The organism is Acinetobacter sp. KB005, assembly GCF_049949095.1.
Taxonomy (GTDB): Bacteria; Pseudomonadota; Gammaproteobacteria; order Pseudomonadales; family Moraxellaceae; genus Acinetobacter; species Acinetobacter calcoaceticus.
Genome location: NZ_CP188191.1, coordinates 173,014 through 230,684, shown reverse-complemented (window position 1 = coordinate 230,684; position 57,671 = coordinate 173,014). Strand labels below are relative to the sequence as shown.

Sequence of the window (57,671 nt, the reverse complement as noted above, 5' to 3'; positions counted from 1 at the left end):
AAGTCTGTTTATGGTAATGTTGGGTGGGCGTCATGCACGCGCAAATACAGAAGTTCATGATGTTGTCATGGCTGTAGGAGATACTTTGGAAGAAGTTTATCCTCAACTTAAACAGGCTTGGTTTGGTGAGGCTCAAGGATTACATATTGATGCTTGGGCTAAGCTTTCGGGAGTAAAATCTCAAGAGCAAAATTATCAAATTCACTTCACCGATGCAGCACCAAAACCAGATGACTTAAAGTTATATTTAATTAATCTGGGCGGATATAATGCTCATGAGTTCGGTGAGCTCCATCGGTATGAGTTTGTTGTTGCGCCCAATGCTGTTATTGCAAAACAATTGGGTAAACAATTTATAGATCAACAGTGGCAAAAAGCGCATACAGATCGAGTCATTGATATTGATGACTGCTTAGCGATAGATTGTGTGGCAGGGCGCTATATTCATTTAATAAAAGGCGATTTTGCTGCAACAATTTGGGAAAATACGTATTTGACCGTGGTATAGGTCATTTGAAATCTAATATTCATATGGAAGTGGGTAAATGGATTTAATTCAAGAAAATGGACAGCCTCGTTATGGGCGTTTTGAATCTGTACCGTCAACCATTCATGTACAACATTATATTTATAAAACCCCTTATGGTAAGGTCTTAAAAGGCTGGCGTAAGCAATTAAAATACAAGAAATTTAAATTCTGTGGCATTCAACATAAACACTATAGTATTGGTCTGGCAATTGCAGATATAGGTTGGGTCGGGCACGGTTTTTTCTATATTTATGATCATGAAACCCAGCAAGTCATTGAATGGAATGCGATTCAGCCTTTGGGACATAAAACCTATCTTGATGAACAGCCGTTGTTTAATCAAAGCTATTTTTCTAAATCGCCCTATCAGTTTGATATTCAGCATGCGAATGGTGTGCGGTACATTCGAGTCACTAAATATGGTGAGATTAAACTCAGTGCTCGGATTTTTTGTGCTGGCACCGATATATTAAGTTTGTGTACACCGACAGGAATTAATGGTTGGACCTATACTCAAAAGCAGACGACGCTGGGTGTAGAAGGCATGTTCATTAATAAACAAAACCAAGTTGTACAATTTGATGAAAAGACATTTGCATCTCTAGATGATACGTGTGGTTTTTTGCGACCTGAAACAGCTTGGTTCTGGCTTTCATGTAATTTCTGGGATGAGCAAGGCAGACGTATTGGCCTAAATTTAGCTTCTGGTGTTAATGAAAGCTTTGGTAATGAAAATTGCTTATGGATTAACGGAGTTTTATTTCCATTAACTGATGTTTTATTTGAAAAAGTAAATGATGAACTTTGGAAAATTAGTTCTCTAGATCAAAAGCTTAATCTACAAATCCATATTGGTTGGTGTAGATACGAAAATATTAATTTAAGAATGATTGGAAGTCAGTTCAATCAGTGGCAAGCTAAAATTAGTGGCACGATTGAGCATGAGACGAATGATGTCATCACTTGCAATGAGCAATATGGTTTATTAGAACAACATTATGCAAAATGGTAACAAGCAGGTTATAAACCTGCTTGCCAGAATGCTTCACCAGCTGCAATTGGGTCATTTGTCTTTTCGAGTGTTTCAATCCAAACAGGATATTGACGAATTACCGGATGCTGACTTGGATGAAAATCTTTTTTAAACCAGTCCAGATATTGGCTTTTCATGGCGGTTAATGTGCCATTTTTGCCAAAGAACCAAGGTAAACCCTTAAGGCTCATTAAGAGTCTTTCTCTAGAACTAAAACCATCACATTTCAACATGACATTGGTGCGATAAAGCGTAAAACCAAACATTAATACTGTTGTAGCCACTAATACAAAGCGACGTGTTGACTCAGGCACTTCCCCGACTTGTTTCATGACATCAAAAGCAACATCACGATGCTCCATCTCTTCAATGGCATGCCAAGCAAACAGCGCTCGAACATACGGATGCGCATTTTCCAATGTTTTTTTGTTGCTATAAAACGTCTCTGCCATTAAAGCTGTTAAATGTTCGGCAGCAGCAGTCATGGCAATGTTGTATTGAGGTGAGCGTTTTGTCAGTTCAAAACGGAAAATCCTTTTGAGGGTGGTTGTGAACTGGTCAACGGGCATGCCTTGCTCTTTCATGATCTGATTCATTTTGTCATGAGCAATACCGTGTTGGGCTTCTTGTTTAATAAAGTCCACAACTCGTCTTTGTAGTTCTGGATCATCAATTTTGTCACGGAACATACGAACACATTCGATAAAATAACGCTCTCCATCTGGAAAGGTTAAGCTGAGTGCATCGAACATACGAGTCAAAAAAGGATCATTATTAAACCAAAAGCGAGGTGCTTCGTTTAAATGAAAATCTAGATCTTTACGAACCACTGGCTCGACCTGATAAGAAACATGTGCGTTCATATTTTTATTTCTCGCATCTAACATGTTCATTAGTATGTCGCGACTGGTCGGCTTTGTTTTGACAGTTATTGCCAATTTTTATACAGTTTACGACAAGGTGGCAGTAAAAAAAGGATGCGCCATGCAGGAGTTTACGATTTCAAATGGTTATTTTTACCTTTGGAATACTTACTTAAAAGAAAAGGGGATGGACTGGCAGGCATTAAATCTAACAGATGTTCAAGTTCGCCAAGTTCAAAACATTTTATCTGCATCTATCGATGCTCAATCACCTTTAACTTTTTTTCTTGAGCTTTTAGAGCTGACCGAATCTCGATTACAAGTTTCCAATTTAGCTTTGGAAATGGCGACTTGTATTACACCTGCCAATTTTGGTGTATTGGGATATATGGCATCCCGAAGTGGTAGCTTTGCAGAGGTTCTTGAATATATCATGAAGTTTCACCGTCTGGTGATTGACGGTGAGCAAGTCGTGCCTATGCAAATCGAGCAAGATGCTTCTAAAATTCGTTTGTATTGGCCATTGGTTGATGACAGTAATATCATACTTTGTGAATTGACCTTGGCAGCTATGGTACAACTTGCTAAACAAATAGCCCCACTGCATGATTTTCTCTTGCAACAAGTTGAGTTTGTGCACAGCGCACGTGGTCCGTTAGTGCACTATCAGCGTTTCTTTCAATGCAAATTATCATTTGGAAAACCTTACTATGCATTAACTTTTGCAAGTGAGGGACTAAGTATTCGCCCTCAACATGCAGACCCGACCTTAATGCAACTTTTAGTGAAACAGGCAGAAGAGGCGTTAGCTCAGCGTAAAATACAAACAGATTTAGCTCAGCAAATACATTGGATCGTGCATGAATATTTTAAGCAAAGACAGCAAGCGCCAAAAATAGAAGATATTGCCATCGAGTTGAATATTTCAGTACGAAGCTTACAACGCCAGCTACAGTCATTAAACACTTCATTTAAATTAATTTTAGATGCAGAGCGCATGAGACGTTGTGAGATATTACTCAACCAAAATGCAAGCCTCACTTTAATTGCTGAACAGTTGGGATATTCGGACCAGTCAGCACTTGCACGGGCTCATAAAAATTTGACAGGACAAACCTTGCTGACAAGAAAAAGACAATTACAGCTAACCAATAAAAATGCAGTGAAATAGGCATTTTTGGATGGTTTTCTATTCAGATGACGATCTAATAATGGCTCGAAAATAGGAAGCTTTGATCATTGAGAAAAGTTTCAAAATATTGATAAATGTACGCCATGGGTTGTATGAATCATACAATCGAATATCGCCATAACGTTAGACCTGTTCAATGGACAAAAAATAGCGTTAAAATGCGATGTTCTTGTATTTCTACAAACAACTCCTCAATTTTAAATAATTCAAGGAAAGCACAACCCTATGTCACGTCTTGCCACCCGTTTTGAAAAGCTTAAGTCCCAACAACGTAAAGCGCTTGTATCTTATGTTATGGCGGGTGATCCACAACCGCAAGTAACAGTTCCGTTACTGCATAAAATGGTTGCGGCAGGAGTAGATGTCATTGAGCTTGGTTTACCATTTTCAGATCCAATGGCTGATGGTCCGGTAATTGCGCTTGCAGCTGAACGTGCGCTTGCAGCAGGGACTAACACATTAGATGCTCTCAATATGGTAAAGGAGTTCCGTGAACAGGATCAGGATACACCTGTTGTTTTAATGGGTTATTTGAATCCGGTTGAAGTGATTGGTTACGAGAAGTTTATTTCTCATGCGAAACAGTGTGGTGTAGATGGCTTATTGCTGGTGGATTTACCGCCAGAAGAGTCAAAAGAGTTTGGTGCTTTGTTGAAGCAACATGACATGGATCAAATCTTCTTGCTCGCGCCAACATCTACAGACCAACGCATTCAACATGTGGCAAATCAGGCAAGTGGATTTATCTACTATGTTTCACTTAAAGGTGTAACAGGAGCAGCAACACTAGATACGGCAGAAGCTGCTGCACGTATTCAGAAAATCAAAAATGCCACTGATATTCCAGTTGGTGTTGGTTTTGGTATTAGTGATGCCGCTTCAGCAAAAGCAATGGGTAGCGTTGCTGATGCTGTGATTGTAGGTAGTGCTTTCGTTAAAAATTTTGCAACGTTGGCAGCGGATGACGCTGTTGAACAGACGGTGAATAAAGTCAAGGAGCTTCGAGCAGCGCTCGATGAGTTAGTATGAATCAAGAAGTGAAATCAGGGAAAGTTCTTAGCCCTTCGACACCATGGACAAAACGTCCGGTTCCAGGTATTGAAGTCGCAAATGAGCAACAAATTCTCAAAGCAACATTTACTGAGCCAACGATTGAATGCCCTGAATGTCATGCTCTAGTGACACGTACAGCAATATCTTTCAATGCGTATGTTTGTCCGCAGTGTGATGAACACTTACGAATGAAAGCTCGTGATCGTTTGAATTGGTTCTTCGATAATGTAGTGGCTGAATTGGGTCAAGAGTTTAGCGCGAAAGATCCATTAAAGTTTGTCGACACTAAACCATATCCAGACCGTATGCGTGAAGCGCAAAGCAAAACTGGTGAAACAGAAGCTTTAATTGCAATGCAAGGCAATTTAAATGGCGTGGATATGATTGCATGTGCTTTTGAGTTCGACTTTATGGGCGGCTCTATGGGTACTGTAGTGGGTGACCGTTTTGTTCAAGCTGCTGAACTTGCTATTGCAAAACGTCAACCATTGATCTGTTTCGCAGCTTCTGGTGGCGCACGTATGCAAGAAGGCATGTTGTCACTTATGCAAATGGCGCGTACTTCAGCGGCGATCCAAAAATTAAAAGATGCAGGTTTACCTTATATCGTGGTGTTAACACACCCGGTGTATGGCGGTGTTACAGCTTCTTTAGCAATGTTAGGTGATATTCATATTGCTGAACCGAAAGCGATGATCGGCTTTGCAGGTAAACGTGTAATTGAACAAACTGTACGTGAAACATTGGAAGAGCCATTCCAACGTGCTGAATATTTGCTTGATCATGGCGTAATCGATCAGATTGTTCATCGTCATGCTTTACGTGATACTGTATCTCGACTTGTATCGAAATTGATGAACTTACCTTGAATCAACAAGCTCCACTTTCAATAGACTCTTTAGATACATGGCTCAATTATTGGAGCCATGTTCACGTTACAGGGATAGATCTTGGTCTGGAACGTGTAATTCCTGTGGCAGAAAAGCTGGGCGTAACTCAGCCTACTGCTAAAGTTTTTACAGTAGCCGGAACGAATGGTAAAGGCTCAACTACAACTACACTAGCTGCTATATTAAATGAGCAGGGGTATAAAGTTGGGTTATATCAGTCACCCCATATCTATCGCTTTAATGAACGAGTCAAATTAGGTGGAGTCGAAGTCGATGATCAAAGTCTGATTGATGCTTTTGTTCAAGTTGATCAGGCTCGTCGCGATTGTGATTTAAGCTTATCTTTTTTTGAAGCAACCACTTTGGCTGCTTTTATCATTTTTAAACAACAACAATGCGATGTATGGGTGCTCGAAGTCGGTTTGGGCGGGCGCTTAGATGTTGTTAATGTAATTGATCCGAATGTTGCGCTTATTACTAATATTGGCCTAGATCATACCGATTGGTTAGGCGATACCATTGAAAAAATTGCTTTTGAAAAAGCAGGCATTATTCGTCCACAAATTCCGGTTGTCTTTGCTGGCGAACAACTTCTACCTCAAGCAATTCAAGATAAAGCAGAAAGCACACAAGCAATTTTATATACCGTTAATCGTGATTATTTTTATAAACTCGCCGATGATGGGCAAAACTGGTACTTTGCTTCAGAAGGAACCACTTTAAAGCTTCCTTTAGGTGGTTTAGCCATCGAAAATATTGCGGGGGCGGTTGCAGCCATTTTAAATAGCGGACTTGAAATTTCTCAGTCTGCTTTAGAAAAAGGTATTCAAGCTGCACGCTTAGCAGGGCGTTTTGAACAGCGTCAAGTGGAAGGGAAAACGGTAATTTTTGATGCTGGACACAATCCACATGGTGTTGAATTTTTGTTAAAGCAATTGCGAAATTTCTTAGAATACAATAAACAGTACACAGAAGTTGTCGCAGTATTTTCAATGCTGGCAGATAAAGATATAAAATCAGTAGTCGAATTATTGAAACCTACTGTTTTACATTGGAAAATTGCTGAGTTGAATGTGCCGCGTGCTGCATCGATTCAGCAACTCAATGATGCCTTGCAAGGTCAGACAGTACAACAATATGGCAATATCAAAGAGGCATTTAAATCAGCGCTTGAGCAAACAAATAACAATCAGCTGATTTTGGCCTGTGGTTCGTTTCATACTTTAGAAGCGATTTGGGAGTATTTGGAAGAATGTCAATGAATAACAAACAACGCTGGATGGGTGGTGTTGTTTTACTGGGTGGTGGTGTTTTATTGGCAGCATTACTTCTAAAAGGAAATGAAGAAATAAAGCAGGTTGAAGTTCAACCATCCACATCACCAAAAACTCAAACTAAGCCAAAGCAAGCAACCGAAGGACAAATGGTACAACTACAACCTCTAGCGGTTGATGTTGCAACAGAAAAGCGTTTGCTAGAAGAACAACGCCGTTCGCGTGAAAAGGCTGTTGCAGAACAGGAAGCACGTGCAGCTGAGTTTTTAGCCATGCAACAACAAGCTGAAGCAGATGCTGCTCGTAAAGCAGCTGCCGAATATGCTGCGATTAATGCACGTCGTACAGCTGCTCAAGAAAGTTCAGACAATATTCCGCCGGAAGTTGTCGGCAGCGATGGTAAAGTAAAAAGTCCACAAACTGACGTGAAGAAAAAATCTGTAGATAGTGCAAAAGCAGAAGCAGATAAAAAAGCGGCTGATGCCAAGCGCCAAGCAGAAGCTGACAAGAAAGTAGCTGAAGCAAAACGCCAAGCAGAAGCAGATAAAAAAGCAACTGAAGCAAAACGCCAAGCAGAAGCAGATAAGAAAGCAGCTGAAGCAAAACGTCAGGCAGAAGCAGATAAGAAAGCATCAGATGCTAAACGCAAAGCAGAAGCTGATAAAAAAGCTGATGCTGAAAAAGCGCGTGAACTTCTGGAAAATGGTGATAAAAAGTGGATGGTGCAAGTTGCATTGGCTGCTAACCAAGCAAATGCAGATGCAGTTGTTTCTAAATTACGAGCTAAAGGCTACAAGGTAACTACGAGCCAAACCAGCAAGGGAATCCGTATTATGGTTGGACCAGCGAAAGACCGTGATACAGCAGATGCAGCCCGTAAGAAAATTACTTCTGATTCAAGTTTAAATATGAAATCGGCTTGGGTAATTGACTGGGTACCGCTTGATCAGCGATAACGGCTGATCATCCCCTAAATCAAATCAGGAACACTTCAAAAGCTTTATTCTTGTGAGGAGTGTTCCATTCAATAGGGGATCTTGAAGATGAATACAACGATCAAAATACTAGAACGATTTGTTTTTGCACAAGAGTCCGTGATTAGCGCACTGTCTGGAGTCGCTTGTGTGGGGGATGATGTTTATTTTGTTGGTGATAATCTTCCTTATTTATTAAGAATCAATCGAACCCAGAACATGGCCGATGCAACGGTCTTTGAAAAAATTCCGTTATTTGATCCTTCAGAGCAAATACCGCTAAGTACATTAAGCAAAGAACAGAAGCCTGATTTTGAAGCTTTAACCTCCATAAGTTGGAACGGACAATCACAGCTTTTGGTGATGGGCTCGGGTTCTACAGAAAATCGAAAACGAGCATTACTCTATAACCCTGCCAATGATCAGATCAGAACTTTCTTGGATGCGGTTGATTATGATTTTTTGCAGCATCAGGTTGAATTAACAGGCGGGGCTGATCTCAATATAGAAGCCATATGTTCAGACCATCGTTATCTCTATATCTTTCAACGTGGTAACATAAATCTCCATCATGGGGTTTTAGTCTTTGATTTAATCAAAATTCAAGCAGGAAAATCCTTAGAAAATGCACTTATACATTCGCTCAAACTGAGCTTAGCTGAGCTTGATGGTTCAGCAAGTGGTATTTCAGATGCTTGTTTTTTAGCGGATAAAAATTTGATTGTTGCTACAGCTACGGTCGAACAAACACTCAATACCTATGATGACGGTATTGTTTTGGGAAGTTTTATCTTGGTGTTTTCGCCTGATGGTAATGCTTTAGTGGCTCATTTGATTCAAGATGCGAAAGGACAGACGCTGCCAATCAAGGTTGAAGGGATTACTTGGTTCGAGTCGAGATCCGATGGCGAAGTCTTTTTATTAGTGACAGACAGTGATGGTGGTGATTCTGAAATTTTGAAGGTATTACTTAGCAACGCCGCTTTGGGAAAATCATAAAATTAAATCATATTTTTGATGGTCATCTATCTTTAAATGTATGTTTTTTGATGTAATTGATAGTAATGAAAACAATAAATAAGTTGGTGATTGAGCCAACTTATTTGCCTAATAATCGCGTTTGCATACAAAAGCAATCCAGTCTTTAGCTGCTGGAATTCGACAGTTGCTGTCGAGTCCATTTTACATTTTCAGGTGTAAATAGGCGGTCAATATTTTTCCAAATAATATGATAACCGTATCCTCCTTCCTTCATTTCTTTAACCGCATCATCAATTGCCCAATTTTCAAAAATAATGCGATACATGGCAACACTAGCACCTGTACGGTCTGAGCCATGGTAGCAGTGCAATAAAACACGTTGATTATTCTGTTTGGCAATCTTAATTTGTTGCATGACTTCTAATAGATCTTGTCGGTCAATTGCCCAAGTGTTGATAGGAATATGTGCAAGGTTAAAATTTTCATTTTTAAAAACTAAATCATCTGAAGCTCTAGCTCTTAAATTAATAATGGTACTTATTTGATGACGTTTTAGCTCCGGAACCATCGTTGCATCGGGTTGTTCACTGCGAAAAACAGTATCACTAATTTGATAAAAGTTATGGTTCTGAGAGACTAAAGTGCCCCAGTCTTTTGGTCGTTGCTCATGGGCAATACTTTCATGCTGCATACATCCCTGTAAATTTATACAGATGGCAAGTGTGATGAGTGATAATTTTTTCATGTTTGATACCGGTTAAGCTCATAAGGATCATGAGCACAAATTATTTCAATCGTTGGCTCATGTTGAACTAAATGCTGCAAGCGTTTGAGATTAACAAGACGTTGCTCATTATCTTCTGCAAATGTTTTTTCCAGCAAACTAAGTGATCTTAATTTATTTTTAGGGTTTAACTCTAGGTGTGAGTAGTACGCATCTCCACAAAATAATAACCATTGATTTTGTTGCTTTATGGCAATACCACAATGACCAGCTGAGTGACCCAATAAAGGCACCATTAAAATTTCATCTTGAAAAAGAGGAAAGCCTTTTACTTTCTCTAGGTTAAACCATGCTTCACCTTGCTGATATTCAACAAAGTTCCAGTAACGATGGTCTTTATATTGATTGGTTCTATAGCGAAGTTTGCCTTTAAAATTTGGAAGTTGGGCCGCGTTATATTCTGCTGCTAAAACATGAACTGTGGCATGGGGAAAATCTGAAATTCCACCTGCATGATCAAAATCAAGATGAGTGACAAAAATATGTTGTACATCCTTAGGATTAAACCCGAGCTTTTGGATTTGCTGGATGGCACTAAACTCAAGGTTAGTCTCAATTTTGCCTAAACGTTGGACTAATGAACCTAGTCGCTGCTTCATATGTAGGTAATCTTGCAGCCCGAAGCCTGTATCAATAAGCACTAGACCTCGATCGGTTTCAACCAACAGGCAATGGCAGACAACTTCAGCTCGGAAGCCTTTTTGTCCAAAGAGTGGGGCACAAACTGGGCACATGCTGCCGCACTTTAAATGATGAATTTTATAGATCATGATTTTTATTTTTTATACCGAATCGCTTCGAGTTATAACTGATCTGGGCAGTAAAAACCATGTGTATTCAATACATAAATAAAAAGCCATCACATTGGATGACTTTTTAGGGTGTGATATTTACTTAAGACTTTCTAAAAATTTGGTACTTATTTCCGATGCTCTGTTATGAACTTTTTAACTGGTTGCATACGTGTTGCTGTCAGTTTTTATTCGAAAAGTTTCAAATGCTTGCCTACGCACTTCGATTAAAGCCTTTTTTAAAGGCTTTAATCTTGCTCAGGCTGTGGTGTTAAGCGTAAATAAGGCTTAACCGCTGTATAGCCTTTAGGGAAGCGCTGTTTAATTTCTTCTTCATCTTTAAGTGATGGCACAATAACGACATCTTCACCTTGCTGCCAGTTCGCAGGTGTCGCTACTTTATGCTTGTCAGTTAATTGTAATGAGTCAACAACACGTAAGACTTCATTAAAATTTCGGCCTGTTGAAGCAGGGTAGGTAATGATTAAGCGAACTTTTTTATTCGGATCAATAATCACTAATGAACGTACTGTCAGTGTTTCACTGGCATTTGGATGGATGAAACCATATAGCTCAGAGACTTTGCGGTCTTTATCTGCAATGATTGGAAAATTTACAGTCGTATTTTGTGTTTCGTTAATGTCATTGATCCATCCCTTATGAGACTCTACATCATCTACTGACAAAGCAATCGCTTTAACATTACGCTTCGTAAATTCATCTTTTAATTTTGCTGTGTAACCTAACTCTGTTGTACATACGGGCGTATAGTCGGCTGGATGTGAAAATAAAATTCCCCAACTATCCCCTAGAAAATCATAAAAATTAATTGTGCCTTCACTCGATTCTTGTTGAAAATCGGGGGCTGTATCTCCTAATCGTAGTGTCATGATCGTTCCTCAATTGCTCATAATTTGTTATTCGATCTCATGAATATGCAGCATTATCTTTATGATTAAAATTATTGTTTTTGTATTTTATTATGAGTTTTTTATATAAGTGTAAATATATATGACTAAAACTCACTATTTTATGTGCTTAATCAATGTAACTTTAAGGTAAATTTGCTAAATTAGATTTCTCGGAAGTTATGCTTAATAGATGAGCGTTAATGTTACGTTTTTAGGTGCAAGGCACATTACGGGGGACTAGGCGAATGATAAAACCATTCGTCTAACTATCAGATTTTTTTTAGGGGTTTTGTGCAAAACCCTTGTACTTCAAATTTCTGGCACCATAATAAACGACTGAGAAAAAGTTTATTCATTTGACCAAGCAAGATTTAGAGAGTTTATCCATGTTGGCAAGTCTGATCGGAGGTATCTTCGGTACAAAAAATGAGCGCGAACTCAAACGCATGCGCAAAATTGTTGAGCAAATCAATGCGCTCGAGCCGACGATATCAGCTTTAAGCGATGCAGACTTATCTGCAAAAACTCCAGAATTCAAACAACGTTATAATAATGGCGAAAGTTTAGATAAATTACTTCCAGAAGCGTTTGCAGTGTGTCGTGAAGCTGCCAAACGTGTAATGGGCATGCGTCACTATGATGTTCAGCTTATTGGTGGTATTACCTTACATGAAGGTAAGATTGCTGAAATGCGTACCGGTGAAGGTAAAACCCTTATGGGTACTTTGGCGTGTTATTTAAACGCATTAAGTGGCGAAGGCGTTCATGTCATTACTGTAAACGATTATTTGGCACAGCGTGATGCTGAGTTGAACCGCCCATTATTTGAATTTTTGGGTTTATCTATTGGTACGATCTATTCAATGCAAGGTCCGTCTGAAAAAGCGGAAGCTTATCTTGCTGATATTACTTATGGTACCAATAACGAATTCGGTTTTGACTACTTACGTGACAACATGGTGTTTTCTTTAGCAGAAAAGAAACAACGTGGCTTGCACTATGCCATTATCGATGAAGTTGACTCAATCTTGATTGATGAAGCACGTACACCATTAATTATTTCTGGTCAAAGTGAAGACTCTTCACATCTTTATGCTGCAATCAATACGATTCCCCCTAGATTACGTCCGCAAAAAGAAGAAAAAGTTGCAGATGGTGGGCATTTCTGGATTGATGAAAAACAGCGTTCAGTTGAAATGACTGAAATTGGTTATGAAACTGTTGAACAAGAACTCATTCAGATGGGCTTGTTGGCTGAAGGTGAAAGCTTATATTCAGCAACGAATCTAAGCCTTGTTCATCATGTGTCTGCTGCTATCCGTGCACATTTCTTATTCCAACGCGATGTTCACTATATTATTCATGATGGCGAAGTCGTGATTGTTGATGAACATACTGGCCGTACAATGCCGGGCCGTCGTTGGTCAGAAGGTTTGCATCAAGCAGTTGAAGCAAAAGAAGGTTTGGAAATTCAGCCTGAAAACCAGACTTTAGCGACCACAACATTCCAGAACTATTTCCGTCTATATAAAAAGCTTTCAGGTATGACAGGTACTGCTGATACTGAAGCTGCGGAAATGAAAGAAATTTATGGCCTTGATGTTGTGATTATTCCAACTCACCGCCCAATGGTACGTAATGACCAAAACGATTTAATTTATTTAAACCGTAACGGTAAATATGACGCGATTATTCAAGAAATTACGAATATTCGTGAGCAAGGTGTGGCACCGATTCTTATTGGTACAGCGACCATTGAAGCTAGTGAAATTTTATCTTCTAAGTTAATGCAAGCTGGTATTCATCACGAAGTGTTGAATGCAAAACAACATGAGCGTGAAGCTGACATTATTGCTCAAGCGGGTAGCCCGAATGCAGTAACGATTGCAACGAACATGGCTGGTCGTGGTACAGACATTATCTTGGGTGGTAACTGGAAAGCGAAACTTGCCAAACTTGAAAACCCTACTGCTGAAGATGAAGCACGTCTGAAAGCACAATGGGAACAAGACCATGAAGATGTATTGCAATCAGGTGGTTTGCACATCATTGGTTCTGAACGCCATGAATCACGTCGTATTGATAACCAGTTACGTGGTCGTGCAGGCCGTCAGGGTGACCCTGGTGTTTCTCGTTTCTATTTGTCTCTTGAAGATGACCTTATGCGTATTTTCGCAGGTGACCGCGTAGTCGGAATGATGCGTGCGATGGGTCTACAAGAAAATGAAGCGATTGAACACAAAATGGTGAGTCGTTCAATTGAGAACGCTCAGCGTAAAGTTGAAGCTCGTAACTTTGATATTCGTAAAAACTTATTGAAATACGATGATGTGAATAATGAACAACGTAAGATCATTTATTCACAACGTGATGAAGTGTTAGCTGAAAATACTTTAAAAGAATACGTTGAAGAAATGCATCATGAAGTGATGAAAGGCGTGATTGCTAACTTTATTCCACCTGAGTCAATTCATGACCAGTGGGATGTTGAAGGTTTAGAAAATGCTTTACGTATTGATTTGGGCATTGAGTTGCCAATTCAGGAATGGTTAGATCAAGATCGCCGTCTGGATGAAGAAGGTTTAGTTGAGCGAATTAGTGATGAAGTGATTGAACGTTATCGTCAACGCCGTGCTCAAATGGGTGATGAATCAGCAGCAATGCTTGAACGTCACTTCGTTTTAAACTCTCTTGATCGTCATTGGAAAGATCACTTAGCTGCAATGGATTATTTGCGTCAAGGTATTCACTTACGTGGCTATGCGCAAAAAAATCCTGAACAGGAATACAAGAAAGAAGCTTTCAACCTGTTTGTAAATATGCTCGGTATTATTAAAACTGATGTTGTGACTGATTTATCTCGTGTACATATCCCAACACCAGAAGAACTTGCAGAAATGGAAGCTCAACAGCAGCAGCAAGCTGAATCGATGAAGCTTTCTTTTGAGCATGACGATGTAGATGGTTTAACGGGTGAAGTTACACTTTCTCAAGAAACCATGAACGAGTCTGCCGATCAGCAAGCTTTCCCTGTTCCAGAAAGCCGCAATGCGCCATGTCCATGTGGTTCTGGATTAAAATATAAGCAGTGTCACGGTAAGATCTAATCTGCCTTCACAAAAAAAGCAGAACAATTGTTCTGCTTTTTTTACGTTTGTAGTAAGCCTGTGAATAATGTTTGCAGTTTTAAGCATTAAATGCTATTTACTTCTCATCCAGAGTGTATGTTGGAAAGACAATGAAAAAAGTATTACAACCTTTATTTTTAACTGTTCTTGCTGTGCCTAGTTTTGTTTTCGCAGCAGAAGCAGCTTCAGCCCCTCAAACGACAACGGTTGACAAAGTACTTGCAGCAAAAGGCCCAACTTCGGCTCAAGCTGTAGTGAAGCAAGAAAATACAACAGTGATTAGCCCTCGCACAGGTATTCGCTATACGTTGGGTAACACAGCTAATCGCCCAATTATTTTACAAACCACTGCGATTGCTCCGGCAAACTCAGCCAATATTAATCGTATTGTGGCGACTAACCCAGCTTTATCTACGAAGAGCCAAGAAAAAGCAAAAGTGGCTTTAATTGGAGAAGCGGCGGTAGCAGGCCCAGCGGCAGTTGCAGCAAGTAATATGAGTGCTCCTGCAAATCCGACAACAATAAATTAAGCTGTAACTGTAAAAAAAGCCGGTCAATGATGAACCGGCTTTTTTATATAAGAATTTCTAGTTTTTAGATCTGATTATTCACATCATCATTTTTCGTTTCACGAATGAATAAGAAAGCGATGAGTGATAGAAGGGATGCCGCAGTAAGATAATAACCAACCGCATATAAACCATAAGTTTCAGCAAGTTTAGTGGCAATAAGTGGAGCAAAAGATGCACCAAAAATACCTGCCAAGTTAAACGTTAACGCTGAACCTGTATAACGAACAGAAGTTGGGAAAAGTTCGGAAAGAACGGTACCAATTGGACCATAGGTCAAGCCCATAATCGACAAGCCTGTACACAAGAAAAGAAAAACAATTAACGTATTTCCAGACTCTAACATGCTAGAGAAGAACAAACCGAAAATCGCAGCAGCAATACAAACACCAATCGAAGTGGCTTTGCGTCCAAATTTTTCTGCAAAAATAGCCGATAATGGAATAAACGCAGCAAAGCACAGTGTGGCAAAGAGTTGAAGTTCCAAGAACTCACCGCGTGCATAGCCTAATTTAGTGGTTGCCCAGTTTAAGGCAAATACGGTTGTAAGATAGAACACAACAAAAGTACAGATTGCTGCAATCGTACCAAGTACAAGCTTGCCTGTATGTTTAGTTAAGACTTCTTTAAATGGAATATTGACTTCTTTTTGCTTATCCAAGACCTTTTGAAATGCTGGAGTCTCATGGAGTTTTAAACGGATATATAAGCCAACGATCACTAATACAGCACTTGCAATAAAGGGAATACGCCAGCCCCATTGCATGAATGCCTGCTCAGGAATGGCTGCACCCAATAATAAAAATGAACCTGTTGCTAAAATAAAGCCAATTGGAGCCCCCAACTGTGGGAACATGCCATACCATGCGCGTTTACCTTCAGGTGCATTCTCTGTCGCAAGTAATACAGCACCGCTCCATTCACCACCTAAACCTAAGCCTTGCCCTAGACGACATACAGCTAATAGTAAAGGCGCGGCAAGACCAATTTGTGCATAGGTTGGAAGTAAACCAATACAGACTGTTGAAATACCCATGGTGAGCAAAGCTGCAACTAGAGTGGCTTTACGACCAATACGGTCTCCTAAATGACCGAATAATGCTGCACCGATAGGGCGGGCAATAAAGGCAATGGCGAAGGTTGCTAAAGATTGTAATACTGCGGCGCTGCCACTACTAGCAGGGAAAAACAGGTGAGGAAAAATAATAACGGCAGCTGTTGCATAGATATAAAAGTCGAAGAACTCAATGGTTGTACCGACTAAGCTTGCAAACAAAACCCGCGCTTTTGAATTAGTGGCTACTGCCGGAGCAGCAGTCGCAGAAGTTGACTCCATATAAGACCTTATATCAGTTAAAATTTATTTTTAATTTACTATTCTTTTTAAAGACATATTTTTCTCAAAGAATAGCGTGAAAGAACATCATCCATGACTCTTTCAGGATCACTGAATAAGAGTGAAAAATGAACTAAACAATGTACCAATAGATCGCAAGAAAGTGTGCTCCTGCACCTAAAAGCACAAAAATGTGCCAGATCGCATGGGTATATCTTACCTTTTTTAACGCGTAAAACAATGCTCCAACCGTATAAGCTAACCCGCCAATAATCAAGAAAATCAATGCGTCTTTACTCAAATAAGTACGCATATCATCCATTACAAAAACAGCAAGCCATCCCATTACAATATAGGCAAGTAAAGAAATTTTTTGAAAACGATGAATAAAAACTAACTTGAAAAGTGTACCAATTGCAGCAATGCTCCAGAGTGCAATAAGCAGAATATGGGCTTTTTGTGTAGGAATCGCGATGCTTAAGAAAGGGGTGTATGTCCCCGCAATTAAATAATAAATCGCAGTGTGATCTAGTTTCTTGTACCAGTAACGTAGATTTTGTGTTTGGGCAAAGTGATAGAGTGTTGAACTCGTGAAAACCAGAATCAGACTAAATGAGTATACCCATAAACCCACCCACTGAGCAGTTGGAAGATAAGATCCCTTCATAATTAAAAAGATAGAAGCAATAACTGCCATAACGACACCAGCTCCATGGCTGTAGGCGTTAAGTAGTTCTTCTTTAGGATCGTATGTTTCCAGCACAGATTTACTCATAGTTTAATTTTTTGATTAAAAATACAAATGTATAGAAATACAAAACAGTCGTAAAGTTATTTTATTTTTAATCCTAGACCCTTTAAACTTCTATTTCATATGAGTCTTCATTTTTTAGGTATATCCGTGTCGGTTTTCTCCTTTGAGCAAGAACAGCAATTCTTTTATGAAATCAAACAAATGCTTGATGAGCAGACTTTTGAGCGTTTGATTTTGAGCCAATATAAAGGAGAGTTGGAACAACTGGAAAAAATCACTTTCCGTGTTGTAGAGTTACATGGACAAAAACAGCTTTCGGCTTTATATCACTATACAACCCAAGATGTGACCAAAAATTATTCATTTGAAGAGGGCTTAGAACAGATTGCAGCGCTTTTAGTGCAGTGTAAGCAAGCGAACTTATTTTCAACTACTCAAGAAATCCAACTTAAAAAAAATAAGAAAAAAGCCCTATTAAATATAGGTAAAAAGCAGGCTGTAAATGCGACACAAACGGTTCAGACGCATGATCGTGAAAAGCAACGCTATGTACAGCAGGGCAATGCATTTCTAAAAGAGCTTGGTATTACCGATGAAAAAGGCCAAATCATTCCAAGCATGGCCCGCAAATGGAAACAGATAAATAAATTTATTGAAATTTTTGCGAGTGCCTATGAACAGATTGACGCATCTCAGCAAGAGTTACGGATTGTCGATTTCGGTTCAGGTAAAGGCTATTTAACTTTTGCTTTATATGATTATTTGCAAGAACAACAAAAAACACCTCTAATTACCGGCGTTGAATTACGCCCAAATCTGGTTGAATTCTGCCAAAAAGTTGCAGATAAAGTTGATTTCAATCATTTAGACTTTTTTGAAGGTGATGTACGTAGTTATCAACCGGAAAAGTTGGACGTCATGATTGCCTTGCATGCTTGTGACATTGCTACCGATTTTGCGATTCATACCGGCATTCGTTTAAATGCATCAATGATTATGTGTGCTCCATGTTGCCACAAAGAGTTGCGCCCACAATTACATAGCCCAGAAGTGTTACAACCCATGCTGCAATTTGGAATTCATGCTGGTCAGCAAGCTGAAATGTTGACTGATACATTACGTGCATTACTTTTAAAAGCTTATGGCTATGAAACCAAAGTTTTTGAGTTTGTATCGCTTGAACATACCAGTAAAAACAAAATGATTTTGGCGACGAAGCGTAAGGATGTTACTCAGCCTGATGCCAAGATCATGGCTCAAATTCAAGCTTTGAAAGACATGTATGGTATTAAAAAACAAACTCTAGAATTGTTATTACAAGACCAGTTGCCTATCGAGAATATTGGTTGTAAGTGTTAAGCAGGTTAACCCATGTATAAAATTATAGCGGGTGGGTGGGAGCAGCTTGAGAAAGATGCCAAGCTCATCCGTGAGCAAGTTTTTATTCAAGAACAGGGAATTGCCCCTGAAGATGAATGGGATGATTTGGATGCCATGGTTTTACACTTTATTGTGTATGATCGTGAGCAACCAATTGCTACAGCACGCTTGTTGCCGCAGCATAGCGTAGGGCGGGTAGCTGTTTTAATACCTTATCGAAAACAGGGTATAGGTAAAATTTTAATGCAGCATATTATTGATTATGCGCGCCAGCAGAACTTACCTTATCTAAAGCTTTCAGCGCAAACCTATGTGACTGCGTTTTATGAAGCATTGGGCTTTGTGGTTCAAGGCGAGGAATATCTAGATTGTGGTATCCCACATATTGATATGACTTTAGAGTTAAATTGAGACTTCTTTTTAGAAATCTCAATTTGGCATTATTTCATTGCATTCCAGCTTTCAATGGCTTGTAAACCTGTTTCTAAGCCAACTTCATAGCTATAACGAAGCTTTTTCGGATTAGTACTTAAACGACCTGCCATATTCTTAAGGGGTGGCGGGCAAACTTCTAAAATTTGCTGGTCTGAGTTAGAACCGCGGACAAAATCTACTGAAGCATTATATCTGGCACAACGGCTACGTAAGCTGTTTGCAAAACCATAATGATGTTTAAACGCATATTTCGCGAGGAATTGATCCCCTCTGCTGCTGGCTTTAAAGTACTTTTTTGGGCGAGTGCGTAAAACTAACAGTTTTTTGACATCACTTTGCTGAGCCGTCCAGCGCACAGGTAAGGCATCTGCAACACCGCCATCAAAGTATGGTTCACCCATAATATCGACGGGATGACGCGTTAAAACTGGAATTGAGCTAGACGCACGAAGTGCATTTAGCAAATTATCTTTACCAGCACGAAGATATTCAGCATGACCTGTTTTGGCATGCGTCAACACCATATAAAAATCAGGATTTTTAGCAAACAGACTTTGCTGATCAAGTGGATGTTCTTTTTCACCAACTTCCCACATCCATTCTAAATCAAGTAAATCGCCGCCTTTAAAAAAGCGTTTGTAATCGATAAATTCAGGACGGAGGGAGTGATCAGTGTAAAACGTTAAAGTGCGGCCTTGTTGACCAGCTAAGTAATTTGCAACGTTGGTTGAACCAGATGATACGCCAACATATAAATCGAAAGGGTTGAACTGCTGCTGTAAAAAAGCATCAAGTACGCCACTGGTAAAGGCACCACGCATGCCTCCACCCTCTACAACAAGTGCATTACGGGAAAAATCTGTCATTTGATATCTAATTACTGAGTTGAGTTCTGATGTTCTTTCATATCCATTTCAGACATGTTGTCACTATGTTGAGCGTGTTGCTCTGTGGAATTTTCAGCTTTTTGCTGCATTTGCTCTTGTTGTGCTTTGCGCTGAGCCCCTGGCATATAGTCAGGTTCATTACTCATCGCTAAATAGAAAAAGCCAAGGAAAATCGCACTCAAAACACCAACGATCAGAACAAATTTCCAACCTAAAATTGCTGACTCGGAAGAATTTTTATCGGACATAAGGATTTCTCGAATGTGCTTTAGAAGCACAAAAATGAAGTCTATTTATAGCATATTTAGGCAGGAGGCTGAAATCTTAAAGGTCATAAAGAAAAACCCATATAAATAAAATATATTTATATGGGCAAGGTTTATGCAGTTTTTAAATATCCAATAAGTCTAAGTTATTGAATATTTTGTTTCTGCTCAGCTTTGGTTTTTAGCAAAGTTGGAGGTGTAAAACGTTCACCATATTTGGCAGCTAATTCTTCAGCTCGTTTTTGTGCTTTATCAGTACCGTATTGATTCAGGAACTGGATCGCACCTCCGGTCCAAGGTGCATAACCAATACCAAAGATAGAGCCAACATTGGCATCAATAACCGACTCCAATACGCCTTCTTCATAGCAGCGTAATGTATCTAAGGCCTGTACAAACAGAATGCGATCGATCATATCTTGTTCAGAAATGTCGTGATCTTTTTGCCAGCGGTTTAAACCTTCCCATAGATGCTTTTTACCATTTTCTGGATATTCATAGAAACCTGCTCCAGCCGCTTTACCTTTACGGTTTAACTCATGAATCATGGTATGAACGACCTCATCGACAGAGGTCTTAGGCAAATCTTTCCCTTCAGCTTGCAAAGCTTTACGTGCTTCACTGGCAACATGTTCGGTTAAGGTTAAAGATACTTCATCTTGAATAGCGAGGGGACCTACAGGCATGCCTGCTTTAAGCGCTGCCATTTCAATACGGGCTGGATGAACGCCTTCGGCAAGTAAGCGCATACCTTCTTGAATAAAAGTACCAAATACACGACTGGTAAAGAAGCCACGGCTATCATTGACAACAATTGGCGTTTTTCCAATTTGTTGTACAAAGTCGTAGGCTTTAGCAAGTGTGTCGCTTGAAGTGTTTTTACCTTTAATAATCTCAACCAACTGCATTTTGTCGACTGGGCTAAAGAAATGTAGTCCAATAAACTTCTGGGCATCTTTACTCGCCGTTGCCAAACCTGTGATTGGTAGGGTGGAGGTATTTGATGCAAAGATTCCACTTTCAGCTAAATATTGTTCAGCTTCTTGAGTGACTTTGGCTTTGAGCTCTTGGTTTTCAAATACTGCTTCAATAATGAGATCACAGCCTTGTAAGTCTTGTGCTGAGGCAGTTGCTGTAATGAGGGATAATACTTGGTCACGTTTTTCTGCGGTCATACGGCCTTGAGAAACGCGTTTATCAAGGAGTTTCTGTGAATAGGCTTTGCCTTTTTCAGCATTTTCAACAGATACATCTTTTAGTACAACAGGAATGCCTTTAATTGCGGTTGAATATGCAATACCAGCACCCATCATGCCTGCACCTAACACACCAACTTTGGTGGCTTGCCATTTTGCAACATCGGCAGGGCGGCTAGCACCAGACTTAATTGCATTTAGACCGTGCCAGAAAGTGCCGATCATATTTTTAGAGATCTGACCCGTGGTGAGTTGGGTGAAGTAACGAGATTCGATGCGTAAAGCGGTATCTACATCGACCTGAGCGCCTTCGACTGCTGCTGCCATAATTGCTTCAGGAGCAGGGTAACAACCTTTGGTTTTGTCTCTTAACATGGCTGGGGCAATAGCAAGAACTTGTGCAACTGCTGGAGTCTTTGGATCGCCACCCGGAATTTTATAACCCTTCACATCAAAAGGTTGTTGAGACTTGGGATTGGCTTTTACCCATGCGATCGCTTTATCTAAAAGCTCTTGTTCGTTTTCAGCAGTGTCATGTATCAGACCTAAAGATTTTGCTTTATCGACACCAAATTGCTTGCCTTCCATTAAGAAAGGAAATGCATTTTGTAAGCCAAGTAGGCGTACCATGCGGACAATACCGCCACCCCCAGGCAATAGGCCTAAAGTGACTTCAGGTAGGCCGAACTTACTTTTTGGGTCATTCATTGCAATACGATGATGGCAGCTTAATGCAATTTCCCAACCGCCACCAAGCGCTGTGCCATTTAAGGCTGCAACTACAGGAATACCTAGAGTTTCAATGGTACGTAAATGACCTTTTAACTTTTCAACCATGTTGAAAAAATCAGTGGCATGTTCGGGCTGAACCTGAATAAGCTCATCTAGATCTCCCCCAGCAAAGAAAGTTTTTTTGGCTGAGCGGAAAATAACGCCCGCAAGTGCTGTTTCTGCTTTTAGTTTTTGGGTTGCCTCATCAAGCGAGTCTCGAAACTCGGCATTCATGGTGTTTGCAGATTGACCTGTTGAATCAAGCGTTAAAATGACAATGTTATCGGCATTTTTTTCGTATTGGATTGCACTCATCTTTTATATCCCTAATCTTTATACGCGTTCAATAATGGTGGCAATACCCATACCACCTCCAACACAGAGCGTAGCTAAACCGCGCTTTTTATTTTGACGTTCAAGCTCATCAAGTAGTGTGCCTAAAATCATGGCACCCGTTGCACCTAATGGATGGCCTAAAGCAATCGCACCGCCATTTACGTTAACTTTTTCTGGTGGAACATTGAGTTCATTGATAAAACGCATTACAACTGCTGCAAAGGCTTCGTTGACTTCAAACAGGTCAATATCATCAATGGTGAGGCCAGCTTTTTCTAAAGCTTTACGTGCAGCAGGAGCAGGGCCAGTCAGCATGATCGTTGGGTCTGTCCCGACCAGTGCAGTCGCCAAAACTTTAGCACGTGGTTTTAAGTTTTGTTCTTTCACCGCTTTTTCAGAAGCCAATAAAACAACAGCAGCTCCATCGACAATACCAGATGAGTTACCTGCATGATGAACATGATTGATTTTTTGTGCTTCAGGATATTTTTGTAAGGCAACAGCATCAAAACCCATTTGTCCCATCATTTCAAAACTTGGGTTGAGTTTAGTCAGTCCTTCAACTGTCGTATTTCCTTTAATAAATTCATCTTTTTCTAAAATCACCACACCCGAGTGATCTTTTACTGGAACCACTGATTGATCGAAATAGCCATTTGCCTGAGCTGCTGCAGCTTTTTGCTGAGAATTTACTGCAAATGTGTCTACATCTTCGCGAGTATAACCATCTAAGGTTGCAATGAGGTCAGCCCCCACACCTTGTGGAACAAATGATGATTTAAGATTTGTTTCTGGGTCTAGCGCCCACGGCCCGCCATCTGAGCCCATTGGAATGCGTGACATTGACTCGACGCCACCAGCAACCACTAAATCTTCCCAGCCTGAGCGAACTTTCATTGCTGCCATGTTAACTGCTTCTAAACCTGAAGCACAAAAACGATTGATTTGCACCCCAGCAACATCATCATTCCAACCTGCTGCAATGGCGGCTGTTTTTGCAATATCACCGCCTTGGTCACCAATTGGCGTTACACAGCCCAGAACAATATCGTCGACTTTAGACGTATCGAGTTGATGACGCTGCTGTAATTCGTTTAATAAAGTGGTAAGTAAGGTAATTGGTTTTACTTCGTAAAGAGAGCCGTCTTTTTTTCCTTTTCCGCGTGGTGTGCGAATGGCATCAATAATATAAGCCTCGCTCATAACAGTTCCTTTTTTATTGCTTAAAATTTATTTGTGTTTTGAGTGTACTGGTTTTAATAGCGAGTGCAATGACGATAAGCGCACCAGTCAGGTGATGATTTTTGCCAATAGAGATACAAAAAAGCCCAAGTTGAACTTGGGCTAAATGTGAAACTTAAATAGATTAAAGAATTAATGGTAACCGTGTAGCTGGCGATATAAGCCAGGAGTCACACCAGTCCACTTTTTAAATGCGCGGTGGAAAGTACTGGTTTCACTAAAGCCAACTTGTTGTGCAACATCTTCAAGTGTTAATTCTGGGTTGAGTAACAAATGAATAGCAGCATCTCGGCGTAGGGCATCTTTCACGCCTTGGTAGCTTTTACCTTCAGCAGCCAAGCGGCGGCGTAAGGTTTGAGGAGACAAGTACAACATTGATGCAACGTCATTAAGCGTTGGCATTTCTTCACCAATCTGACTTTTGAGTACGTCACGAATACGAGAAGTCAGCGAGTTGGTGTTTTTGAATTTTACTAAAAGCTGAGCAGGAGCTGCTTTTAAGAACTCTTCTAACGTTTTTTCATCTTGGCGGATTGGTAAGTCAAGATAATCGGCTGCAAAAGTAATTTCAGTACGTGGTGCATCAAACTGCATGACTGGTGCAAAAAATAATGCATCATATTCATCTGCATGAGCAGGACGTGGATAGCTAAAATGAACACGTTCTAAAGGTAAGCGACGTTCAATCAGCCAAGATGCCAAACCATGCCAAATCATTAACATACTTTCAGTAATGAAATGGTCCGGATCTAATGTTTTTGGAATGAGTGGAACTAAACGTGCTTCATGTTTGTCACGCTCTAGGCTTACAGACCATTCATCACCGAATAATTTGTAAAATTGAGATGAGAGTTCAAGGGCTTGGCCCAAGGTTTTTGCATGAATAATCAACTGACACATAATGGCAAAAGTGCCCAAACGACGTGGCTGTACATCAAAACCAACGTGTTCATCTTGTGTGACCATCCACAACATTTTTATAAAACGAGTGTATTGTTCTGGCGAGATTCGAGCTTTAGGTTGACGTAATAGTTCCGCTTCGATACCCACATGTGAAAGTAACGTCTCGACATCCATGCCAAGGCGTTTTACGCCTGTCAAAGCCGCATTCACGAAGTGGATGCTAATCGTATCGCGACTCATATTGAATCCTTCAGTCTCTTTGATGTTCACTTTAAATTGACCTAAATGACCGTCTAAAAAAATAAATTGGCGATTTACAACAGAGTAAAAGCACTTTTTACATGTTAAATTGCCGAAATGATCAAGGTAAATGGCTGAACATGACATTGTTTTAGAATATTTGCTTAACTAATATAAAAGAAAATATGAATAATAGTGGTTAAAAAAACGATGACGACAGCATTAAATGGACTTAAAGTTCTCGATTTCTCGACACTCTTACCTGGACCTTTTGCCACAATGTATTTAGCCGATATGGGTGCAGAAGTCATCCATATTGAATCTCCATCACGTCCAGATTTAATTCGCATTATGCCGCCTTATGCAAATGGACAAGCAACGGCACATAGTTATTTAAATCGAAATAAACAGTCGATTGTTCTTGATTTAAAAGATCCGGCGAGTATTGAGCTGATTAAAGCCAAGATTTCCGAATTTGATATTGTCATCGAGCAGTTTCGACCTGATGTGATGCGCCGTCTAGGATTAGACTACTCAACGCTTGCAGAAATTAATCCACGTTTAATTTATTGTTCAATTACTGGATATGGACAGACTGGAAGCTATAAAGACAGAGCTGGTCATGACATTAACTATTTAGCTTTAGCGGGTATTGCTGGGTATAGCGGCCGACAAGACAGTGGCCCGCCACCGCTTGGCATTCAAGTTGCAGATATTGCAGGTGGTTCACTTCATGCTGTCATTGCTATTTTAGCCGCAGTGGTTGAGCGTGGGCGTAGCGGCATGGGGCAATATATTGATATTTCTATGACAGATTGCGTGGCAAGCTTAAATAGCATGGCTGCATCAGCCACACTTGCTGCACAGGTCGAGCAGGCTCCAGAACATGGCATGCTCAATGGTGGCATTTTTTATGATTATTATATGACTCAAGATGGGCGCTATCTATCAATTGGGAGTCTTGAACCACAATTTATGTCAGGTTTATCAATAGCTCTTGATTTGCCACTACTATTACAAAAAGGTGCTTCATTAGATGCCGATGACCGACAAGAGGTTAAACAAGCTATTCAAGAAAAAATAAAGACCAGAACATTTAAAGAATGGCATGAAATATTCGCAAATCTTGATGTGTGTGTAGAACCTGTTTTAAGCCTAACTGAGTCCTTAAACTCGCCTCTAGCACAACAACGTGGATGGATTGTGGATGTACCTTTGCAAAATAATACAGCAGATACAGAACCACAATTGGCATGTCCAATTAAGTTTTCAAGATCGAAAATGAGATATTCCTTTATAGGTCAAAAGCTTGGTGAAGGGCAGTGGTAAAGAGTAGAGGCCATTTCTTATACAATGTGTATTAAGATTATTATTAGATTAATCAATTGATTAACATTTTGAATAATTTCTTTACATAAAATTAGCGTACCCTTTATAAACAAAGACATAAAAGGTATGTAAACATGAAAACACATAAATCCTTGATGGCTTCCTGTTTATCCGTTTTATCAATTACTCTTTTTATACAGCACGCACAAGCTGCTGCTGCATTTGACCCAAATAGTCCTTGGATGTTGGGTGATTGGAACGGTCAACGCACCGCGTTACAAGCACAAGGTTATGATTTTTCTTTTGGATATACCGGCGAATATGCCGGTATTTTAGATTCAAAAAATACATCTACGCATGGTAGTGCTTATACGGGGCAACTGGCACTAGGAACTCATTTTGACCTAAATAAAATTTTAGGTTGGCAAGATACAGAAGCTCAAATCACATTAACTTATCGTGATGGGCAGTCGCTTTCTGAACACTCACCAGCTTTAGCAGGGCACTTGAGTTCTGCACAAGAAGTGTGGGGACGTGAGCAGACTTGGCGTTTAACAGATTTGTGGATCAAGAAGAAATTCCTTGACCAGAAGTTAGACGTGAAAGTCGGTCGTTTTGGTGAAGGTGAAGACTTTAATAGTTTTGACTGTGATTTCCAGAACTTGGCGCTTTGCGGTTCTCAAGTAGGGAACTGGGTCGGCGATCAGTGGTATAACTGGCCAGTTAGTCAATGGGCAATGCGTGTTAAATATAACTTGCAACCAGACTTATATACGCAAGTGGGTGTATATGAATATAACCCAGAAAATCTGGACCGAGGCAAAGGTTTTAACCTAAGTACGGATGGTTCTCACGGTGCAATTATTCCTGCCGAAGTGGTTTGGTCACCTAAATTAGGTGCCCAAAGCATGGCTGGTGAATACCGTTTAGGTTATTACTACAGTACTGCTGATGCTAAAGAAATTGCAGATGAAACAAAAAATTCTCATAAGCAAGGTGTTTGGGTAACTGCAAAACAAAAATTATTCCAGCCTGCTGATCAAACAGATCGTGGTTTAACAGGTTTTGTGAACCTGACTTTCCACGATTCCGACACCAACAAAATTGATAACATGCAAAATGTAGGCTTGGTCTATAAAGGTTTGCTCAATCAACGTCCTCAAGATGAGTTGGCATTAGGTGTTGCACGTATCCATATCAACGATGATTGGAACGATGTCCAAAATAAAGAATATGACACTGAATACAATACCGAGCTTTACTACGGTATCCATGCGACGAACTGGCTGACTATCCGTCCAAATGTGCAATATGTTCGTCATGTTGGTGCATTAAAAAATGGTGATAACACTTGGGTAGGCGGTATTAAATTCTCAACGGCATTCTAAGCGTAATTACTCCGAAAACGGATTGTCGAGGGTTAAATCATTAATTGACGTAACTTGGCCTTCCGTTTTTCTTTATGCCTGAGTTTTGTTTTAGATGTATTGATAGGCCGATTTTTATTTAAAAGCTTGGTTTATCTTTCCGATAAAAATGATGATTAATAAGAGGTGGTTTATGAATCAACCTACTTCAAGATCAGGTTTAACGACTTTTACCGTAATTATTATTGGGTTATTAGCGTTATTCCTGTTAATTGGAGGTATTTGGCTCGCTACACTAGGCGGTTCAATTTACTACATTATAGCTGGTGTATTACTCCTGATTGTTGCATGGCAACTTTATAAGCGCGCTTCCACAGCATTGTGGGTGTATGCCGCTTTAATGCTAGGTACCATTATTTGGGGTGTCTGGGAAGTTGGAACCGACTTTTGGGCTCTTGCACCTCGTTTAGATATTTTAGGCATTCTTGGTTTATGGTTATTGGTTCCAGCCGTGACTCGTGGAATCAACAACCTTGGATCAAGTAAAGTTGCCTTATCTTCAACGTTAGCAATCGCTATCTTGTTGATGGTTTACTCTGTTTTCAATGATCCGCAAGAAATTAATGGTGAAATCAAAACACCTCAACCAGAAACTGCTCAAGCAGTACCTGGTGTTGCTGAGAGTGATTGGCCTGCTTATGGTCGTACTCAGGCAGGTGTACGTTATTCTCCGTTAAAACAGATCAATGACCAAAACGTAAAAGATTTGAAAGTTGCTTGGACTTTACGTACTGGCGATCTTAAAACGGATAACGATTCTGGCGAAACAACCAATCAGGTTACTCCGATTAAAATCGGTAATAACATGTTTATCTGTACAGCTCATCAGCAGTTAATCTCGATTGATCCTGCTACAGGTAAAGAAAAATGGCGTTTTGATCCGAAGCTTAAAACGGATAAATCGTTCCAGCATTTAACTTGTCGTGGTGTGATGTATTACGATGCAAACAACACAACTGAGTTTGCAACGAGTCTTCAAAGCAAGAAATCTGACTCTACACAATGTCCGCGTAAGGTCTTTGTTCCAGTGAATGACGGCCGTTTAGTTGCGGTGAATGCTGACACTGGTAAAGCATGTACTGACTTTGGTAAAAATGGTGAAGTGAACTTACAAGAGTTTATGCCATATGCTTACCCAGGTGGTTACAACCCAACCTCTCCTGGTGTCGTGACTGGTTCAACCGTCGTTATTGCTGGTTCGGTAACAGATAACTACTCAAACAAAGAGCCATCAGGTGTAATTCGTGGTTACGACGTTAACACTGGTAAACTTCTTTGGGTATTTGATACTGGCGCAGCAGATCCAAATGCAATGCCGGGTGAAGGTACGAATTTTGTTCATAACTCACCAAACGCTTGGGCTCCTTTAGCTTATGACGCTAAACTTGATATCGTTTATGTACCAACAGGTGTAGGTACTCCAGACATCTGGGGTGGTGACCGTACTGAACTTAAAGAGCGTTATGCAAACTCAATGTTAGCGATTAATGCCTCTACTGGTAAATTAGTATGGAACTTCCAGACAACCCATCACGATTTATGGGATATGGATGTACCATCTCAGCCATCTTTAGCTGATATTAAAAACAAAGCTGGCCAAACTGTTCCTGCAATCTATGTATTGACGAAAACAGGTAATGCCTTTGTTCTTGATCGCCGTAATGGTCAACCAATTGTTCCTGTAACTGAGAAACCAGTTCCACAAACAGTTAAACGTGGACCACAAACGAAAGGCGAGCATTATTCAAAAACTCAGCCATTCTCAGACTTGAACTTGGCACCACAAGACAAATTGACTGATAAAGACATGTGGGGTGCCACTATGCTTGATCAGCTCATGTGTCGTGTATCTTTCAAACGTCTAAACTACGATGGTATTTATACTCCACCATCTGAAAACGGTACTTTAGTTTTCCCTGGTAACTTAGGTGTGTTTGAATGGGGCGGTATGTCGGTTAACCCTGACCGTCAGGTTGCTGTAATGAACCCAATCGGATTGCCATTTGTAAGCCGTTTGATTCCTGCTGATCCAAACCGTGCGCAAACTGCAAAAGGTGCGGGAACTGAGCAGGGCGTACAACCAATGTACGGCGTACCTTATGGCGTAGAAATCAGCGCATTCTTATCTCCACTTGGTTTACCTTGTAAACAACCGGCTTGGGGATATGTTGCAGGCGTAGATTTGAAAACCCATGAAGTGGTATGGAAAAAACGTATTGGTACAATTCGTGACAGCTTACCGAACCTATTCCAATTACCAGCTGTAAAAATTGGTGTTCCTGGTTTAGGTGGTTCAATCTCTACTGCCGGTAATGTCATGTTTGTTGGTGCAACTCAAGATAACTACTTACGTGCATTTAATGTCACTAACGGTAAGAAACTTTGGGAAGCGCGTTTACCAGCGGGTGGACAAGCAACACCAATGACTTATGAAATCAATGGTAAGCAATATGTTGTGATTATGGCCGGTGGTCATGGTTCATTTGGTACGAAAATGGGCGACTATTTAGTGGCTTATGCCTTACCAGATAACAAATAAAATGCTTCTATAAAAAGGGCCTGGATTTATCCAGGCTTTTTTTATATCGATTTATATTAAAGCTTATCAATAAAACCGTTATTAAATATGCAAAAAAAGCATTTTATTGATGAATAAAAGCTCGCTATGCTATCTGCCTTAATAATGAATCTACTAGCCATACGCCATGTATTTATATACCGATTTCGATCAGCAGCTGATTAATCAACGAGTTGCTCAGTTCCGCGATCAGACAGAGCGCTATTTAGCGGGCAAACTTTCTGAAGATGAATACCGTCCATTACGTTTGCAAAATGGTTTATATGTGCAACGCTATGCGCCTATGCTGCGTATTGCTGTGCCGTATGGCTTAATGAGTTCAAAACAATTACGTAAAATTGCTGAAGTTTCAACTGAATATGATCGTGGTTATGCACACGTATCTACACGTCAGAACATTCAGTTAAACTGGCCAGCTCTTGAAGATGTACCAGAAATTTTAGCTGAACTTGCAACTGTACAAATGCATGCCATTCAAACCAGTGGTAACTGTATTCGTAACACGACGACTGACCAATATGCAGGTGTGGTTGCAGGTGAAATCGCAGACCCACGTCCAACATGTGAATTGATCCGTCAGTGGAGTACGTTCCACCCTGAATTTGCATTCTTGCCACGTAAGTTCAAAATTGCCGTTTCTGCACTTGAAGAAAAAGACCGTGCTGCAACAGCATTCCACGATATTGGTGTATATATCGTGCGTAATGAAGCGGGTGAAATCGGCTACAAAATTATGGCTGGTGGTGGTTTAGGCCGTACCCCAATCATTGGTAGCGTCATTCGTGAATTTTTACCACGTGAAGATTTAATTTCTTACTTAGAAGCCGTTCTGCGTGTTTATAACTTGCATGGCCGTCGTGATAACAAATATAAAGCACGTATCAAAATTCTAGTTAAAGCATTAACTCCTGAAGTTTTTGCTCAGAAAGTTGAAGCTGAATTTGAACATACACGTGAATCATTAAAAATTCAGCCAGAAATTTTGAAAAAACTGGATGAAGAGTTCATCCCATTTGACTATCAAGATTTGGCAGATGAAGATTTCACTGCTTTATTTGCTGCGCATCCAAAATTCAAGCAATGGTTCAATATCAACACACATGCACATAAAGTGAAGGGCTATCGTATTGTTACGATTTCTCTAAAACGTGCAGGTATCGCACCGGGTGATATGACCACCGAAGAAATGAACTTTATTGCAGATCTTGCTGATAAATATACTTTCGGTGAACTTCGCACAACTCACGAACAAAACATTGCTTTGGCAGATGTACCTCAAAAAGATTTGTTCGATGTATGGCAAGCGCTTGAACAACAAAATATGGCACGTGCACATATTGGTTTTATTACCGATATTATTAGTTGCCCGGGCGGTGATTTCTGTTCACTTGCAAATGCGAAATCAATTCCAATTGCTGAAGCAATCACGCGTCGTTTCGATGACTTGGATAAGGTGTATGACCTTGGTCATTTAGACTTAAATATTTCTGGTTGTATGAATGCCTGTGGTCACCACCACGTAGGTAACATCGGTATTTTAGGTGTAGATAAAAAAGGTGCTGAATTCTACCAAATTACATTAGGTGGTAATTCGGACCATGATGCATCAATCGGTGACATCTTAGGGCCATCATTTGCAGCAGATGCTGTTCCAGACGTAATTGAAGAAATATTAAATACTTATCTTGATTTACGTACTGAAGGTGAGCGTTTTGTTGACACATATCGCCGTGTAGGAATTCAACCATTTAAGGAGCGTGCATATGCTTAATACAGCTCTACCAGTGCTTTATAAAGATGGCACGATCGCAGATAATACTTATCAAATCATTGCTGAAGATGGTGTTATTCCTCAAGGTGATGTTGTTGTAACAACAGCTCAATTAGACCAATTAGCAAACATTCAAGGTAAAAAAGCTTTGTATGTGACTGTGAATGATTCACCTGAAGATCATACATTCCCATTAAATGAGCTTAATGCAATTTTCATTGAGTTTGCAGGTTTTGGTGATGGTCGTGGTTATTCATTTGCTGCACTATTACGCCGCCAAGGTTTCCAAGGTGAATTGCGCGCAACGGGTGATGTGTTTAAGGATGTCTTAAACTACTTAAAGCGTTCTGGTTTTGATAGTTTTGTCGTAAAAGAAGGCAAAGACGTACAAGAAGCGGCGGCAGGTTTGCAAGACTTTACCAACCCATACCAAGCTTCAACTGCTGTACCACAAGCAAGTTATCAAACTGGTGCTTAAATAGATTTCAAATACGAAAGCTGAACTTAGGTTCGGCTTTTTTTATAAATAATTTTTAAATGACTTAAATGAAGAACAAGAATGCTAGGTTTAATTTCAAAAATAAACCCCGGCGCTTGGTGGTTATTATTTGCCATCGCGACGGATGTACTCTCCACATTCTACTCTGCAAAAGGTAATGGCTTAGTTAATAAGACAGCTCAGGGTATCGCTCTTATTCTATATATGATCTCTTTCGCTTGTGCTGCCATTGCTTTGAAATATATGCAGGCTGGAATTTTGTATGTACTTTGGTCTGGAATTGGCGTATTAGCGACAGCTTTTCTGGCAAAGATTTTTCTTGGGCAAAATATTGATGTGGCAGGGTGGGTTGGAATTGGATTCATTACGGTGGGGCTGATGATTATTGCTCAATATTCCAATATCGATATTTAAAAGCCTCATAGAAATATGTGAGTGTTTCTATGAGGCTTAAGTGTTGAAAATATTAAGTGTCAAGCTGACAGTTGACCATCCATTTCACACCAAATTGATCGGTAAACGCTCCGTATAATGCACCCCAGAACGTTTTTTCTAGAGGCATTTCAATTTGACCGTTAACAGACAACGCATCAAAAAGTTGTTTTGCTTTTTCTTGCTCATCTTTTTCAAGATTAATCGAAATGTAGTGATTATTACCTTGGGTAAAAACGCTGTTAGGGGCACAGAACTGATCATTGGTATCTGATGCCATAAGTACCGTATATTCATTAATTGGCAGTGAAACATGAAGAACTAGATTCTTATCAGCTTCCGATAAAGTCACGCCTTCAGTAGGTGGCATATCGCCATAGCGGCTCAACATGCCAAACTCACCGCCAAAAACTGACTTATAGAAATTAAACGCTTGCTCTGCCTGACCTTGAAAGTTGAGATAGTGATTGAGTTGCATTGTTATAGTCCATTGTTGTTTTCATTTAGAAGAATAAGTTAAAACGTAAAAGTGATTTTGTGGGTCATTTTTTGTAGTTTTTTCATAAAAAAATCCCGCCGAAGCGGGATTTTGAAATATTGTTTTTTAATTAAATGAGTTCAATTGCAACGGCTGTAGCCTCACCACCACCAATACAAAGAGCAGCAATACCTTTTTTGCCGCCAGTGCGTTTAAGAGCATGGATCAACGTAAGAATGATACGAGAACCTGTAGAACCAACAGGGTGACCTAATGCGCAAGCACCGCCATTGATATTTACTTTTTCAGCATCAAGTTTGAAATCATCAATTGGGCACATAGTGACCATGGCAAAAGCTTCGTTAATTTCCCATAGGTCGACATCTTGAGCATTCCAGCCAGCTTTTTTCAGAACTTTCTCGATAGCCCCAACAGGAGCGATTGTAAATTCTGAAGGGTGCTGAGAGTTTGATGCTGTTGCGATAATTTTCGCAAGGGGCTGTAAACCACGTTGAGCAGCAACTTCACTTGATGTTAATACTAATGCAGATGCACCATCTGAAATAGAACTCGCGTTTGCTGCGGTGATTGTTCCGTCTTTTGCAAAAGCTGGTTTAAGTGAAGGAATTTTGTCGATCTTTGCATTTAAAGGTTGTTCATCTTGATCAACAACAACATCGCCTTTGCGACTAGGCACTGTAACCGAAACAATTTCATCTTTGAAATAGCCTTCAGTAATCGCTGTTTGAGCACGTTTCAAAGAACGAATTGCAAAGTCATCCATTTGCTCACGTGTATAGCCACGTGTGTTTGCCATATCTTGAGCAAAAGAACCCATTAAACGACCAGTTTCAGCATCCTCAAGTCCATCAAGAAACATATGATCCTTAATTTCGCCGTGACCCATACGATAGCCAGCGCGTGCTTTTGGTAAAACATAAGGCGCATTTGTCATGGACTCCATACCACCAGCAACAACAATTTCAGCACTGCCTGCTTTAATCATATCGGTTGCTTGCATTACTGCTTTCATGCCAGAACCACAAAGCTTATTAATCGTTACTGCACCAGTGGAATCCGGCAAGCCAGCTTTGCGCATTGCTTGACGAGCAGGGCCTTGTTTTAAACCAGCAGGAAGAACACAACCCATAATGACTTCTTCGACATCAGTAGGTTGTAAACCTGCTCTTGCGATTGCTTCTTTAATGGTGACAGCACCTAGTTCAGGCGCAGTAAGTCCCGATAACGATCCTTGAAAACCACCCATGGCAGTACGAGCACCATTAACAATTACGATGTCAGTCATTGTTCTAATCTCCAGTTGTTCTTAATCTCAAAATAAGAAATGTTTAAAACCTAGGCAGTATATTGCAAAAATCAGAGAGAAATATCTTCTGCATTAGACTGTAGAGTTCTAACAATTTTTAAGGTCTTCTAAACGAATATGTCCCATTTTGCTGAGAACTAATTTAAAGTTTTTAAGCTGATCATAAGAACAATAATTAAAACTGCCGTTAGACTCACGTGGCAGTCCAGTGTCTCCCTGAAATACGATACTATTGAGTTTTTTTCCAAATTTTTGAAATTTTAAAGAACCATAACGATGATTAAGTTCAACGTTGGTCAATATCTCTTCGTCGCTTTCTCTCTGTAGATTATGATTTGTGTCTACAAAGCTTATAAGGCTTGTATCCCAATTACTATTACACAGCGTTAAATCAACACTTGGGCAAAGTACGACACTCTTATGTCGTAAAATTGCGTCATATTTGGCTTTTTGTATATGAATTGTCAGTAGTCGAGGAGTGTTTTTTAATTCTACCGAAGCCATAAATTGATGGTATAAAGGAAGAGCTGTGGTGAACATAATCATAAGAATTGCGAGCGTTATAGTGAGTTCCATCAATGTGAAACCAGGAGATTTAAACATTAAAATTCCTTAATATATAAAAGAATATTTTGATTTTATGCGTTCTATCAATGATTTATATAGTTTTTTATAATGAGGAAACACAAAATTAAATAAAGGTTATCAGGACGCTAGAATACTGGTAAAATCACCCTAAGCGAAAGAAAGAAGTTGTTCATATTTGCTAGTTGAGTAAAAAATTACCGAATTACAACGGAAATTGTAAGTAATTTTGTCAATAATTTACTTGATTAAAATTATCAAGCACTTGGAAAGTCTATCAAGTGTTTGTATGATTCAAATGTGAATAGCTTAAAAATAATACTGGGGTAAAAATATCTCAGGGGCCAATAAATTTAGGCTGAGCTTGAACAACAATTGTTATCTCTGGAGGATATCCATGAAATTGAGTCGTATTGCACTTGCTATGCTTGTCGCTGCTCCATTAGCTGCTGCTAATGCTGGCGTAACTGTTACCCCATTATTGCTTGGTTACACTTTCCAAGACACTCAACACAACAATGGCGGTAAAGATGGCGAGTTAACTAACGGACCTGAACTACAAGACGATTTATTCGTTGGTGCAGCTCTTGGTATTGAGTTAACACCATGGTTAGGTTTTGAAGCTGAATATAACCAAGTTAAAGGTGATGTAGACGGTCTTGCTGCTGGCGCTGAATACAAACAAAAACAAATCAACGGTAACTTCTATGTTACTTCTGATTTAATCACTAAAAACTATGACAGCAAAATCAAGCCATACGTATTGTTAGGTGCTGGTCACTACAAATACGAGATTCCTGATCTTTCTTACCACAATGATGAAGAAGGTACTTTAGGTAATGCTGGTTTTGGTGCTTTCTGGCGCTTAAACGATGCTTTATCTCTTCGTACAGAAGCTCGTGGTACTTATAACTTTGACGAAAAATTCTGGAACTATACAGCTCTTGCTGGTTTGAACGTAGTTCTTGGTGGTCACTTGAAGCCTGCTGCTCCTGTAGTAGAAGTTGCTCCAGTTGAACCAACTCCAGTTGCTCCACAACCACAAGAGTTAACTGAAGACCTTAACATGGAACTTCGTGTGTTCTTTGATACTAACAAATCAAATATCAAAGACCAATACAAGCCAGAAATCGCTAAAGTTGCTGAGAAGTTAACTGAATACCCTAACGCTACTGCACGTATCGAAGGTCACACAGATAACACTGGTCCACGTAAGTTGAACGAACGTTTATCTTTAGCTCGTGCTAACTCTGTTAAATCAGCTCTTGTAAACGAATACAACGTTGATGCATCTCGTTTGTCTACTCAAGGTTTCGCTTGGGATCAACCGATTGCTGACAACAAAACTAAAGAAGGCCGTGCTATGAACCGTCGTGTATTCGCGACAATCACTGGTAGCCGTACTGTAGTTGTTCAACCTGGTCAACAAGCTCAATAATTTGAGTTTTTGAACAGTAAAAAAGCGACTCGTTAGAGTCGCTTTTTTTATTGCGATTTTTAAAATATTTAGTCATTTCTACGTCTCCTTAATAATAATTTCTTTCGATCTTGGTCTAAATTATTTACCAATCGCCTTTTCTTAATTGCTGTTTAGTATCTTGTCTATCTCTGCGATGTTGGGCACGAGGCTTTTCCGTTTCATGCATTCCGCCTTTGTGAAGTAAAGGGGAAAGAGCTACTTGATTACGGACTTTGATCTTTGACATTTCTTTAATTTTCATGTTTTAACCTTTAATACATAAAACTTGTTTAAGTGTGTGGACAACTTCAATGAGGTCAGCTTGATTTGCCATGACTTCATCAATATCCTTATAAGCACTTGGGATTTCGTCGACAACGCCACTGTCTTTACGGCACTCAATACCTTTGGTTTGTTCAATAAGATCTTGCTGGTTAAAAAGGTTTTTTGCCTTGCTTCGACTCATCTTACGACCTGCACCATGAGAACAAGAACAAAATGACTCAGGGTTTGCTTTACCTCTGACGATATAAGATCTTGCCCCCATTGAACCTGGGATAATGCCTAATTCATCTAAACCAGCACGAATTGCGCCTTTTCGGGTAATCAATAAATTTTCACCAAAATGTGTTTCACGGCTTACATAGTTATGGTGACAATTAATTGCTTCTTTTGTCATTTGAAAAGAGGGTAGAAGAGGGCGAATTGCTTCTAATATTAATCGCATCATTTCTTTGCGATTTTCAAAGGCATATTCTTGAGCCCATTCTACAGCTTCCACATAATCATCGAAACTTTTTGAGCCTTCGGCAAAATAACTCAAATCTTTATCAGGTACATGACCAAAACGATGCTGAGCCTCTTTCTTGGCTAACTCAATAAAATAAGTGCCAATAACGTTACCAAGCCCTCTGCTACCCGAATGCAGCATGATCCATACGTCTTGATTTTCATCAATACAGAGCTCGATAAAGTGGTTGCCGCCACCTAAAGTGCCCAATTGTTTTTGCCATGTCGCATCAAATTGTCGAAGCATCCGGACAAGACCAGGATGCTTTTTGATAATCGGCTCTAAGCTTTTCTCAAGTGGAATAATGCTTGAAGCTTTTGCCTTGACCTGTTTATGTAAAGCAAATCCGACTGGTACTTTACGTTCGATTGCATCTCGTAAACGACTTAAACTATCTGGCAATTGAGAAGCCTTTAGACTTAAACGAATTGCATTCATCCCACAGCCAATATCTACTCCTACAGCAGCAGGAATAATGGCATGTTTAGTCGGAATAACACTTCCTACAGTCGCACCTTTTCCGACGTGAACATCTGGCATAACAGCAATATGTGAGTATATAAATTGCAGTTGAGCCATTTTCTTGAGTTGTTCGATACTTTCACTATCTATATCTTGAGTGAAAATTTTAACGGGGACACCATACAGTGCCTCCTCATTTAATATTTTTTGTATGCCCATACTTTTTCTCTTATTTTTGTCCGAGCAGGCATAAAAAAACCTAGCGAATGCTAGGTTTTAAATTTGAGCATTCGGACAAGTGAAGTGAATTTGTACACTTGTCCGTGAGCTGACATCGTGCCAAATTATTTAGTCTGTTTTACCTTGTACTGTTGGCATGATGTCCTCCTTATTTAAAAGTGCCGTTGAAAATCTGAACGGCATTTTACGCTTTTTAAATCAAAGATCAAGCTTTTGATCTTTGATTTACTTTTAATTGTCTATTGAAACCAATTTTAATCTTGTTCAGGTTTGACGTTCATTTGATCATAAGGGATCAGTTTGGTTTTATTTTTCCACTTATAGCCTAACCAGATAATTAAGAACAATGGCAAGCTAATATAGGTTGAAAGTAGGCCTAACCAGTCAATTTTTCCACCTAAAATGGCCTGATAGTTTTGTCCCAAAATAATAATTGAACATAGGATAAATGCAAACCAAGGGGCAAATGGGAAAAATTTGGCACGGTATGCTAAATCTTCTAATTTATAGCCTTGAGCAATATAACCTTTGCGGAAACGATAGTGCGAAATAGCAATTCCTAGCCAAACAATAAAGCCACACATACCTGACATATTGAGTAGCCAGTTAAATACTTGCTTTTCACCAATAAAAGTCGTCAAGAAACAAAAAGCGGCGATAATTGTTGTGGCATATAGTGCATTCATTGGAACGCCACGACCATCAAGTTTTGCAAACCACCTTGGCGCACGGCCTTCCTGAGCCATTTTAAACAACATGCGAGTTGAAGAATACATGCCCGAGTTACCTGCTGACAAAATAGCGGTAAGAATGACAGCATTCATCAAACCAGCCGCGAAAGCAAAGCCAACTCTTTCATAGAGTAAGGTAAATGGAGAAAGCGCAATATTTTCAGTGGTAGCAGCTTGCAACAAATTTGGATCATCATAGGCAATGAGAGTGCCGATAATGAAAATACATAGGATATAAAACAGTAAGATTCGCCAGAAAATCTGTTTGATTGCAAGTGGAATCGTTTTCTTCGGATCTTTTGATTCGCCAGCGGCAACGCCAACCATCTCAGTTCCTTGGAAAGAGAATCCGGCAATCATTGCAACACCAATCATGGCCTGTAAACCACCTACAAAAGGTGCTTCTTTATAGGTCCAGTTTCCAAAAGCTGCGACACCTGGAGTCAGCATAATCTTAATGATCATGGCTAAACCAATGATAATAAAGGCAACGATGGCGATCACTTTTACCATTGAGAACCAGAATTCGCTTTCGCCGAATCCCTTTACTGTCATGGCATTAATCATAAAGATAACGATAAGGAACAGGGCACTCCAATAGAAGCCTGGTATATCAGGGAACCAGAATTTCATAATAAACTGAACTGCAACAAGTTCGAATGCAACCGTAATCGCCCAGTTATACCAGTAGTTCCAACCTAAAGCGAAACCAAAGCCTTCTTCGACATAACGACTGCCATATGTAAAAAAAGCACCAGAAGTCGGATTGTGGGTTGCAAGCTCACCTAAACTGGTCATTAAGAAGTAAATCATAATGCCAATGAGAGAGTAGGCGAGTAGTGCTCCACCTGGGCCAGCATTTGCAATGGTTGATCCAGAAGCAAGGAAGAGGCCTGTACCAATGGAACCACCAATGGCGATCATATTCAGATGACGAGCCCCGAGCTTACGCTGGAGTTTTTCAGGAGCATGTGTTTCGCTCATGGAGATTCCTTACATAGTTTGTTATGCACAGGCATATAACACCTTAAAGCCTTGAAGGTCAGTTTTAGTCTGGCACTGACCAAAGTGCTTCTCAATTAAGATCGGATAGTTTAAAAAACGGTTTGCTACAATCCATAGCTCACCTGATGCCTTTAAATGTTTTTTAGCGTTCTGGCAGAGTCCTTCACTTGCATCATAGTTGGTATGAATACCTTGATGAAAAGGAGGATTACTGACAATGGCATCGAGTTCTGTTGGGGCGTCTGCAATACCTATAACAGGCTGCAATCTCAACTGGTCTGAACCTATTCCATTTCGACTAAAAGTCATTTCCGTTGACCGTAAAGCGAAAGCATCAATATCTAGGGCATGAATAATATTACTTGAATTTATTTTTGCCAAATAGCAACTGATAATTCCAGCACCACACCCGAAGTCGGCAATTCTACCTGATTTCACCTGATTAAGATAAGGGAGTAAAACAGCAGTTCCGACATCTAGATGATTTTGGCTAAAGACACCGGGTAGGGCGCAAATCGTAAGCTCTTGTTCATTCACCTGAACAGTATAAGTTTTAAGCCATTTTTCCAGAGGTTTAATCTGTTCTGTTTTCTCAATCTTTAAGTGCCACAATTGACAGTGGCGGGCACTATCAAGTTTGAGTACTTTGCCGAAGTTTTGTAATTGTTTAGCGGCTCTTTCTACGCCACCCTTTTTTTCACCGACTAAAAAAACAGCTTGATTGGTTTTAAGATGACTCATCACTACATGCAATATGTAATTCAAGAGCTCTTTAGATTTTGGAACAAAAATGATTGCTTGGTCGAATTCTTGTGATGGAAACTCAACTGAGAAGTGTGCTTCTGTTCCACTATTAATAAATCCCTGATAGTCGGCATGGTTCCATGTCCAGACTGACGCATCAGTCCCAGCGGGTAATTGACTGACTAAGGCATCATTCGGTGCATTAATTAACAAGATTCTACCTTTTAAATAGTCTTGCTGTCTTAATACCACTTCACTTCTAGGATCCATGTACATCTCTCATGAAGAAGAATGCCCAGTGGGAGCTGGGCAGTAATCAAAATTAAAAGTTAGTTATTTATGAGTTTCAGGAAGCACAACATTTAGAATTAATGCCGCTATACCACCTGTTGCCACGCCCGAGCTAAAAATATTTTTAAATAATTCTGGAAGATGCTCTAAAATTTGAGGAACTTGAGCAACACCTAAACCTAATGCAAGTGAGATGGCAATAATTAATAAAGCTCGGCGATCAAGGTGAACTGAAGAAAGAATATTAATACCTGATGCAGCCACTGCACCGAACATTACCATAACAGCGCCACCTAAAACTGCTTGAGGAACTGCTTGTATCACACCAGCTACCGCAGGAAATAGACCTAATAAAACCAGTAAAATGGCAATCCAGATACCTACATAGCGGCTAGCAACCCCAGTGAGTTGAATTACACCATTATTTTGAGCGAAAACAGAACTAGGGAAAGTGTTAAATAATCCTGCCAATAAAGAGTTTGCCCCATTAACTAACACGCCACCTTTAATACGTTGCATCCATACTGGACCATTAACAGGTTGGTTGGAAAGTTTACTAGTTGCTGTCACATCACCAATTGCTTCTAAAGAGGTCACCAAGTAAATGAATGCCATTGGAATGAACAATCCCCAAGAGAAGCTCAAACCAAAGTGCATTGGTGTTGGAATTTGTACGAGTGGCGCATCTTTAATACCAGAGAAATCTAGATGTCCCATAAATCCAGCAAGAATGTAACCACTCACTAAAGCGATTAAAATAGCTGAGCTTTTAATCCAAACCACTCGAATACGATTTAGAACAACAATAATGGCAAGTACGGTACATGACATAATAAGGTTGTCTGCACTTGCAAAAGTATGATCTTGCATGGCTTGGTAGCCACCACCCATACTAATCAAGCCTTCTTTAATAAGTGTTAGGCCAATTAATAGAACAACAATACCAGTCACTAAAGGAGTAATTAGTCTTTTTACCCATGGAAGAATTTGCGAAACACCCATTTCAATGAAGGAACCTGTAATGACCACACCAAATATTGCAGCCATGACTTGGTTTACAGGTGTGCCTGCGGCAACCATTGCACTACCAATCCCAATAATAGGACCAATAAAGTTAAAGCTCGTGCCTTGAACAATAAGAAGACCAGCACCAAATGGACCAACTTTTTTACATTGTAAAAATGTAGCAATGCCTGAAATCACCAAAGACATCGATAAAATCATGTTAGTTTCAGTGCGTGAAACACCTAAAGCTAAACAAATTAAAAGGCCAGGCGTAACAATTGGTACAATAATCGCAAGCAAATGTTGAAAAGCTGCTAAAAAAGCTATCAACGGTTTTGGCCGATCATTTAAGCCATAAACAAGGTCTAAATGGTCTTGGGAATGTTGACTCGACATGGGTGTAGGTACGCCGCAATTTCGCAAATTGGCGCTATTCTAATCGAGATAACTATCTTTACAAAACGAAATACAGGCTATTAGAAATTTTTTTTGTCAATGTCAATAAACTGTCACTACTCAAGAGTAGTGTTTTTCTGTATAATTTGCCCTCAAATTTCAGGCGTTTCGAATTTTCATGTCAGATATCAAAAATCTCCGTAATATCGCAATTATTGCGCACGTCGACCACGGGAAAACCACACTTGTCGATAAACTTCTTCAGCAATCAGGTGCTCTCGGTGACCGAGCAGGCGAGATTGAGCGTGTCATGGACTCGAACGCGCTTGAAAGTGAGCGTGGTATTACCATTCTTGCAAAGAACACTTCTATTACTTGGTTAGATAAACGTACTGATACAACTTATCGTATCAACATCGTCGACACCCCGGGACACGCCGACTTCGGTGGTGAAGTAGAACGTGTATTGTCGATGGTTGACTGCGTATTACTACTTGTTGATGCTCAAGAAGGTCCAATGCCACAAACTCGCTTTGTAACTCAAAAAGCGTTTGCTCGTGGTTTAAAACCAATCGTTATTATTAACAAAGTTGACAAGCCAAGTGCGCGTCCAGACTGGGTTATCGATCAAGTATTTGATTTATTTGATAACCTTGGTGCAACTGATGAACAATTGGATTTCCCAATCGTTTATGCATCAGGTTTACGTGGTGTTGCAGGTCCTGCACCTGAAGAACTTGCAGAAGACATGACGCCGTTGTTTGAAACGATTGTAGACATCGTTGAACCACCAGCAGTTGATGCTGACGGTCCATTCCAAATGCAGATTTCTTCACTTGACTATAACAGCTTCGTAGGTGTTATCGGTGTTGGTCGTATTCAACGTGGTTCAGTAAAATTAAATACTCCTGTTACTGTAATTGACAAAGAAGGCAATACACGTAACGGCCGTATCTTAAAAATCATGGGTTACCATGGTTTAGAGCGTATTGATGTTGATTCAGCATCTGCTGGTGATATCGTATGTATTACTGGTATTGATGCGCTTAACATTTCTGACACAATCTGTGATCCGAAAAATGTTGAAGCATTACCAGCTTTATCTGTAGATGAACCTACAGTATCTATGACATTCCAAGTAAACAACTCTCCGTTTGCTGGTAAAGAAGGTAAGTTCGTAACTTCACGTAATATCCGTGAACGTCTAGATCGCGAATTAATCCATAACGTAGCTTTACGTGTTGAAGATACTGACAGTCCAGACCGTTTCAAAGTATCTGGTCGTGGTGAACTTCATCTTTCAGTTCTAATTGAAAACATGCGTCGTGAAGGTTTCGAAATGGGCGTGTCACGTCCACAAGTAATCATGAAAGAAATCGACGGTGAAAAACAAGAGCCTTACGAAAACGTAACTTTTGACGTTGAAGAACAGCACCAAGGTTCTGTTATGGAACAAATGGGCTTCCGTAAAGGTGAAATGACCAATATGGAAGTTGACGGTAAAGGCCGTATCCGTATCGAAGCAACTGTGCCTTCACGTGGTTTGATCGGTTTCCGTTCTGAATTCTTGACCATGACTTCTGGTACAGGGATCATGACATCAAGCTTCTCGCATTATGGTCCAGCAAAAGCGGGTACTGTTGCGAAACGTCAAAATGGTGTATTGATTTCAATGGTTCAAGGTACTTGCTTGGGCTATGCATTATTTACACTTCAAGACCGTGGTCGTTTATTCGCGAAGCCACAGTTAGAAGTATATGAAGGCATGATCATCGGTATTAACTCTCGTTCAGATGATATGGTTGTTAACCCAACTAAAGCGAAACAGTTAACTAACGTTCGTGCATCTGGTACTGATGAAGCATTAACTTTAACACCTGCAATGGAATACACGCTTGAACAAGCGCTTGAATTCATTGAAGATGATGAATTAGTTGAAGTTACTCCAAAGTCAATTCGTATCCGTAAGCGTTATTTGACTGAAAACGAACGTAAACGTAACCGTGATAAATAATTTTTCTTAAGTGAAAAAGAAAAAACCGCTAAATTAATTTAGCGGTTTTTTTAATCGTTATATTTGAAATTAAACTAAGCTTAAAATCATATTTTTCTTATCAGTTAATATGTTGTTAAAGTGTGAAATAACTTTCTTTTTTTGATAAAAATATTAAATTATCAATATCATGGCGATTACTATCTAAATGGATAAGATGCCAATGAAAAGAAAAATATAACGTGTTTTAACCCCCGACATCTGGAGATGTTTAGATGAGTATTATTCAAGAATTTAAAGAATTTGCCGTGAAAGGCAATATGATGGATTTAGCCATTGGTGTGATTATTGGTGGTGCTTTTGGCAAAATCGTAGACTCTTTAGTAAAAGATATTATCATGCCGCTAATCAGTGTAATTACGGGTGGTGGTGTTGATTTTTCGCAGAAATTCATTGTTCTAGGAGCAAACCCTACCAATCTGCAATCTTTAGATGCTTTGCAAAAAGCAGGTATCAATGTTTTAACCTATGGTAATTTCCTCACCATTTTAATTAACTTTATTATTTTGGCTTGGGTTGTGTTCTTAATGGTGAAATTATTAAATAAACTTCGCCGTAATAAAGAAGAGCCAGAAGCACCGGCTGCAACTCCTGAAGATATTCAATTATTGCGTGAAATTCGTGATGAGTTGAAAAAGCAAGCTTAACAATCTTCTAAAGTAATAAAAAACGGTACTAAAGGTGCCGTTTTTTATTACTAAGTATTTTATGTTGGGCTAAAGATATTGATAAAATTGAAAGGTTACCAATCAGTTCAATTACACATATTGTAAAAGGGGTATAAATAAATGAATCAGCTTTTTGTGTATGGAACCTTATGCCCAAATAAAGCAAATGCTCATATTTTAGAGCAGATTGGCGGTAACTGGACAAAAGCCACTGTGCGTGGTGTGATTCATATTTTAGATTGGGGACCCGATAAAGGCTTAAAAGCAATTGTTTTAGACGCAAAAGCCGATTGGGTAGAGGGTTATCTGTTTAGCACAGAAAAACTGGCAGGAAACTGGCAAATGCTTGATGATTTTGAAGGTTTTCAATATCAACGTGTCATAGCTGATGTGAAGCTTGAGTCGGGTGAACAGATCAAAGCTTGGACATATCAACTGAATGCACAGGCTCAAGCTTCTGAAAACCACAATTAAAATAATGGAATCAACGTAAGCTACTCATTCTGAATTTAACTTCTAAAAGATGATAACCAAATTGGCTTTTTATTGGTCCTTGTAGTACACGCTCAGCGGCTGTAAATACCACTTTATCAATCACTGGTACCAGCTGTCCTTTTTTGACTTCGCCTAATTCACCACCGCGTTTTGCTGAATTACAAGTTGAATATTGCTTAGCAAGTTTGGCAAAGTCAGCGCCACTTTGTAGCTTCTTTTTTAACTGTTCAGCTAAGTCTTTATCTTTGACCAGAATATGTCGGACGATTGCTGTTTGCATTATGACTTCCTCTGAAAATTAGAGCTTATTGGGCTTTTTGAGGGGTTGGCACTCTGGGCAAAATACACTTGCACGTTGTCCAAGTTTCAAGTTTTCTAATGTGGTTTCACAGTTAACACACATCTGTCCGGCACGTCCATATGCCAAAAGGGTCTGTTGGAAATAACCATTTTCACCCATGGCATTGCTGTAATCACGTAAGGTCGAACCGCCCAAATCAATAGCAGACTTTAAAATCCGTTTGATTTCGATCACCAGTTTCTCGATTTGTTCAAGGCTTAGGTCCGCAGCTGGTTGTGCGGGATGGATCCCGACATTAAATAAACTTTCAGTTGCATAAATATTGCCAACACCAACCACAACATGATTATCCATAACTGCAATTTTTGTGCCGACAGATTTATTTTTAAGTTTTGAAGCTAAATATTCTGCATTAAAGTCAGTACTTAAAGGTTCAGGTCCTAAAGTATCAATTAATTTCCCTTGTGTTTCAGAGTTTAGCCAGAGAATGCAGCCAAAGCGACGTGGGTCATGATAACGTAACTCATGTTCCTCAAAGCGAATGATGAAGTGATCGTGTTTTCTCAGCTCATCATTTGGCTGACACAAGCGGAAGCTGCCTGACATTCCTAAATGCCAAAGCATTTGATCTTGTTCAAAGTTTGCCAAGATATATTTTGAGCGTCGATTTAATCCAATAAGACGTTGCCCAACAAGTTTTTGAACATCATCTGGTATTGCCCAGCGTAAGCTCGGGTTACGTACTTCTACACTTTGAACTTTTTGATTCAATAAGGGAAATAAACTGGTTTTAGTTGTTTCGACTTCGGGTAACTCAGGCATCGCCAACTCGCAGAATTAACAGATATACTGGAATAATCAAGTATATCGTGTGGTATGTAATATTTCAGAGATTACTATGTCAGATATTTTACCATTAAGCTGGTTTCAACGTGAAACTTCACAGGTTGCTCATGATTTAATCGGATGCGTGTTATGTAAGCGACAAGCTGATGGACACGTCATTCAATGTACGATTACCGAAACCGAAGCTTATTTAGGAATTCGAGATAAAGCTTGCCATAGCTACAATGATAAACGTACATCTCGAACAGATGTGATGTATGGTTCAGGTGGCACGATTTATGTCTATTTAATTTATGGCATGTATGAAATGCTCAATCTCATTACCCAGACAGAAGGCATCCCTGAAGGGGTAATGATTCGTTCTGCATTTTTGAATGGTGCTTCAACCAAAAAAGAATATAAGCTTTTAGCTGGACCGGGCAAACTCACACGATATTTAGGAATTGATCGAAGTTTAAAAGGTCAAACTTTAGGTGAAGAATCTGGGCTATGGATTGAAGCAGCATCAACGCAGCCTGAAGTGGTGATGACACCACGTATAGGAATTGACTATGCCGAAGAGGCAAAAGATTGGCCTGAACGATATTGCTGGAAAGATCATCCCTCTTTAAGTCGTTAATTAAAGTAGGTAGTAAATTCTCTGATAGTGATTAAGTGTGTTCCAGATTTAAAACAATGCAGAGCGAATTCAATATCCAGACAAGACACTGCTTTTTGTTATCATAACTACAATATAAATAAAGGAAATAAGCATGTCCTTATTACGCTTAGACCGACTTCATTACTGTATTTTGATGAGTATGGGCTGTATTTCTAGCCCACTCGTTTGGGCAGATGACTTAGCTCAAGACATTACGGTATTGCCAATTTTACATGTGGAAGCAACGCGTACCGATACAACCTATTTGCAAACACCTGCTTCGGTTTTTAGAATTGATGCACCTCAAGTTGATAATTCTTCACAAGTAAATTTAACTGAAGTTGTAAAAGGCATACCGAGCTTACAGATTCGTAATCGTGAAAATTATGCACAAGATTTACAGCTCTCCATGCGTGGTTTTGGTGCACGTTCAACTTTTGGTGTTCGAGGTATTCGCCTGTATGTTGATGGGATTCCAGCAACGATGCCAGATGGACAAGGTCAAACCTCTAATATCGATTTAAGTAGTCTGGACCATGTTGAAGTTCTAACAGGACCTTTCTCTTCACTTTACGGAAACTCATCTGGTGGGACGATTTTAACGTCTACTAAAGAAGGGCAGGGTAAAGACTCGATTGAGCTGAGTTATTCGGGCGGAAGTCATGATAAAAGTCGAGCTGGGCTTGTGCTACAAGGTGGGGCAAAGGGTGCGAATGAACCAAGTTATGTTATTAGTTCATCATATTTCGATACCGATGGTTACCGAGAACATAGCGGTGCAGAGAAAGTATTAAACAATGCAAAACTCAGTTGGAATCTTGATGATGGCAGCAAAATTAACTGGGTGACCAACTATGTCAAAATCCATGCAGATGATCCACAGGGTTTAACGCATGACCAGTGGAATGCGAACCCAAAGCAACAAGTTCCATTTTTAAAGCAATTTAATGTCCGTAAAGATATTGAACAAACTCAAACTGGCGTGACGTGGTCTAAGCCGATTAATGATAAAAATGAACTCTATGCGATGGCATATTTAGGCAATCGTCAGGTGACACAATATCAATCGATTCCAAAAGGTGAAGTAACGCTAAAAGATGGTAAACCTATTTACTCAGGTCAAAAAAGTCCTACACATGCTGGTGGGGTAATTGATTTTGAGCGTAACTATTATGGTGCTGACTTCCGTTGGACTGGTAAAGAACTATTGCCGAATACGACGATTAGTGTAGGTATTGCACTTGATATGATGGATGAGGACCGCAAAGGTTTTGAAAATTTTAATGTAAATAATGTTTATGGTGTTAAAGGTAATTTACGCCGTGATGAAGACAATACTTTGTGGAATATTGACCCCTATTTACAAGCTTCATGGCAGTTTTTGCCCACATGGCGTTTAGATACAGGTGTGCGTTATAGCAATGTGCATTACAAATCAAAAGATCATTTCACTTCAGGGCCTGATCAGTACGGGACTGTGAACGGTGATGATAGTGGTAAGACTGATTACAATAAAGTTTTGCCTTCTGCTGCGTTAAGCTGGCAAATTTTACCTGAACTTATGGCCTATGTGAGTTATGCCAAAGGCTTTGAAACACCAACTTTTACTGAAATGGCATACCATCGAGATGGAGAAAGTGGTTTTAATTTTGATTTAACAGCATCAACAAGTGATACCTATGAAACAGGCTTAAAGTCACAAAATCATTTGGGTGATTTTACTTTGGCAGTTTTCCAAACTAAAACCAAAGATGACATTGTTTCTGCGGGTAACTCAAATGGCCGATCAACGTTCCGTAATGCCGATAAAACCTTACGTGAAGGCGTAGAGTTTGCATGGAATAAAAAGTTGTGGCGAGATTTAACAGCGACTGCAAGCTATACATATTTAGATGCAACCTTTGATGCGAATATTCCAGCCTCAGGAAGTGTTGCTCAAATTCCATCAGGGAATGCCATTCCTGGAATTGCTAAAAACCAAGCTTATGCTTCTTTAGCTTGGCAGCCATCACACGGTCTATATGGTGGTATAGATGTACAGTATATGGATAAAGTATACGTGAATGATACCAACAGTGACGCAGCGCCAAGCTACAGTGTAACCTCAGCTAATGTAGGTTATGCATGGGTAATGGGCTACTGGAAAGTGAATAGCTTTGCCCGTGTAGATAACCTGTTTGATAAAAACTATGCAGGTTCAGTGATCGTAAATGACGGTAATGACCGCTACTTTGAGCCAGCGGATGGACGTAACTGGAGCGCAGGTTTACGTGTAATTAAGCAATTCTAGGAATTAAAAATGGCAAAATTATTTGAAACGGTTAACTTTGATTCACTACAACTGGTCAATAGAATTGTAATTGCCCCAATGTGCCAATATTCGGCAACAGATGACGGTGAAGTGACCTATTGGCACGAACAGCAATGGGCAAATTATGCATTATCTGGTGCAGGGCTTTGTATAGTAGAGGCGACTGCTGTACAAGCTGAGGGGCGTATTAGTTATGCTGACCTTGGACTTTGGAATAATCAGCAACGTGACCAAATCAAAACGTTATTGGGGAAGGTTAGAACACTTTCACCCATGCCATTTGGAATTCAGTTAGCGCATGCAGGTCGTAAGGCTTCTACTGAAAAACCATGGTTAGGGAAGGGGCAAATTGCAAAAGATCAGCCACATGGTTGGCAAACTGTTGCCCCAAGTGAAAGTACCTTTTCCGTTCATGATGCTGCACCGCATGCTTTAACCATTGATGAAATTAAACAAGTTCAACAAGACTTTGCAGCAGCAGCAAAACGTGCCGTAGAAGCTGGCTTTGAGTTAATCGAAGTTCACGCTGCGCATGGTTACTTATTACATCAATTCTTATCGCCAATTGCGAACCAGCGTACAGATGAATATGGTGGTTCTTTAGAAAACCGTATGCGCATGACACTTGAGGTTCTTCAGGCGATTAAACTCGCTGTTCCTGCTGGTTACCCAGTGGGAGTTAGATTGTCTGCGACCGACTGGTTGGACGGTGTAGAACACTGGGATATCGAATCTACAGTTGGTTTATCAAAAGCTTTAGAACAGTTGGGCGCAGCCTATGTGCATGTGTCTAGTGGTGGTTTACACGAACATCAATCTATTAAGATTGGCGCTGGTTATCAGGTTCCATTTGCTGAGCAAGTGAAAAAACATGTGTCTATTCCAGTCATTGCTGTAGGGCTGATTACAGAACCTGAACAAGCAGAAAGTATCCTTACTTCGCATCAGGCCGATGCAATTGGTCTTGCTCGTGCCATGTTATATGACCCAAGATGGCCTTGGCATGCAGCAGCAGCTTTAGGCGCGGAAGTTAAAATAGCACCTCAATATTTACGTTGCCAACCTCACGGGGTAAAACAGCTTTTTAATTCTTTTTAACTGTATCGGGCAAAGTCATCTTTGCCCGTTTTTCTTTAGATGAGTGAGGTGGTTCGGTGGTTTTTCAGGTTATTTTGCCTATCTTGATATTGCTATTGATGGGCTATGTTTGTGTTCTCATCAAATTGGTAACGCCTGAACAGATCCGGGCACTTAGTGCATTTGTGATTAAAATTTCTTTACCAGCTTTTTTAATTCATTCTTTAGTAAATAAAAACTTACAAGACATTTGGCATCCTGCTTATTTTCTTGCTTATGGTGGTGGGTCTTTAATTTTATTTTTCTTAGCTTTTATTCTTTATCGAAAATATTTTAAAAATAGTTTAACCCATAGCGCCGTAATTGCGATGGGAGCTTCGATGTCCAATACTGGGTTCATGGGAACTGCTATTTTGACTATGTTGATTGGCAATCACGCTGCGATTTATATTTCTTTAACCTTAATCATTGAAAATTTATTGATTGTGGCACTCATGCTGATTTTGGCCGAAGCCGGCTTACATCAACAACAGAATCTTTTACCGCTTTTAAAACAAACCTTTTTGAATTTACTCAAGAATCCAGTGATTATCGCTATTTTGGTTGGGATGGGATGCATTCTTTTAGATGTTAACCTTCCTACTACTCTTGATCAGTCTTTGGAGCTACTTGGGCGCACGGCATCACCTTTGGCTTTGTTTGCAATTGGGGGAAGCTTAGTTGGAATTGGAATTACAACAGTAAACATGCAAAGTGTTTTGTTGGCGACATTTAAAGTTATCCTGATGCCATCTGTTATTTTTGCACTCTTTTTAATCACCCCAGATGTAAGCCGTGAAATGCTTTACGCTGGAACATTAATTGCTGCTTTACCGATGCCAATTGCTTTTGGAATTTTTGGACAAGCATACGGTTTAAATGAAAAGGCCTTAACACCTTTAATGATTAGTACAGTTGTTGGTTTTCTTGGGGTGAGTGGACTTATCGCTTTGTGGTGGTAAATTAAAAAGCCCCTTGCGGGGCTTAAGTCATTCACTATTTTTTCGGGGCTGGTTGTGCTGGAGCAGTGGCTGGTTGTTTACTTTTTTCTGCAATAATTTTATCAACCGAAGCTAAAGACTCTCTAGCATTGGGAACATTTTGGTTAGCTAACTCAGTAAAAATCTTTTTAGCCTGTGGCAAATTTTGTGGAATGATATTGCCATTGGCCATCATGGTCGCTAAAGCCATAGAAGCTGGTGCATAACCTTTTTGTGCAATTGATTGTAAAGACTCAATACCTTGACGTTTCATGAGTGGGTTTTTATTTTCCACACCTTGGCTAATATCATAAAGCGCTTTGACCTGAATCGCTGGGTAGTTGCCCTTTCTAATTAAAGGCGCTAACTTTTGCAGAGCGATTTGATGTGATTGCGGTTTTTTCTGAGCAAATAAAATCGTAGCAATTTTTACAGTCGCATCATCAGAACCTTGAGCCGATGCTTTTTGAATATATTGACTGAATTTATTACTATCTTTGGCAACGCCTAGTTCGCCTGTCTCATAGATTTGAGCGAGTGTGTAACTCGCTTGTGCGTAGCCTTTATTAGATGCATCTTCATAATACTTAAGGGCTTTAGAAGAATCTTTTGCTGTGCCTTGCCCAGTTTGGGTCATGTAACCTAAGTTATAGATGGCTTGGGCATTACCTGTTTGAGCTAGGCGTTGCATTTCCTGAAATGCAGCTGGGTAATTTTTTGCTGCATAGAGTTGTTCAGCTTGTTTAAAAGCATCTGTTTTAGCAACCGTCGTAGTGTTATCTGCTGCGAAAATTGATGCACTTGAAAGAGTGATTAGGCTTGCGATTAGTAATTTCTTCATTTCTTTTTAACCTTTTACTTCGTAGCTACATCATTCCATTGATGCATTAAATAGTTTCAAGTTCTCATCATAAATCTTGAACGCTGAAAGTAAACAGCCGATTTGTATATGAAGCACTGCACTTTGGGCAAATTGTGGAGAAAAAATACCCACTCACGTTAATAAAACGGAGTGGGTGATACTGTTATTTTGCTGTCTGGAGTAATGCTTCAATTTGCTTGGCATCATTTGGTACACCAGAAATTCTTTGACCATCTTGCAAGAACAGGGTGGGTGTTCCATCAATATTTAATTTATTACCGAAAGCAATATTTTTCTGGATTGGTGTTGAACAGTTTTTGCTGGTCGTAGGTAGCTTACGGTTAAGCATATAGTTCGTCCAAGCTTCTGCTGGATTTTTTGAACACCAGATTTGATTTGAAACTTTTTCAGCGTTTGGATGCAAACTGGTGAGAGGGTAAAGGAAAACATATACCGTTACGTTATCAACCCCAACCATATTTTGTTCTAGGCGCTGGCAATATGGACAATCAGGATCACTAAAGATATAGATCGTACGTTCGCCTTTTCCTTTTACGTATTTAATCGCTTGATTAAGCGGTAAGCTTTTAACATCAATCTTACCTAATTCGGCAATTCGTTCATCAGTCATATTTTTTTGTTGTTTAATATCGACTAAATTACCGACAAAAAAGTACTTGGCATCTTGATTGGTATAAACAATACGACCGCTTGTATACACTTCATAAATGCCTTGTACAGGAGATTGGTAAACACCTTTTACAGGCAAATCTGGATAATTGGTCTTAAGATTTTGTTCAAGTGTTTTAACATCAGCATGAGCAGAACCGAAAATAGCCAAACTCAACATGAGTGTAGCAAGTTTAGTCTTCATCTTTTTTCTCTTTAATTTCAACAGGGTTAATGATGGCATATAAAACTTAAAAAATTGACGTTCTAATTTAATGAATTCATTAGTATTTTGTATCTATAAAAAAGCCCACAAGTTTATAGGTGGGCTTTCCAACTTAAGCAAATAATGAGTTATTGTGGTCTGGCAACATCACCGCTTAAGGCTTCAGGTAAATCAAGAACTTGAAGGCCTAGCTCTTCTAGAGCAGCAGGTTTAGCCACAACTAAAGCAAGATAACCTTCCTCATTTGCAACACTATTGACGACTTCAATATCGTTATGAAGTTGAGCTTTCGCTGCAGGTGCTTCACCTGTACCTTGCACTAGATGTAACCAGTGTTTTGGTTTTGCTTTAAACCAAAGGCGCGCCACAATTTCCTGACCTAGGTAACAGCCCTTATCGTAATTAACGCCTTCACGTTGATGTAAACGTAATTCTTGAGGTTGAAACTCGTGTTCTGTTGCCTGTGTAATCCAAGCTTGGCCAGAAAGAATAGCTTGTTTTTGCCATTCAGAAATATCAGTTTCTAGTGCAGAAAACTCAGTCTGATGACCAGAGATTTTTGGAAAAGCAGGACCTTGTTCACTCAAAGTCATTTTCGAAAAAGCACCAAATTTTTTAATATGTTTGGCAAACTCTTCTGCTTGATCTTGAGCAACTACAATTTCAAAACTTTCAGCATTAATCTTTTTTAACCACAAGCCAAAGTGGATACGACCTTTAAGATCACAGATGGCTGTATAGCGTGTTTCATTTTCAGCTAAACGTTCAGTATCTACAGTAACTTGGCCTTGTAAAAACTTTTGTGCATCTACACCGTTTAAAGCATATGAGGAGAAAGCGAGCAGACTCATGATTAATCTCAAATTCAATATGTTTCTTTATGATTGCCGACTATTTTGCTCCATTTTTACTAAAAAATCAGCCATAGTTTTTGTATTTTGATTTTGCATAAAAGATAGCTTTATTGTTTAAAAAAACACCAAAAATATACGTTCGAATGAATCCTAAGGTTTAAGCTAATAAACATAATTTCGATAATTCAAAGGAAATTAAAATAAGGAGAATAATGATGGCAACAGGTACAGTGAAATTTCATCGAGTGTTTAAGGCACCAGCCGAGCGTGTTTATCGTGCATTTTTAGATCCAGATGCTTTAGTAAAGTGGTTACCACCTCATGGTTTTACCGCAAAGGTCCATAGTTTTGATTCAAGTGTGGGGGGCTCATACAAAATGAGTTTTACCAATTTTTCGACAGGTTCAACACATGCTTTTGGTGGAACCTATGTTGAATTAGTTCCAAATGAATTAATTCGCTATAACGACCAATTTGATGACCCTAATTTACCCGGGACTATGCAGGTCACCATTACATTAAAAACGGTATTAGTAGGTACAGAAGTACATATTACTCAAGAAGGAATACCTGAAGTTATTCCTGTGGAAGCGTGCTACTTAGGATGGCAAGAATCCTTATCTTTACTTACCTTATTAGTTGAAGCTGAAATCCCAGATCAATAAAGTTACTCTACCTTTCTTATGAAAAAGAGTAGGTCACGCGACCTACTCTTAACATAGCTCTAGTTGGTTTTTTTGTTCCAATATTTTAACTATGGCTGAAAAATCGACTTGCTGTGCATCTGGTTTGGAAATCTGATTAAACTGTTGCTGAATAAGACTAAAAGATGGAAGTTCCAAATTATTTTGAGTAACGAGATTTAGTGCAATTCCAATATCCTTTTGTAATAAATCTAATGCAAAAGTTTTTTCAAATTTGCGATTTAAAACACGTTGCATCATGATGTGTTCTGAAACATTACTTTTGCCACTAGAGTGGTTAATACAGTTCATTGCGGAATGTAAATTTACGCCTTGAGATTTAAGGATACTTAATCCCTCTGCCAACGCCCAAAGATGTGTTGCCATTAATGTGTTATTGATGGCTTTTACTGCAAAGGCAGCACCACTTCCGCCGACATATTCAACTAAATTAGCAAATGCTTGAATGATGGGTTTTGCTCTTTTAAAAGCAGACTCATCGCCTCCAACCATTACCGTAAATGTTCCTCGTTCAGCTCCAATCGTTTGACCTGAAACTGGTGCATCTAAATAATCAACTTTATTTAATTTGAGCTGTTGGCTGAGTTTCCTTGCAGTCTCTGGCACACCGCTAGTGCAGTCTACCCAAATACAGCCTTGTTTTAGTTGAGAATCCGCAATTAAATTTTCTACATCTTGGCTAGTAGGTAGGCATGAAAAGATAATATCTGCTTGTAGAGCTTGTGTCAGATCTACAGCCTGCGTACCAAAGGTTTGTTCATGTTGCTTTGCTTTAGCAAAAGTACGATTCCAAACATAGACTTGGCTACATACTTGGGTTAAATGGGAAGCCATGTGCCATCCCATTGCACCTAAACCGATAAATGAAACACTTTGAATCAAGGAGTTTCTCCAGAATTAGAGATGTGGGACAGAATTAAGCGGTTCTACTGATTTTTCAATAGATTGACTTTGGGATTTTTCTGTTCTGTTGAGTAATAGGTTAAGAACAATTGCTGCAAGTGTCGCAGTTCCAATACCTCCTAAGTCAAATGGCCCAATATGTAGACTTAAATTGCCAGCACCCATAATGAGACTGACTGCTGCAATAATTAAAGTACTATTTTTGGTGAAATCAACTTTGTTATCGATCCAAATTTTTGCTCCAGCCACAGTAATTAAGCCAAAGACAACAATGGACGCACCGCCTAATAAAGCAACAGGGATGGTGCTAATAATTGCTCCAAATTTAGGGGATAGACCGAGTAGAATTGCAAATAGTCCCGCAACCACAAAAATAGTCGTTGAATAGACTTTAGTTACAGCCATTACTCCAATATTTTCAGCATAAGTCGTCATACCTGTACCCCCAACAGAAGCTGATAAACTTGTACAGATACCATCTGCAAAAAAAGCACGACCCATATATGGCGATAAATTACGTTCTGTCATGGCAGAAACTGCTTTAAAATGTCCTAAGTTTTCAGCGACTAAAATAAGCGCAACAGGTGCAATCAATAAAATAGCTTTGGCATTAAAAACAGGTGAGTGAAAAGTTGGTAGGCCAAACCATGCAGCTTGACTGATCGCATTAAAATCGATGGGTTTGCCTAACCCTAAGATATTGGTGAGTAGAAAATAAATAAAATAAGCACTGATGAGCCCGATGAGTAATAGAAGGCGGCGAATCATACCTCTTGTAAAAACGGCAACAGCACTAATGCATAAAATGGTAATTACAGCCATCCACGTATCAAAGCTATTTGTCGAAACGCTTTTAATTGTTACAGGTGCAAGGTTTAAACCAATAATCATGACAATTGCACCAGTGACCACGGGTGGCATGAGTTTTTCAATCCATGCGGTTCCAGTTTTCATGACAATTAAACCGATGCATGCATAAATCAAACCACAAATGATTGTGCCACCAAGGGCCACAGCTAAATTTGGATTTAATCCAACGCCTGCATAGCCTGTGGCTGCAGCAACTGCGCCAATAAAAGCGAAGCTTGATCCAAGATAGCTCGGCATACGCCCACCTGTAATTAAAAAGAACAAGATGGTGCCGATACCAGTAATAAAAATGGTGAGGTTTGGATCAAAGCCCATGAGTAACGGAGCTAAAACAGTTGCTCCGAACATAGCAAAAGCATGTTGTAACCCCAAAACAATACTTTTACCGGGAGGGAGATATTCATCAATTTGTACGGGAGTTTCTAAATTACCTGCGTGCGGTTTAAATTTAGGAAACCAAGATTCTTTTGTTCGCATAACAGATCCTCTTTTTCATTTTTATCTGCATTAGCATGCTGTTTGTAATTCGCAATAACTGCGGTTGAAGTACATAAGTGCATTAAGTCCACTTTGGTGTTTCATTGCTTTGACTGCACAAAACAAGACATCATGACTACCGATACTCATGCTTTGTACAATTTCACAATCAAATGACACCAATGCCTCATTCAAAATCGGAGAACCAGTGATTAGCTTGCTCCATTCCCCCTGAGCAAAGCGTTCTGGCATTGGCGTTTTCCCGCCAAATATTGTAGATAGCGTACTTTGATGGGCAGCTAAAGTATTGACGCAAAGTACCTCATTCTGTTTAAAAGTATTAAAAACTGATGCTGAGCGGTTGAGACAAACCAATAGTGTCGGTGGTGTATCGGTTACGCTGCATACAGCGGATGCTGTGAAACCTGC

Annotated in this window: 54 protein-coding genes and 1 pseudogene (2 of these 55 only partly in view); 27 read left to right on the top strand and 28 right to left on the bottom strand. The window is 39.7% G+C overall.

What is annotated here, in order from left to right; translation table 11 throughout:
* Together ACPF64_RS01130 and ACPF64_RS01125 are read left to right on the top strand one after the other, a co-directional pair.
* On the top strand, window positions 1-508 hold the 3' portion of the coding sequence (locus tag ACPF64_RS01130; protein WP_017389847.1) for a DUF1543 domain-containing protein. 5 nt of this gene lie to the left of the window's left edge; 508 of the gene's 513 nt are visible here — the last part of the coding sequence; its start codon lies off the left edge, out of view; its stop codon occupies window positions 506-508.
* A 37-nt stretch (window positions 509-545) separates the two neighbouring features.
* Window positions 546-1,541 (top strand): DUF2804 domain-containing protein, encoded by a 996-nt coding sequence (locus tag ACPF64_RS01125; RefSeq protein WP_004638915.1) that lies wholly within the window; start codon window positions 546-548, stop codon window positions 1,539-1,541.
* 8 nt (window positions 1,542-1,549) lie between these two features.
* Here ACPF64_RS01125 and ACPF64_RS01120 read toward each other — a convergent pair whose 3' ends face one another.
* Complete coding sequence (locus ACPF64_RS01120) at window positions 1,550-2,425, bottom strand: metal-dependent hydrolase (RefSeq protein ID WP_426455261.1); 876 nt, start codon at window positions 2,423-2,425, stop codon at window positions 1,550-1,552.
* 121 nt (window positions 2,426-2,546) lie between these two features.
* Between ACPF64_RS01120 and ACPF64_RS01115 the strand changes: the two genes are divergently transcribed.
* The 6 genes from ACPF64_RS01115 to ACPF64_RS01090 all read left to right on the top strand — a co-directional run bounded on the left by ACPF64_RS01115 (window position 2,547) and on the right by ACPF64_RS01090 (window position 8,807).
* On the top strand, window positions 2,547-3,596 hold the full coding sequence (locus ACPF64_RS01115) for an AraC family transcriptional regulator (RefSeq protein WP_004638919.1): 1,050 nt from the start codon (window positions 2,547-2,549) through the stop codon (window positions 3,594-3,596).
* Window positions 3,597-3,842: 246 nt separating this feature from the next.
* Window positions 3,843-4,646 carry a tryptophan synthase subunit alpha gene (trpA, locus tag ACPF64_RS01110; RefSeq protein WP_005036203.1) on the top strand — a complete coding sequence of 268 codons (804 nt, stop codon included), beginning with the start codon at window positions 3,843-3,845 and terminating at the stop codon, window positions 4,644-4,646.
* Complete coding sequence (accD, locus tag ACPF64_RS01105) at window positions 4,643-5,539, top strand: acetyl-CoA carboxylase, carboxyltransferase subunit beta (protein WP_426455260.1); 897 nt, start codon at window positions 4,643-4,645, stop codon at window positions 5,537-5,539. The genes trpA and accD overlap by 4 nt, the downstream gene beginning before the upstream one ends.
* A complete protein-coding gene (gene folC, locus ACPF64_RS01100; protein ID WP_426455259.1) occupies window positions 5,536-6,822 on the top strand; it encodes a bifunctional tetrahydrofolate synthase/dihydrofolate synthase in 1,287 nt (428 codons plus the stop codon). The genes accD and folC overlap by 4 nt, the downstream gene beginning before the upstream one ends.
* On the top strand, window positions 6,813-7,790 hold the full coding sequence (locus ACPF64_RS01095; protein WP_426455258.1) for an SPOR domain-containing protein: 978 nt from the start codon (window positions 6,813-6,815) through the stop codon (window positions 7,788-7,790). Before folC ends, ACPF64_RS01095 begins: the two co-directional genes overlap by 10 nt.
* 87 nt (window positions 7,791-7,877) lie before the next feature.
* Entirely contained in the window at window positions 7,878-8,807 is a 930-nt protein-coding gene (locus tag ACPF64_RS01090; RefSeq protein ID WP_205468546.1) for a DUF6929 family protein, read from the top strand.
* 145 nt (window positions 8,808-8,952) lie between these two features.
* On the opposite strand, the gene ACPF64_RS01085 is transcribed toward ACPF64_RS01090, so the two are convergent.
* The 3 genes from ACPF64_RS01085 to ACPF64_RS01075 all read right to left on the bottom strand — a co-directional run bounded on the left by ACPF64_RS01085 (window position 8,953) and on the right by ACPF64_RS01075 (window position 11,254).
* The gene (locus ACPF64_RS01085) at window positions 8,953-9,534 is read right to left on the bottom strand and encodes a dual specificity protein phosphatase family protein (RefSeq protein WP_205468547.1); all 582 of its coding nucleotides are present in this window, start codon (window positions 9,532-9,534) and stop codon (window positions 8,953-8,955) included.
* Window positions 9,531-10,343 (bottom strand): MBL fold metallo-hydrolase, encoded by an 813-nt coding sequence (locus ACPF64_RS01080; RefSeq protein ID WP_205468548.1) that lies wholly within the window; start codon window positions 10,341-10,343, stop codon window positions 9,531-9,533. Before ACPF64_RS01080 ends, ACPF64_RS01085 begins: the two co-directional genes overlap by 4 nt.
* Window positions 10,344-10,612: 269 nt before the next feature.
* The gene (locus tag ACPF64_RS01075; protein WP_002116558.1) at window positions 10,613-11,254 is read right to left on the bottom strand and encodes a peroxiredoxin; all 642 of its coding nucleotides are present in this window, start codon (window positions 11,252-11,254) and stop codon (window positions 10,613-10,615) included.
* A gap of 407 nt (window positions 11,255-11,661) precedes the next feature.
* On the opposite strand from ACPF64_RS01075, the gene secA reads away from it, so the two are divergent.
* Window positions 11,662-14,382, top strand: coding sequence for a preprotein translocase subunit SecA (secA, locus tag ACPF64_RS01070; RefSeq protein ID WP_005036220.1), 2,721 nt, complete (start codon window positions 11,662-11,664; stop codon window positions 14,380-14,382).
* Between the two features lie 131 nt (window positions 14,383-14,513).
* Window positions 14,514-14,933, top strand: a complete 420-nt coding sequence (locus ACPF64_RS01065; protein WP_056483463.1) for a hypothetical protein — start codon at window positions 14,514-14,516, stop codon at window positions 14,931-14,933.
* Between the two features lie 64 nt (window positions 14,934-14,997).
* Here ACPF64_RS01065 and ACPF64_RS01060 read toward each other — a convergent pair whose 3' ends face one another.
* Both ACPF64_RS01060 and trhA read right to left on the bottom strand, forming a co-directional pair.
* The gene (locus tag ACPF64_RS01060) at window positions 14,998-16,308 is read right to left on the bottom strand and encodes an MFS transporter (RefSeq protein WP_080027750.1); all 1,311 of its coding nucleotides are present in this window, start codon (window positions 16,306-16,308) and stop codon (window positions 14,998-15,000) included.
* A gap of 133 nt (window positions 16,309-16,441) precedes the next feature.
* Window positions 16,442-17,083, bottom strand: a complete 642-nt coding sequence (gene trhA / locus ACPF64_RS01055) for a PAQR family membrane homeostasis protein TrhA (protein ID WP_003655229.1) — start codon at window positions 17,081-17,083, stop codon at window positions 16,442-16,444.
* A gap of 126 nt (window positions 17,084-17,209) precedes the next feature.
* On the opposite strand from trhA, the gene ACPF64_RS01050 reads away from it, so the two are divergent.
* Complete coding sequence (locus ACPF64_RS01050) at window positions 17,210-18,421, top strand: class I SAM-dependent methyltransferase (RefSeq protein ID WP_281832779.1); 1,212 nt, start codon at window positions 17,210-17,212, stop codon at window positions 18,419-18,421.
* Window positions 18,422-18,433: 12 nt separating this feature from the next.
* Window positions 18,434-18,853 carry a GNAT family N-acetyltransferase gene (locus tag ACPF64_RS01045; RefSeq protein ID WP_426455256.1) on the top strand — a complete coding sequence of 140 codons (420 nt, stop codon included), beginning with the start codon at window positions 18,434-18,436 and terminating at the stop codon, window positions 18,851-18,853.
* Between the two features lie 29 nt (window positions 18,854-18,882).
* Here ACPF64_RS01045 and ACPF64_RS01040 read toward each other — a convergent pair whose 3' ends face one another.
* From ACPF64_RS01040 to ACPF64_RS01020, 5 genes are all read right to left on the bottom strand, one after another.
* Window positions 18,883-19,743, bottom strand: coding sequence for a patatin-like phospholipase family protein (locus tag ACPF64_RS01040; protein WP_426455254.1), 861 nt, complete (start codon window positions 19,741-19,743; stop codon window positions 18,883-18,885).
* Between the two features lie 11 nt (window positions 19,744-19,754).
* On the bottom strand, window positions 19,755-20,012 hold the full coding sequence (locus ACPF64_RS01035; RefSeq protein ID WP_004638947.1) for a hypothetical protein: 258 nt from the start codon (window positions 20,010-20,012) through the stop codon (window positions 19,755-19,757).
* 164 nt (window positions 20,013-20,176) lie between these two features.
* Entirely contained in the window at window positions 20,177-22,312 is a 2,136-nt protein-coding gene (locus ACPF64_RS01030) for a 3-hydroxyacyl-CoA dehydrogenase NAD-binding domain-containing protein (protein WP_426455251.1), read from the bottom strand.
* Between the two features lie 18 nt (window positions 22,313-22,330).
* On the bottom strand, window positions 22,331-23,536 hold the full coding sequence (locus ACPF64_RS01025) for an acetyl-CoA C-acetyltransferase (protein WP_426455249.1): 1,206 nt from the start codon (window positions 23,534-23,536) through the stop codon (window positions 22,331-22,333).
* Between the two features lie 171 nt (window positions 23,537-23,707).
* A complete protein-coding gene (locus ACPF64_RS01020) occupies window positions 23,708-24,718 on the bottom strand; it encodes an AraC family transcriptional regulator (RefSeq protein ID WP_004638954.1) in 1,011 nt (336 codons plus the stop codon).
* Between the two features lie 210 nt (window positions 24,719-24,928).
* On the opposite strand from ACPF64_RS01020, the gene ACPF64_RS01015 reads away from it, so the two are divergent.
* From ACPF64_RS01015 to ACPF64_RS00990, 6 genes are all read left to right on the top strand, one after another.
* Window positions 24,929-26,047, top strand: coding sequence for a CaiB/BaiF CoA transferase family protein (locus ACPF64_RS01015; protein WP_426455247.1), 1,119 nt, complete (start codon window positions 24,929-24,931; stop codon window positions 26,045-26,047).
* A 155-nt stretch (window positions 26,048-26,202) separates the two neighbouring features.
* Window positions 26,203-27,435 carry a carbohydrate porin gene (locus ACPF64_RS01010; RefSeq protein ID WP_198079461.1) on the top strand — a complete coding sequence of 411 codons (1,233 nt, stop codon included), beginning with the start codon at window positions 26,203-26,205 and terminating at the stop codon, window positions 27,433-27,435.
* 172 nt (window positions 27,436-27,607) lie between these two features.
* A complete protein-coding gene (locus ACPF64_RS01005; RefSeq protein ID WP_426455245.1) occupies window positions 27,608-30,013 on the top strand; it encodes a glucose/quinate/shikimate family membrane-bound PQQ-dependent dehydrogenase in 2,406 nt (801 codons plus the stop codon).
* A gap of 166 nt (window positions 30,014-30,179) precedes the next feature.
* Window positions 30,180-31,823, top strand: a complete 1,644-nt coding sequence (locus tag ACPF64_RS01000) for a nitrite/sulfite reductase (RefSeq protein ID WP_426455243.1) — start codon at window positions 30,180-30,182, stop codon at window positions 31,821-31,823.
* Window positions 31,816-32,301 (top strand): DUF934 domain-containing protein, encoded by a 486-nt coding sequence (locus ACPF64_RS00995; RefSeq protein ID WP_004638960.1) that lies wholly within the window; start codon window positions 31,816-31,818, stop codon window positions 32,299-32,301. Before ACPF64_RS01000 ends, ACPF64_RS00995 begins: the two co-directional genes overlap by 8 nt.
* An 81-nt stretch (window positions 32,302-32,382) precedes the next feature.
* The gene (locus tag ACPF64_RS00990) at window positions 32,383-32,736 is read left to right on the top strand and encodes a DMT family transporter (protein ID WP_132071591.1); all 354 of its coding nucleotides are present in this window, start codon (window positions 32,383-32,385) and stop codon (window positions 32,734-32,736) included.
* 52 nt (window positions 32,737-32,788) lie between these two features.
* On the opposite strand, the gene ACPF64_RS00985 is transcribed toward ACPF64_RS00990, so the two are convergent.
* From ACPF64_RS00985 to ACPF64_RS00975, 3 genes are all read right to left on the bottom strand, one after another.
* Window positions 32,789-33,232, bottom strand: a complete 444-nt coding sequence (locus ACPF64_RS00985; RefSeq protein WP_426455240.1) for a VOC family protein — start codon at window positions 33,230-33,232, stop codon at window positions 32,789-32,791.
* Between the two features lie 130 nt (window positions 33,233-33,362).
* Window positions 33,363-34,538, bottom strand: a complete 1,176-nt coding sequence (locus tag ACPF64_RS00980; RefSeq protein ID WP_005036248.1) for a thiolase family protein — start codon at window positions 34,536-34,538, stop codon at window positions 33,363-33,365.
* 108 nt (window positions 34,539-34,646) lie between these two features.
* Entirely contained in the window at window positions 34,647-35,162 is a 516-nt protein-coding gene (locus tag ACPF64_RS00975) for a GspH/FimT family pseudopilin (RefSeq protein ID WP_426455237.1), read from the bottom strand.
* A gap of 379 nt (window positions 35,163-35,541) precedes the next feature.
* On the opposite strand from ACPF64_RS00975, the gene omp38 reads away from it, so the two are divergent.
* On the top strand, window positions 35,542-36,582 hold the full coding sequence (omp38, locus tag ACPF64_RS00970) for an outer membrane protein Omp38 (protein ID WP_426455235.1): 1,041 nt from the start codon (window positions 35,542-35,544) through the stop codon (window positions 36,580-36,582).
* 124 nt (window positions 36,583-36,706) lie between these two features.
* Here the strand turns inward: omp38 and ACPF64_RS00965 are convergent, their stop codons facing one another.
* From ACPF64_RS00965 to ACPF64_RS00945, 5 genes are all read right to left on the bottom strand, one after another.
* Complete coding sequence (locus ACPF64_RS00965; protein ID WP_005036254.1) at window positions 36,707-36,865, bottom strand: hypothetical protein; 159 nt, start codon at window positions 36,863-36,865, stop codon at window positions 36,707-36,709.
* Between the two features lie 3 nt (window positions 36,866-36,868).
* Window positions 36,869-38,074, bottom strand: a complete 1,206-nt coding sequence (locus tag ACPF64_RS00960) for an RtcB family protein (RefSeq protein ID WP_426455233.1) — start codon at window positions 38,072-38,074, stop codon at window positions 36,869-36,871.
* Window positions 38,075-38,349: 275 nt separating this feature from the next.
* Window positions 38,350-39,810 (bottom strand): amino acid permease, encoded by a 1,461-nt coding sequence (locus ACPF64_RS00955; RefSeq protein WP_426455231.1) that lies wholly within the window; start codon window positions 39,808-39,810, stop codon window positions 38,350-38,352.
* A gap of 21 nt (window positions 39,811-39,831) precedes the next feature.
* Window positions 39,832-40,845 carry a methyltransferase gene (locus ACPF64_RS00950; protein ID WP_426455229.1) on the bottom strand — a complete coding sequence of 338 codons (1,014 nt, stop codon included), beginning with the start codon at window positions 40,843-40,845 and terminating at the stop codon, window positions 39,832-39,834.
* Window positions 40,846-40,908: 63 nt separating this feature from the next.
* Window positions 40,909-42,267 carry a uracil-xanthine permease family protein gene (locus tag ACPF64_RS00945; RefSeq protein WP_426455227.1) on the bottom strand — a complete coding sequence of 453 codons (1,359 nt, stop codon included), beginning with the start codon at window positions 42,265-42,267 and terminating at the stop codon, window positions 40,909-40,911.
* 178 nt (window positions 42,268-42,445) lie between these two features.
* Here ACPF64_RS00945 and typA point away from each other — a divergent pair, with 178 nt between their 5' ends.
* The 3 genes from typA (at window position 42,446) to ACPF64_RS00930 (ending at window position 45,462) form a co-directional block, all read left to right on the top strand.
* Entirely contained in the window at window positions 42,446-44,281 is a 1,836-nt protein-coding gene (typA, locus tag ACPF64_RS00940; RefSeq protein ID WP_005036264.1) for a translational GTPase TypA, read from the top strand.
* 254 nt (window positions 44,282-44,535) lie between these two features.
* Window positions 44,536-44,967 carry a large conductance mechanosensitive channel protein MscL gene (gene mscL / locus ACPF64_RS00935; protein ID WP_045435462.1) on the top strand — a complete coding sequence of 144 codons (432 nt, stop codon included), beginning with the start codon at window positions 44,536-44,538 and terminating at the stop codon, window positions 44,965-44,967.
* Window positions 44,968-45,108: 141 nt separating this feature from the next.
* A complete protein-coding gene (locus ACPF64_RS00930; protein ID WP_045435460.1) occupies window positions 45,109-45,462 on the top strand; it encodes a gamma-glutamylcyclotransferase family protein in 354 nt (117 codons plus the stop codon).
* A 10-nt stretch (window positions 45,463-45,472) separates the two neighbouring features.
* On the opposite strand, the gene ACPF64_RS00925 is transcribed toward ACPF64_RS00930, so the two are convergent.
* A complete protein-coding gene (locus ACPF64_RS00925) occupies window positions 45,473-45,763 on the bottom strand; it encodes a peptidylprolyl isomerase (protein ID WP_003655265.1) in 291 nt (96 codons plus the stop codon).
* An 18-nt stretch (window positions 45,764-45,781) separates the two neighbouring features.
* Entirely contained in the window at window positions 45,782-46,606 is an 825-nt protein-coding gene (gene mutM, locus ACPF64_RS00920) for a bifunctional DNA-formamidopyrimidine glycosylase/DNA-(apurinic or apyrimidinic site) lyase (RefSeq protein WP_426455223.1), read from the bottom strand.
* Between the two features lie 76 nt (window positions 46,607-46,682).
* Here mutM and ACPF64_RS00915 point away from each other — a divergent pair, with 76 nt between their 5' ends.
* The 4 genes from ACPF64_RS00915 (at window position 46,683) to ACPF64_RS00900 (ending at window position 51,659) form a co-directional block, all read left to right on the top strand.
* Complete coding sequence (locus ACPF64_RS00915) at window positions 46,683-47,249, top strand: DNA-3-methyladenine glycosylase (protein WP_426455221.1); 567 nt, start codon at window positions 46,683-46,685, stop codon at window positions 47,247-47,249.
* A gap of 133 nt (window positions 47,250-47,382) precedes the next feature.
* Window positions 47,383-49,560, top strand: coding sequence for a TonB-dependent receptor family protein (locus ACPF64_RS00910; RefSeq protein ID WP_426455219.1), 2,178 nt, complete (start codon window positions 47,383-47,385; stop codon window positions 49,558-49,560).
* A 9-nt stretch (window positions 49,561-49,569) separates the two neighbouring features.
* Complete coding sequence (locus ACPF64_RS00905) at window positions 49,570-50,679, top strand: NADH:flavin oxidoreductase/NADH oxidase (protein WP_426455217.1); 1,110 nt, start codon at window positions 49,570-49,572, stop codon at window positions 50,677-50,679.
* Window positions 50,680-50,735: 56 nt separating this feature from the next.
* The gene (locus ACPF64_RS00900; RefSeq protein ID WP_426455215.1) at window positions 50,736-51,659 is read left to right on the top strand and encodes an AEC family transporter; all 924 of its coding nucleotides are present in this window, start codon (window positions 50,736-50,738) and stop codon (window positions 51,657-51,659) included.
* A 34-nt stretch (window positions 51,660-51,693) separates the two neighbouring features.
* Here the strand turns inward: ACPF64_RS00900 and ACPF64_RS00895 are convergent, their stop codons facing one another.
* The 4 genes and pseudogenes from ACPF64_RS00895 to ACPF64_RS00880 all read right to left on the bottom strand — a co-directional run.
* Window positions 51,694-52,518: a tetratricopeptide repeat protein gene (locus ACPF64_RS00895; protein WP_426455213.1), complete on the bottom strand. Its 825-nt coding sequence runs from the start codon at window positions 52,516-52,518 to the stop codon at window positions 51,694-51,696.
* Between the two features lie 184 nt (window positions 52,519-52,702).
* Window positions 52,703-53,413, bottom strand: coding sequence for a DsbC family protein (locus tag ACPF64_RS00890; RefSeq protein WP_045435444.1), 711 nt, complete (start codon window positions 53,411-53,413; stop codon window positions 52,703-52,705).
* Between the two features lie 149 nt (window positions 53,414-53,562).
* A complete protein-coding gene (locus tag ACPF64_RS00885; protein WP_005036286.1) occupies window positions 53,563-54,285 on the bottom strand; it encodes a YgfZ/GcvT domain-containing protein in 723 nt (240 codons plus the stop codon).
* A 113-nt stretch (window positions 54,286-54,398) separates the two neighbouring features.
* Window positions 54,399-54,461 (bottom strand): annotated as a pseudogene (locus ACPF64_RS00880) (hypothetical protein); the annotation flags it as partial.
* A 39-nt stretch (window positions 54,462-54,500) separates the two neighbouring features.
* On the opposite strand from ACPF64_RS00880, the gene ACPF64_RS00875 reads away from it, so the two are divergent.
* Window positions 54,501-54,953, top strand: a complete 453-nt coding sequence (locus ACPF64_RS00875) for an SRPBCC family protein (protein ID WP_005050025.1) — start codon at window positions 54,501-54,503, stop codon at window positions 54,951-54,953.
* Window positions 54,954-55,001: 48 nt separating this feature from the next.
* Here ACPF64_RS00875 and ACPF64_RS00870 read toward each other — a convergent pair whose 3' ends face one another.
* The 3 genes in view from ACPF64_RS00870 to rutF are tightly spaced (at most 30 nt apart) and all read right to left on the bottom strand, a layout consistent with a single transcriptional unit that may run on beyond the window.
* Window positions 55,002-55,874, bottom strand: coding sequence for an NAD(P)-dependent oxidoreductase (locus ACPF64_RS00870; protein WP_426455210.1), 873 nt, complete (start codon window positions 55,872-55,874; stop codon window positions 55,002-55,004).
* A 15-nt stretch (window positions 55,875-55,889) separates the two neighbouring features.
* Window positions 55,890-57,242 (bottom strand): pyrimidine utilization transport protein G, encoded by a 1,353-nt coding sequence (rutG, locus tag ACPF64_RS00865; RefSeq protein ID WP_426455208.1) that lies wholly within the window; start codon window positions 57,240-57,242, stop codon window positions 55,890-55,892.
* A 30-nt stretch (window positions 57,243-57,272) separates the two neighbouring features.
* Window positions 57,273-57,671: the 3' portion of an NADH-dependent FMN reductase RutF gene (gene rutF / locus ACPF64_RS00860; RefSeq protein WP_426455206.1), read on the bottom strand. The gene runs 162 nt beyond the window's last position; 399 of the gene's 561 nt are visible here — the last part of the coding sequence; its start codon lies beyond the right edge, outside the window; the stop codon is at window positions 57,273-57,275.

Excerpts from the sequence above, each read along its gene's own strand:
- ACPF64_RS01125 (WP_004638915.1), top strand. The coding sequence starts at position 546 with ATGGATTTAATTCAAGAAAATGGACAGCCTCGTTATGGGCGTTTTGAA.
- ACPF64_RS01120 (WP_426455261.1), bottom strand. The coding sequence starts at position 2,425 with ATGAACGCACATGTTTCTTATCAGGTCGAGCCAGTGGTTCGTAAAGAT.
- ACPF64_RS01115 (WP_004638919.1), top strand. The coding sequence starts at position 2,547 with ATGCAGGAGTTTACGATTTCAAATGGTTATTTTTACCTTTGGAATACT.
- trpA (WP_005036203.1), top strand. The coding sequence starts at position 3,843 with ATGTCACGTCTTGCCACCCGTTTTGAAAAGCTTAAGTCCCAACAACGT.
- accD (WP_426455260.1), top strand. The coding sequence starts at position 4,643 with ATGAATCAAGAAGTGAAATCAGGGAAAGTTCTTAGCCCTTCGACACCA.
- ACPF64_RS01095 (WP_426455258.1), top strand. The coding sequence starts at position 6,813 with ATGTCAATGAATAACAAACAACGCTGGATGGGTGGTGTTGTTTTACTG.
- ACPF64_RS01090 (WP_205468546.1), top strand. The coding sequence starts at position 7,878 with ATGAATACAACGATCAAAATACTAGAACGATTTGTTTTTGCACAAGAG.
- ACPF64_RS01085 (WP_205468547.1), bottom strand. The coding sequence starts at position 9,534 with ATGAAAAAATTATCACTCATCACACTTGCCATCTGTATAAATTTACAG.
- ACPF64_RS01080 (WP_205468548.1), bottom strand. The coding sequence starts at position 10,343 with ATGATCTATAAAATTCATCATTTAAAGTGCGGCAGCATGTGCCCAGTT.
- ACPF64_RS01075 (WP_002116558.1), bottom strand. The coding sequence starts at position 11,254 with ATGACACTACGATTAGGAGATACAGCCCCCGATTTTCAACAAGAATCG.
- secA (WP_005036220.1), top strand. The coding sequence starts at position 11,662 with ATGTTGGCAAGTCTGATCGGAGGTATCTTCGGTACAAAAAATGAGCGC.
- ACPF64_RS01065 (WP_056483463.1), top strand. The coding sequence starts at position 14,514 with ATGAAAAAAGTATTACAACCTTTATTTTTAACTGTTCTTGCTGTGCCT.
- ACPF64_RS01060 (WP_080027750.1), bottom strand. The coding sequence starts at position 16,308 with ATGGAGTCAACTTCTGCGACTGCTGCTCCGGCAGTAGCCACTAATTCA.
- trhA (WP_003655229.1), bottom strand. The coding sequence starts at position 17,083 with ATGAGTAAATCTGTGCTGGAAACATACGATCCTAAAGAAGAACTACTT.
- ACPF64_RS01045 (WP_426455256.1), top strand. The coding sequence starts at position 18,434 with ATGTATAAAATTATAGCGGGTGGGTGGGAGCAGCTTGAGAAAGATGCC.
- ACPF64_RS01040 (WP_426455254.1), bottom strand. The coding sequence starts at position 19,743 with ATGACAGATTTTTCCCGTAATGCACTTGTTGTAGAGGGTGGAGGCATG.
- ACPF64_RS01035 (WP_004638947.1), bottom strand. The coding sequence starts at position 20,012 with ATGTCCGATAAAAATTCTTCCGAGTCAGCAATTTTAGGTTGGAAATTT.
- ACPF64_RS01030 (WP_426455251.1), bottom strand. The coding sequence starts at position 22,312 with ATGAGTGCAATCCAATACGAAAAAAATGCCGATAACATTGTCATTTTA.
- ACPF64_RS01025 (WP_426455249.1), bottom strand. The coding sequence starts at position 23,536 with ATGAGCGAGGCTTATATTATTGATGCCATTCGCACACCACGCGGAAAA.
- ACPF64_RS01020 (WP_004638954.1), bottom strand. The coding sequence starts at position 24,718 with ATGAGTCGCGATACGATTAGCATCCACTTCGTGAATGCGGCTTTGACA.
- ACPF64_RS01015 (WP_426455247.1), top strand. The coding sequence starts at position 24,929 with ATGACGACAGCATTAAATGGACTTAAAGTTCTCGATTTCTCGACACTC.
- ACPF64_RS01010 (WP_198079461.1), top strand. The coding sequence starts at position 26,203 with ATGGCTTCCTGTTTATCCGTTTTATCAATTACTCTTTTTATACAGCAC.
- ACPF64_RS01005 (WP_426455245.1), top strand. The coding sequence starts at position 27,608 with ATGAATCAACCTACTTCAAGATCAGGTTTAACGACTTTTACCGTAATT.
- ACPF64_RS01000 (WP_426455243.1), top strand. The coding sequence starts at position 30,180 with ATGTATTTATATACCGATTTCGATCAGCAGCTGATTAATCAACGAGTT.
- ACPF64_RS00995 (WP_004638960.1), top strand. The coding sequence starts at position 31,816 with ATGCTTAATACAGCTCTACCAGTGCTTTATAAAGATGGCACGATCGCA.
- ACPF64_RS00990 (WP_132071591.1), top strand. The coding sequence starts at position 32,383 with ATGCTAGGTTTAATTTCAAAAATAAACCCCGGCGCTTGGTGGTTATTA.
- ACPF64_RS00985 (WP_426455240.1), bottom strand. The coding sequence starts at position 33,232 with ATGCAACTCAATCACTATCTCAACTTTCAAGGTCAGGCAGAGCAAGCG.
- ACPF64_RS00980 (WP_005036248.1), bottom strand. The coding sequence starts at position 34,538 with ATGACTGACATCGTAATTGTTAATGGTGCTCGTACTGCCATGGGTGGT.
- ACPF64_RS00975 (WP_426455237.1), bottom strand. The coding sequence starts at position 35,162 with ATGTTTAAATCTCCTGGTTTCACATTGATGGAACTCACTATAACGCTC.
- omp38 (WP_426455235.1), top strand. The coding sequence starts at position 35,542 with ATGAAATTGAGTCGTATTGCACTTGCTATGCTTGTCGCTGCTCCATTA.
- ACPF64_RS00965 (WP_005036254.1), bottom strand. The coding sequence starts at position 36,865 with ATGAAAATTAAAGAAATGTCAAAGATCAAAGTCCGTAATCAAGTAGCT.
- ACPF64_RS00960 (WP_426455233.1), bottom strand. The coding sequence starts at position 38,074 with ATGGGCATACAAAAAATATTAAATGAGGAGGCACTGTATGGTGTCCCC.
- ACPF64_RS00955 (WP_426455231.1), bottom strand. The coding sequence starts at position 39,810 with ATGAGCGAAACACATGCTCCTGAAAAACTCCAGCGTAAGCTCGGGGCT.
- ACPF64_RS00950 (WP_426455229.1), bottom strand. The coding sequence starts at position 40,845 with ATGGATCCTAGAAGTGAAGTGGTATTAAGACAGCAAGACTATTTAAAA.
- ACPF64_RS00945 (WP_426455227.1), bottom strand. The coding sequence starts at position 42,267 with ATGTCGAGTCAACATTCCCAAGACCATTTAGACCTTGTTTATGGCTTA.
- typA (WP_005036264.1), top strand. The coding sequence starts at position 42,446 with ATGTCAGATATCAAAAATCTCCGTAATATCGCAATTATTGCGCACGTC.
- mscL (WP_045435462.1), top strand. The coding sequence starts at position 44,536 with ATGAGTATTATTCAAGAATTTAAAGAATTTGCCGTGAAAGGCAATATG.
- ACPF64_RS00930 (WP_045435460.1), top strand. The coding sequence starts at position 45,109 with ATGAATCAGCTTTTTGTGTATGGAACCTTATGCCCAAATAAAGCAAAT.
- ACPF64_RS00925 (WP_003655265.1), bottom strand. The coding sequence starts at position 45,763 with ATGCAAACAGCAATCGTCCGACATATTCTGGTCAAAGATAAAGACTTA.
- mutM (WP_426455223.1), bottom strand. The coding sequence starts at position 46,606 with ATGCCTGAGTTACCCGAAGTCGAAACAACTAAAACCAGTTTATTTCCC.
- ACPF64_RS00915 (WP_426455221.1), top strand. The coding sequence starts at position 46,683 with ATGTCAGATATTTTACCATTAAGCTGGTTTCAACGTGAAACTTCACAG.
- ACPF64_RS00910 (WP_426455219.1), top strand. The coding sequence starts at position 47,383 with ATGTCCTTATTACGCTTAGACCGACTTCATTACTGTATTTTGATGAGT.
- ACPF64_RS00905 (WP_426455217.1), top strand. The coding sequence starts at position 49,570 with ATGGCAAAATTATTTGAAACGGTTAACTTTGATTCACTACAACTGGTC.
- ACPF64_RS00895 (WP_426455213.1), bottom strand. The coding sequence starts at position 52,518 with ATGAAGAAATTACTAATCGCAAGCCTAATCACTCTTTCAAGTGCATCA.
- ACPF64_RS00890 (WP_045435444.1), bottom strand. The coding sequence starts at position 53,413 with ATGAAGACTAAACTTGCTACACTCATGTTGAGTTTGGCTATTTTCGGT.
- ACPF64_RS00885 (WP_005036286.1), bottom strand. The coding sequence starts at position 54,285 with ATGAGTCTGCTCGCTTTCTCCTCATATGCTTTAAACGGTGTAGATGCA.
- ACPF64_RS00875 (WP_005050025.1), top strand. The coding sequence starts at position 54,501 with ATGATGGCAACAGGTACAGTGAAATTTCATCGAGTGTTTAAGGCACCA.
- rutG (WP_426455208.1), bottom strand. The coding sequence starts at position 57,242 with ATGCGAACAAAAGAATCTTGGTTTCCTAAATTTAAACCGCACGCAGGT.